Raw genomic sequence first — 57671 nt, 5'->3', positions numbered from 1 at the left:
AGCGAGGCACCGATACCCTCCAGGCGGCCGGTAAAGTTGATGTCGAAATCAGCTTTGGCTTTTGGCGGGAAGTATCCTGTGTGCGGGTCGTATACGTTGGTTACAGCGTTGATGTAAGTAGCGCGGCGGTCGTCGCGGTTAATCTGGGCAAGGCGCTGGTACAGGTCCTCGTACGTCTTGTTCACTTTCTCACGGGCCTCTTTCTCCAACTCCTCAAATGTTTTCTGCTTGGCCTTCGGATCTTTCTCCAGCGCCTTCTGCTGGTCTTCCTGCATACTTACCAGGCGCACGAGGGTCTGGTATTTCAGTTGCTTGCGCCAGGCTTCCTTCAGCTCTTCGGTAGTCTTGGCAAAAGGCAGCTTCTCGCCATCCAGTTCAATCTGCTCTTCCACCGTGAAGTCGAAAGGCTTGGCCAGGATTTCCTTGTAATAGGCCTGCGACTCCTTCATGCGCTTCTCTATCAGGTCTGCCGACAGGTCGAAAAACTTGAAGGAACCCTGACGTAGCTCGTCGTCGATGGCGGTTTCGTACTGGCGCAGTTGCTGCACGTCCGACTCCAACAGAAACTTCTTGTTGTAGTCCAGGCGCTGCAGGTACAGGTTGAACACCTTCTTGGAGAAGCTGTCGTCTACCTTCTCAGGTTGGTAGTGCCCCGAGTTAAGGCCCTGCATCAGTGCTTTTATCAGGATCTCGTTTTTGCTATCCGGGTTGTTTCCGTTTCTATAAAGTATAAAAGAGCCGGTCAGCAGGATAACTGCGAGAACTGACAGTATTATTTTAAAGCGGGTTGTCAATGATATCATCTATTTAATAAGTTGAACTACAGGTTAGATTGCAAAAGTGATGCCGCTCGCGCGATTAAATTCGGTTTAAAGTGTAATGTAGGGGAAAAAAACATTTTATCATAGCAGTCAGCGCAGGCAGCTTCTTTTCATGTACTACATACGTGGCAAAGTGCCTGGTATTATAACTGATAACCAACTTTTTTCGTTTCAGGGAGCCTGTGCCAAGGCCTTGCCCGCTCCTAAAAACAAGAAAGTGCCGCCGGTGTTTTGATAAAGGAAGCCGGAGCCTGGGCGTGAGGAGGAAAAGTATACATGCGCAGTGCTTGTGTTGGGTTGGTGTTTGAGCGGAAGTATAGCCAGGTGGCACAGAAGAGGGGAGGCGTTGCGCATTGGCTGTGTTGCCACCAGCGGCCTCCGTATTTACATTTAGAGAAATCTGCATGAAAAATATACTGATATTCGGGGACAGCCTCACAGCGGGGTACGGATTACCGGCTGCACAGGCGTACCCCAGCCTTATTCAGGAACAGTTACGGCAGGAGGGGTATGCGGATTACAAGGTGCTGAACGGCGGCCTTAGCGGCGATACCACCGCTGGCGGCGTGTACCGCATCGAGCGCTGGCTGCACGAACCAATCGACATATTTATACTGGCGCTAGGGGCTAACGACGGTTTGCGCGGCATTGCTGCGCGTGAGACAAGCCAGAACCTGCAGGCAATTCTGGATAAGGTGCTGCATAAGAACCCGGAGGCAAAGGTTATACTTTCGGGGATGGAGATACCGGACATTGTGCCGGGGCGCTACGCGGCCGAATTCCGGAAACTGTTCCGGGAGCTGGCCCTGAAGAACAACATTCACTTTATTCCTTTCTTGCTGGAAGGGGTGGCGGGAAACCGCCTTCTGAACCTGCCGGACGGGGTGCACCCCAATGCAGAGGGGCAAAAGCTGCTGGCGCAGCATACCTGGAACAAACTGAAAGAACTGCTCTAAAGTATAAAAGCCCGGGCAGAAACTGCTTCCCGGGCTTTTATAACTGGTTATACTTTCCTGTTACGGCTGAATGCCGCTATCCCGGTTTTTAAGCTCTACCTCGCGGCCTCTGGCCTGCTCATACTGTGCCTGCAGCTCTTTTAAGGTGTTTCGGGCCCAGAGCGAGAAAGCGGTGGCGTCTGACTGCTCGATGTCTTTCACCTTACTGTCAAACTCGTCGATGGCCTTTTTCTGCGCGTCGGTTAGCTGCTCCCAGTATTCCTCGTTAAAGTTCTTGGCTTCCCGGAGCTCAGATAGATGCTTGGTGCCCTCCTCATTCATTTGCTGAGGAAGCGACACGTTGTTTTCTTGCGCCAACTCGCTCAACTCCTTTTGTTTGGTGGTATACCAGTCTACCAGGTTGCGTCCGTAGGCTTTTACCGCATCGCTGGTGCCCTGGTCAGTGGCTATCTTACCGAGTTCTACCTGCAGCATGTTGTTCTGGGCGGCAAACTCCATCAACTCCCTTTTATCGTCTGTCAGGGTGGTATCTGCACTGGCTGCCGCAGTAGTGCCGGAAGTGGCCTCGGTCGTGTTTTGCTCGTTTGTACTTCCGGAGTCGCAGGAGGCGAGTAACAAGGCGCCTGCCGCGCACCAGATAGCTATAATCGTGTTTTTCATAGTTCGTGGAAATATTAAGATATAGTTTGTTATACCTTAATGCATACGAAACTATGACAATTTGTTTTCTGCCCGGGTGCTATCCTGCAGGGCAAGTATGTTGTTGAGGGTCGGGATAGACAGTGGCTTGGTAATAAAACCTACCACCACTTCATACTGGCGCGCCCGCTGCAGGTAATCCTGCTCGTCGGAGGAAGTGAACATGGAGATAAACGTCTGGTGTCGCTCGTTATACCCCATGGCATAGTAGCGGTCCAGGAAATCGAAGCCGTCCATGGAGGGCATGCTGATGTCGAGCAGGATAAGGTCCGGGAAGGCTGTATCGCCTGTAACTTCGGCGGCACGAAGAAAGTCCAGCGCCTCGGGCACGCTATGGCAGACCGATACCATGCTGCTCACGTCGGCGTCTTCCAGGACAATCTGAGAGAACAGGTTGTTGATTTGATCGTCGTCGATGATCAGAATGTGGTTCAGTTTATACATAAGGGTGCAGTGAATCTATCGTAGTTATGTTGGTGCCCTGATAAGAACAACAACGTATCTTTATTCCTTCTAATTAAAAGCAGCTACGGTGTTATAACGGCAATAAGCGGTGCCGTAGTATATATGATAGCCCGAATAAACTCTTTTTGATCCAACTTATTTTCAATAATAGTATGTTTTTAGTGGGAAGACAACCCTTCTATGTAGTATAAAGTAACTGGTATTATTAATATATATTTATGTGTATATTTTATAAGGGGTGGCTGTAAACGAAGAGCGCCCGCCGGTAAAATCTATACCAGCCGGGCGCTCTTTATTTTGAAAATCTGTCTACTGCCTAGTAGTAGATATGCTCTCCTCTGTTGCTCTGGAAGTGCGTTTCAAAGTAACGGGCATCCTCAGGGGTGCGTGGTTTGAAGCCAAGCACTATGTTGCCCTCTTTTACGCCTGATTCGTATACTTTGGCTCTTTCCTCCGGAATACCAGCGCCAATCAGGGCACCAATCAGGCCACCTGTTAAACCACCGGCACCGGCACCCGCCAGACCAGCCGCCAACGGACCAGCCACTACAAGGCCAAGGCCCGGAATGGCCACGGAAGTACCAATGGCCGCCACTGCGCCAACAATGGCTCCCAGGGTGCCGCCAATGGCAGAACCTGCGCCTGTTCCTTCCAAGGACTTGTTGCCGAGCTCTGTGGTGTCACCTTTTGTCTCTCCGCTAAAATGGCGCTTTCTGCCTTCATCAGACATCACCACGTTAATCTCATCCTTATCATAGCCGCGTGCGCGCAGTTCGTCGTAGGCGCGCTCGGCGCTGTCTCTGTCTCTAAACATAGCGGTCATCATTCCCGCATTATCAGTTCTGTTTGCCATAGCTTTCTTGTTTTTTTATAATGGTTCACGTATGGCCGGCAGCTACCTAGTTTGTGCTATTGCCGGCGTGGTTTCTATTAACGGGTAAGCATAAGCTATAGTTACGGTTTTGTTTTGGTGCCGTTTGCAAGAAAAGAGCTGCCGCTGTTGCGCTTTAGTAGCGCTCCAGCCTACTCTCTACAGGGGTAATCACCTTATCCACCACATGCAGGATGCCATTAGATGCCCTAACGTTGGCCTTCACGATAGTAGCCCCGCCAACAGAGACGGTATCATCGTTTACTGTAACAGCTGCGTACTCGCCCCCGCTGGTTTCTATACTTGGGTCGGCACTCAGGCTGGCCGCATCGGCCTGGCGCAGCAGCATGTGTGCCTGCAACAGCCTGATGAGCTGAGCGCGGTATTCGGGCTTCATGAGCATGTTCACCGAGTCCTGGGGCCAACTGGCAAAAGCCTCGTTGGTTGGGGCAAACAACGTGAGCGAGGTTTCTTCAGCCAGGGCAGCTGTCAGATCAGCCTGCTCTATCATAACTGCGAAAGTAGAGAGGTTGGGATCCATTTTAATTAAGGCAGCCAGCGTGTACTGCGCCGTTTTCACGTCCTCAAACATGGCGTCGTAGTCAGTGGCCTGGAAGGTAGTGTCTGAACCTGTCATTTCCTGAGTTTGGCTAAAGCTTACGTTGCCCCTGCTGGTGCAGCTCAGCAGCCCTGCTAATGCCAGTAAGAATAGCGTATACTTCATGTATGGTTATTTTAAGTTGAATAAGGCAAATGCGTGCCTGTGCTACTTGTTATACGTAGCCTGCTATACTTCATGGGTATAAAAAAAGCCCCCTGAAGAGGGGGCTTTGTAGTAAGCTTATTTATGGGGCAGGATTAATACCCGATAGTGGAGTTATCCTGCGCGTTTTCCGGAAGTATAACGTTGTCGATCACATGGATGACACCGTTAGAGGCCTCCACGTTCGCTTTAACTACCTGGGCGCCGCCAATGCGGATATTGGTATTGTTAACGCCAACCTCTACCGGAATATAAGAGTTCTCACCCACCTGTATTTGGGAGTTATTCTGGAACTGAGCGGATGTCACTTCATTTGGCAGTACGTGCGCCTGCAGCACGCTCTTCAGCGCCGCCTTGTTGTCAGCATTCAGCAGTGCTTCCAGTTTATCATGGGGTACCTTGGAGAAAGCCTCGTTGGTTGGAGCCAGCAGGGTAAACTTACCTAAACGGCTCAGGTCGTTTTCCAGGCCGGACTGCTCTACCAAGGATATAAAAGTAGAAAGGTTGGGGTTCATTCTGGCCAGTTCCAGCACATCATACTGCTCGGTATTATCGACGTCGGCAAACATCTCATCTATGGAAACCGGGTTCTCCATAGAAAGCGCATCCATAGATATGCTGGCGCTCATGTCCGCATCAGTATCCATATCTGTGTCGATGTCTGCATCTACGTCGGCATCCACATCCACATCAGCATCTAGGTCAGTATCGGTGCCGGCCATTTCCTGGGTTTCGGTCATGGTAACATCACCTTCCATGGCAGTGGTGTCGCTCATGGTGTCGTTAGTGCTTGCGCAGCCAAAACCAAATAACATGGTGGCGGCAAGTGCCAGCGGTGCAATTATTCTTCGTTTCATAGCTTTCAGTTATATTAAGTTGCTCAATAAGTTGAGTAATCAATTCAACTATAATTTAACTGAAAAGCGCTGAAAATGTTGAGGTTGTCTTTATTTGCCTGGCCAGTATACCTTAAGTTTAAATGACTTATACTTTAAGGTTACACGCGTTGGCTAACTAGTTATATACTTTCACGACAAAAACGAAGTCTCTCAACTTTTTCAGTTGCTGAGGCCTCGCTTGGGTTGAAAGTGTATTATTTTTAGGTATAGTTAGAGCGTTAACTTGGGCTGTAAGTGAAAGCTCGTCTATTATTTGCAGCAGGTAAGCAGATTTGATGGCAAATGCTGCCCCTTCCTGGCCAGCTTGCTTCCCGCTAATCACGCCCACCAGGTTGCCCTTGTCATCGAGTAGCGGACCGCCGCTGTTGCCTGGGTTAAGCGGAATAGAAATCTGATAAGCGGTGGTGTCGCCCTCAAAACCGGAGGCGGAGCTAAGCGAGCCTTCGCCGAAAACGATGTCCTCACGCGGATACCCGAGTGTGAATACGCGCTCACCAAGATCGCACTCGGCGCCTTTGAAAGCGTAAGGCAATTTGCCAAACGTCTCAAAATTCTCGTCGGCCACCTTTAGTATAGACAGGTCGTGTATCTCGTCGCGGTAAATCTCGCTTACCTTATACTTTAGCCCTGCCTTGTTTTCGATCATGATGGAGTCCGCACCCTCTACCACGTGGGAGCTGGTCACCACATAACCTTCCGGGGAGATAGCGAAACCGGTGCCGCTAAAGGCGGCAGGTCGAGGCGCTGGCTTGGCGGCATCGTTAATGCCGTTAATAATAGCTGTCTGGGCTTTCTTGAGGCGCTCCACCTCACGGCGTAGCTCTACGTAGCGGGCTGTTTGCTGCTGTACCGGCTCCTTCATCTCCTGCACGCTCCAGAGCGTGCCGAATACCGAAAGCAGGGAAACGCTGGCGGCCACGGCAATGGTTTGCTTGTGGCGATTCCAGAAAACGCGCCAGCCATTTGGCGTGGCAGGCAGTTGCTCGCGCTCCATCTCCTCGTGGATCAGGTGGAGTTTCTGGCGCAGCTGCTGGCGCTCTCCCAGGCCCTTCATGGTTGCCAAGAGCTCCCTGTGCTCGCGTACCTGCTCTGCCAGGCGGGCATCAGTGCGTACCAGGGCCTCAAAGCCAGCTTTCTCCTCAGCGGTCATCTGGCCGTTCAGGTAGCGTTCAATCTCCTCGTATGCGCGGTACTCTAACATCTTCGTTCTTCTCCCAGTGTTAACTTTAGCCTGCTTAAACCTCAGGCTTATAGGTGGCAAAAAATATCTTCTTCAGGCGCTGCAGGCATTTATACTTCTGGTTCTTGGCCGTGTCGGTGTTGGTGTAGCCAAACTTGTCTGTAATGTCCTGCATGTTCTGCATCCGGATGTAGTAATCTTCCAGCAGGCTGCGGCAGGGCTCCCCGAGCTGCTCCAGCGCCTCGCCCATCACACCGAATTGTTTTTCCTGCTCCTCATGGCGCTGGGTGTCTTCCTCCACGGGCACAAAGCCCTCGCTCTCATCCAGCCTAGTGGCATAACGGCCTTTCTCGGCCAGCCGCTTTAGCCAAAGCCTCCGGCACACCGAGTACAGGTAGGTCTTTATCTGGCAGGTAAGCTCCAGGCTGTTGTCCCTTATCTTCTCGTAGAACACGATAACGCCTTCCTGGTAAATGTCCTTGGCCTCGTCGTCGGTTCCGCTGTTCGATAAAATAAAATGAGAAATCACGGGGAAGTATAGTTTGTACAGGTGGGCCAGCGCTCTTTCGTCACTGCGCCGGATGCCTTCTATCACCGCCTCATCCGTCTCATACAAACTCTTCTTCATTCCAGTCAAAATTTAATACACGAAGGGACGCTTTGTAACCCACCAAAAAAATATTTTTAAAAATTTTCAGAAAGCCGGGTTACCTCTGCCGGTTTTGGGTATGAAGGTCAAAATCGAAACCAAAACACTTAATCACAAACACAAAAATGAAAAATTTATTCACATTCGCTATCGTAGCTCTTGCTCTTTCTTTCACAGCTTGCAACAACGAAGCTGCAACTACTGAGACTGAGGCTGTTGAGACTGAGACTGTAGAAACTGAAACTCCTGCTGTTGAGGAAGAAGTTGTAGTAGAAGATACTACTGCTGCTGAGGCTGACTCTGCTACTGTAATCGAGTAGTTATAGCCAGGAACTACAGCGAATAGCTTATAGTTCTGAAACACATTACCGGGCCTTGTGCTAACAGCGCAAGGCCCGGTGCTTTTTAACCCTACCGCCAAAGTATAGCTTGCGCGGTGTGAGGCAAACAAGAAGGCCAGCTACCCGGTAGCTGGCCTTCTTGTTTAAAAACAGGTGTAGTCCGCAGGCTTATTTTTTCGCCTTCTTGCGGCGCTCCAGTTCGTTTTTTATCAGGGTAAACTCGCGGCTGCTCTGGCCGGCGATGGCGGTGTTCTCGTTGGCGCGGCGCAACAGGTACGGCATTACCTCCACCACCGGACCGTAGGGCACATACTTGGCCACGTTATAGCCGGCCTTAGCCAGGTTAAAGGAGAGGTTGTCGCTCATGCCATAGAGCTGGGCAAAGTATACGCGCGGGTCGTTGGGAGCAATGTTGTGCTCCTCCATCAGCTCCAGCAGCAGGTAGCAGCTGTCCTCGTTGTGGGTGCCGTTGCAGAAGGAAATCCGGTCGATGTGTGCTATGCAGAAGCGCAGGGCATTGTTAAACAAGTCATCCGTGGCTTGCTTGGTAGGGTTGATGGGGCTGGGGTAGCCTTCCTGCTCGGCAATCTTACGCTCCTTTTCCATATAAGCGCCGCGTACCAGCTTGGCCCCCAGGTAGTAGCCGCCCTTCACCGCATTCTCGAAGTCGCGCTTGAGCACATCCAGGCGGTCGTGGCGGTAGAGTTGGTAGGTATTGTAGATGTTGGCCTTCTCCTTGTTGTAGAGCGCCATCATCTCGTACGTCAGGTTATCGATGGTTTCCTGAATCCAGCTTTCCTCGGCGTCTATAAACACGCGCACATCGCGATCGTGGCAGCGCTTGCAGATCTCGTTTACGCGGTCGCGGCCACGCTCAAAGGCGGCGCGCTCGGTGGCGGAGAGTTCCTGCTTCTTCTGTACTTTCTCCAGCAGGTTAATGTCTATAAGGCCTGTAATCTTGAAAACAGAGAAGGGGATGTGCTTGTTGCGGTGCGCTTTCTCGATTGTCCGCAGCAGCTCGTCGCGGGTGGCGTCAAAGCTTTTCTCATCGCCCTCACCCTCCACAGAGTAATCCAGAATGGTGCCGATGTTATACTTGCCCAGCTCCTGAATCGCACGCTCCGACTCCTCGATGGTTTCGCCGCCGCAGAAGTGGTTGAAAATGGTTGGCTTCACGATAAACGTGACCGGAAGGTGAAGCTTTATCGCCGTGTTGAGCAAGGCACCACCGGCCTTCACAAAGGTGTTGCTGTTCATGGACTTAAACAGCAGGTACATTTTATACAACTCAGCGTCGGATTTGGATGAAAACGCGACAGCTGTATCGTCAAAAGAGACTTTATTGGTAATCAGGTTCATGTACGTAATTTTAAGCGGTGCAAAGATAGCAGGCCGGGGGTTGCGAACAACTAATAAAACCGGCGTAAAAGCTAAAATTATACTTTGACTAAAGTATAAACTCCGGCGGTCGCTTTGCTGTTTTATGCATGGGCCGATGCGGAACGTGTGGCTCCTGTTAATTATACTTTGGCAAGCGCCTTTTTGCCCCGCATCGGCTACCTTTGTAACAATACACGCAACTGATGAAGTTTAACCACGCAGAATCTTTTTTTTCGGCTGAGCAGCAGGGGCAGCCGTTGGTAATTGCCGGACCCTGCAGTGCCGAAACCGAAGAGCAAGTGTTGCAAACGGCCCGGGCGCTGAAGCAGCAAAATATTCATTTATTCAGGGCGGGCATCTGGAAGCCCCGCACGCGCCCCGGCAGCTTTGAAGGCGTAGGCTCTATGGGGCTGGCCTGGCTGCGCCGCGTAAAGCGGGAACTGGGGATGAAAGTTAGCACCGAAGTGGCCACCGCCCGCCACGTGGAAGAGGCCCTCCGGCAGGAAATAGACGTGCTTTGGATCGGCGCCCGCACCACGGTAAACCCCTTTGCCGTGCAGGAAATAGCCGATGCGCTACAGGGGGTAAAGGTGCCGGTGATGGTGAAGAATCCCGTAAACCCGGACCTGGCCCTGTGGATTGGCGCCATCGAACGCATCTACCACGCCGGGGTAACGGACCTGGCTGCCATTCACCGTGGCTTTTCGTCTTACCAGAAAACAAAGTACCGGAACGTGCCGGTGTGGCAGATACCCATCGAGCTGAAGGCCCGCTACCAAGGCCTGCCGCTTATCGTTGACCCAAGCCACATCGGCGGCAAGCGGGAGTTGATTTTCCCAGTGTCGCAGAAGGCGCTGGATTTGGGGTATGACGGCGTGATGATAGAGACGCACCCCAAGCCGGACCTGGCCCTGAGCGATGCCGCGCAGCAGGTAACACCAGAAAGGCTGGCCGAGATACTGGGCCAGCTGCAGGTGCGCAAAACGAGCTATGACGATGCCGAGCTGGAGAACCGTTCCGAACAGTTGCGCCTGCAGATAGACGCCGCTGACCATGACATCATCGCCGCGCTGGCTCGCCGTATGGCCTTAGTGGAGCAGATTGGCGAGTATAAAAAACTTAACAACGTGCAGGTGCTGCAGCTCGAGCGCTGGAAGGAAATTTTCCGGACCCGGGCCGAGTGGGCCTCCGAGGCTGGTATCAATCCAGCTTTCATAGAAGAGCTTTACAAACTGATTCACGTGGAATCGATTCGTAAGCAAACGCAGATTTTGGATGGGGTTTAACGCCGGAGTTGTTATATTGCCTGCTTGCGAAAGTTTAAGCGTTAAATTGTGAAATGGCTGAAAGGCTAAACGAATGATCGCTGCATCGGGATTTATACTTTCTACCCGTTTAACTCTTTAACTCTCTAACTCCTAAACTCCCAAGGATGACCGAAACAATACATATCGGCAATGATGCCCTGCAGCAGCTGCCGGAGCTACTCAAGAACCGTGCTTTCAGCAAGGTGGCGGTGCTGGTGGATGAGAACACGCTGCATCATTGCTATCCTAGCCTGAAGCCCTACTTGCCCGAGCACGACCTGATCCAGGTCCAAAGCGGGGAGGAGCACAAAACCCTGCAGACTTGCGAGTATATCTGGCAGCGCATGACGGAGCTGCACCTGGACCGCTGGGCGGTGCTGGTGAACCTGGGCGGCGGCGTGATAGGCGACATGGGCGGATTCTGCGCGGCCGTGTTTAAGCGCGGTATATACTTTGTGCAGGTGCCCACCACCTTGCTGGCGCAGGTAGATGCCAGTGTGGGCGGCAAAACTGGCATTGATTTCCACGGGCTAAAAAACCACATTGGGGTGTACCAGGAGCCGCAGGCGGTGTTCATCAATCCCGCTTTCCTGCAGACACTGCCGCAGCGTGAGCTAAAATCCGGTTACGCCGAAATCATCAAGCACTGGCTTATTGCCGACAAAGAAGCCTTTTTGGAGCAGCGCCATGTTGGCCTTGTTGCTGCAGACTGGGACAGCCTGATTCGTCAGTCTGTAAGTATAAAATCCAGGGTGGTGGAGCAAGACCCGCTGGAGGGTGGCCTGCGCAAAATCCTCAACTTTGGCCATACTGTGGGCCACGCCGTGGAAAGTTACCTGCTGGAGCAGCCGGGGCGTGAACTGTTGCACGGCGAGGCCGTGGCCGTGGGCATGCTCTGCGAAGCCTGGATTAGCCGCAAACACGAGCTGCTTTCCCCGGAAGAGCTGGATAAGATAGAGACCTTCCTCGTGTCGGTGTACGAGAAAGTATCGCTCTCCGAGCAGGACATCCAGCAGATGGCCCAGCTCGCGCTACAAGACAAAAAGAATACTCGTTCCACCATCAACTGCACCTTGTTGGAAGGCATCGGCAACGCCGTGTACGACCAACCCATCACGGTGCAGGAAATTGTTGAATCACTACGCTACTATACCTTACTATGAGCCAAAGCCTCACCTTACAACACCCTACCGGTAAACTGACCGGAACGATAAAGCTGCCAGCTTCCAAGAGCGAAGCCAACCGCGCCCTCATCATTGCGGCGCTGTCGGGACAGGAATCGCAGTTGCATAACCTCTCCGAAGCCAACGATACCCAGTTGCTCCAGCGCCTGCTGCAGAGCAATGACCAGACTATAGATGCCGAAGATGCCGGCACCGTGATGCGCTTCCTGACAGCCTACTACGCGGTGACAGGCCAGCAAAAGCTGCTCACCGGCACCGAGCGCATGTGCCAGCGGCCGATTAAAGTGCTGGTAGAGGCCCTGCGCGAGCTGGGAGCAAGTATAGACTATGTAGGCGAGGAGGGCTATCCGCCCCTGAAAATTGGCGGGTTTAAGGGCAGCGGCCAGAAACACCTGAAAGTGCGCAGCGACATTAGCAGCCAGTATATTTCTGCCCTGCTCATGATAGCACCCTTGCTGCCTGAGGGACTGGAGCTGGTACTGGAAGGCAAAATCGGTTCCCGCCCCTACATTGAAATGACGCTTTCGCTCATGCAGCACTTCGGGGTATCGGCTGATTTTTCCGGCAACACCATCACCGTGAAGCCGCAGAAGTATAAAGCAGCTGAGTTTACCGTAGAGTCGGACTGGTCGGCGGCAAGCTACTGGTACAGCCTGGTGGCGTTGGCCCAGGAGGCCGACATTACGCTGCTGGGCCTGAAAGAAAAGTCTTTCCAAGGGGACAGGGCTATTGCCGATATCATGTACCGCTTGGGCGTGTACACCGAGTTTACCTCGGAAGGCGTGCGGCTGCTGAAAAAAGAGCATGAGCGGCATATTTCCCTGGATTTCTCCGACTGCCCGGACCTGGCGCAAACGGTGGTGGCGCTGAGCGCAGGCATAGGCATCGCGGTAGATATGACGGGCCTGGAAAGCCTGCGCATCAAGGAAACAGACCGCATCCAGGCGCTGCAGATAGAGGTGCTGAGCCTGAATGCCTCCCTGCAGGAGGTGACGCCAGGCGTCTTCAGCCTCAAGCCAGGCATTCTGCAAAAGAAAGAGCTTTCCTTCCGTACTTACCAGGACCACCGCATGGCCATGGCCTTTGCGCCACTGGCGCTGCTGCAGCCCATCGAAATACAGGAACCAAGCGTGGTGCGCAAATCGTACCCCAGGTTCTGGGAGGACCTGCAAAAGGTGGGCTTCGAGGTGACGTATAACTAACGTATAACTTATGCCGGAACGAAAACTGTACGGGGATGCCAAGCTTATAGCGGCGCTTTTAAGCCAAATGCAGCTCATGGAAGAGGCGGCAGGCGGCTGGGCGGCTGTGTATAAGGATACCTCTTCGGGCAGGTTCTGGATGAAATGCTACACGACAGCGGGTGAGCAGGGTAGCGGTGGCTACGAGCTGCTCATCCGGCTGCCGTTACCCTCCACTCAGGAGCTTATTGGCCTGGCTATACTTTCTCCACATGAAGATGAAGCCGTGGCGGCCATCATGCGCCTGCTGGAGGAAGAGGCGGTAGAGCAAAAGGACTTCCGGGAGCAACTGGTTCAGCAGTTAGAAGAACTGGAAAGTATAACGCCGGAGCAAAAGCAGCGGGTGAGGGAAATTATCACGCTTACCTCTTTAGGTGACCCGCTGAACAAGCGGGAGGTACTGGGCAAAACAGCCGCGCAAGTGCAGGCCGATGTAGCATACTTTGAGGCTGTGTCGGAATGGGCGCGGCAGTTGCTGCGAGATTTGTAGAAACTTAAAGCTAGCGTAACTTGTGGCGATGTATCGCAGCAGTTTTCAACTGCTTTGCTTTGAAAAAGCAAGTATGGTAACAGCCTAAGCTATACTTTATACTTCCTGCTAAAAGGACTGAGTATAAACCTCCCAAACGTATACTTTCCTGCTGGTACAAGAAGCCGCATTTATACTTTCAAGTCTCGTTTTGCTTCCTCCACTACCTGTTGCAGGTAAGTCGGGGCTTTCGCCAGTCGGCTGCCATACCAACTGAACATCTCGCCATCCACTACTTTTATACTTGCCTCAGGACACAACTCCCGAAATTCGGCGATATGTTTCTCCTGGAAAGGGTAGGGCTCTGAAGACAAAAGTATAAGTTGTGGGCTGGCCTGCTGCAGTTGTTCTGGGGTAATTTCCGGGTAACGTTCCAACTCGTCAAAAGCATTAGCAAAGCCGCAGCGGCCGAGCAGGTGGTCGATGATGTTGTGGCTGCCGACGGCCATGTAGGGTTTGCGCCAGATAAAGTAGGCCGTTTTTATACTTGGCTGCACCGGCTGTAGGCTCTCAAAGCCTTGTTTTATACTTTGCTCCAGTTCTGCGGCTCTGGCCTCAGTGCCCGTTAGCGTGCCCACCTGCTGCAGCATTTGCAAGGCATCCTCCAACGTATAGATGTCGCTCATCCATACGTTATACTTTGCTTGTAGCTGTTCAATGCCCTCTTTATAGTTTTCCTCTTTGTTGCCGATAATTAGGTCGGGTTGCAAGGCATCAATCTTATCGAAATGAAAGTTCTTGGTGCCACCTATGACAGTTTTATACTTTACCTGCTCTTTAGGGTGAATGCAAAACTTGGTAACGCCGACCACACGGTCGCCCAGGCCCAGGTCAAATAAAAGCTCGGTTTGCGAGGGCACCAGCGACACGATGCGTTGCGGAGGCTGCGACAGCGTGATTTGGTGGCCCATCTGGTCGGTAAAAGTCATGGAGGAAAGTATAAAGTTAAGGGTTAGCCCCGCCAAATAATTTCAGGTGTACCTGCTGCACCTAGGATTTCGTGCTTAACATCAGGTTTCAGGTTATAATTTACGGGCAGACAGTTTACAAAGCAAATGCAGGAAGGGCTGGTAGGGGTAGTAATCAAGTTATAACAAATGTAAGATTTACCAGGGGGGTACTAGTAATTTCCTGATGCACTTTGCGTTTGTTTAATGCTCACATCAGAAGAAGCCATGATTAAAAAGTTACTCATCTTAACTTTAGTTGCTGCTGCACTTACCTCATGCACCAATCAGGTGTATGACCTGGTTATCGCGGAGGCAAACGTACTGGATGTGCAAACGGGTCAGGCAGCGCTACAGCATGTCTATGTAAAGGACGGAAAAATTGCGGCCCTGTCTGCAGCCGATAAGAGGGTTTCGGAGAAAAGTGCCCTGCGTATGGTGGAGGCGAAAGGCCAACTGCTCACGCCGGGATTGGTGGATGTACATTTCCATACTTCTGAGATATTGGGCGAAGAGCTTAGTACAGACGCTGATTCTATACTTCGCTACCGGCAGAAGTTCGCTGCAGCTTACCTACCTTACGGCGTTACCACCGTGCGCTCGGGTGGCGACAGCGAGGCCTATATTCCGATGCTGCAAGCGTGGCAGGAGCCCTCACCGGCCTATCCGGATTTTATAGCGGTTGGAGCCGCGCTTGTTTCTACTCCAAGAGACCCCAGGCCAGTTTACTCGGGGCATGTGGTCGTGAATAACCCAGAGGAAGCTATCGCCAAAATAGACCAATACCATCAACTCGGTTTCACGAACACGAAGCTATACTGGCGCCTGCGCGAACCCGAATTCAAAGCAGCCTTAAACAGGGCTAAAGAACTGGGCGTGCAGCCTTTCGGCCATATCGACTATAAAGTGCTGCCGCTGGAGGAGGCAGTAAAGGCCGGACTGAAGAATATTGAGCACGCGTACACGGTTGGCATTGCCGCCATCGACTCGGCAAAGTATGAGTACATCAACGCTTGGGCCTTTGTAGACCATTACCCAAAGGCTATCAAGAACAACGCCGTAGATGGCAGCTTCTTTATCTCGAGAATGGAACTGTTTAACCAACTGGGGCCTAATCATCCGCGCATGCTTGAGCTGATAGAGTTACTGAAGGCGCATGAGGTATCGGTTACGCCTACCATACACCTGTTCGCGCAGCGCTTTGGCCTTACATACTTTACCACGCCCGCCAAACTTGCTGCCTACGACTACACCGAGTATCTGGTGGAAGAAGAAAGGATTCGCTGCCGACAGGGCTATTTCATTATGGGGCAATACATCAAACAGATGCATGAGGCGGGTGTGCAGCTCAACCTGGGCACCGACTGGGATGATCCGGGCAAAGCTGCTTTATCAGAAATGCTCGAGCTGCACGAAATAGGAATCCCCATGCCCGATGTATTCAGAATTGCTACACTAAACGGAGCAAAGGCGGTTGGCATGGCAGATACGATTGGCACGGTAGAAGTAGGGAAGAGAGCTAACCTAGTGTTGTTCTCCCAGAGCCCGCTTGAAAAACCGGAGAACCTGCTTGCTCCGAAGGTAGTGATAAAGGATGGCGTAGCGGTAAACAGGTAGCCTAAAAAACAAAACCCCCACAGGTCCCGGAGTGGGTAGCGCTGCGAGGGTTTTCACTTGGCTAAAAGTGATGGCTTAGCTCAGGTAGCGGAAATCCTGCTTGTCCTGAATTTTAAGTACAGTTTCGTAAATGAGCTTGATCACGTTGTCCACGTCGTCTTTGTGCACGGTTTCTACCGTCGTGTGCATATACTTAAGCGGCAGCGAGATCAGGGCAGATGCCACACCGGCGTTAGAGTAGGCAAAGGCGTCGGTGTCGGTGCCAGTGGCGCGCGACACGGCCGAGCGCTGGAACGGTACTTCCTTCTCCTGTGCGGTGCGGATAATCAGGTCGCGCACGTTGTTCTGCACGGCCGGGCCATAGGCAATCACCGGACCTTTGCCGCAGTGGATGTCGCCGCTGGTCTTCTTGTCGTACATCGGCGACTGCGTGTCGTGGGTTACGTCGGTGATGATGGCCACGTCCGGGTTAATGCGGTGGGCGATCATCTCAGCCCCGCGCAGGCCAATTTCTTCCTGCACCGCGTTCACAACGTACAGTCCGAAGGGCAGCTGGTTGCCGTTCTCCTTCAGCATACGCGCCACCTCGGCAATCATGAAACCACCAATGCGGTTGTCCAGGGCACGACCCACGTAGTAGCGGTCGTTCAGCACCGTGAACTCATCCTCAAACGTAGCCACGCAGCCCACGTGCACGCCCATAGCCTCTACCTCTTCGCGGTTGCTGGCACCACAGTCCAGGAACACTGTCTCGATGGTGGGGGCTTTGTCCTGCTCTACTTTGCGCACGTGGATGGCCGGCCAGCCGAACACCGCTTTCACGATGCCCTTGTTCGTGTAAATGTTCACGCGCTTGGAAGGGGCGATGAGGGCATCGGATCCGCCGTTGCGCTTCAGGTAAATGTAGCCTTCTGGGGTGATGTAGTTTACAAACCAGGAGATCTCATCGGCATGGGCCTCAATGACTACTTTGTACTCGGCCTGCGGGTTGATAACGCCCACTACAGTACCGTAAGTATCCACAAAGTATTCGTCAATGTATGGTTTTACGTACTCCAGCCAGAGTTTCTGACCCTCCGACTCGAAGCCGGTAGGAGAGGAGTTGTTCAGGTATTTCTGAAGGAAGTCAAAAGATTCTTGTCGCATGTAAGGTTGTGGTTGTTTTGTAGGTGTTTGATTTCATATGGGCCTATGGCCAGGTTAGCGCACTGCGGTGCATAGGCTATTGGTAGTTATAACGGAATGTTCCCGTGCTTCTTGCGTGGCAGCGTTACAGCCTTGTTCTCCAGCATCTTGAATGCCTTGATCAGCTTGGCGCGTGTCTCGTGCGGCATGATCACCTCGTCGATGAAGCCACGGTGCGCTGCGCGGTACGGTGTCGCAAATTTCTCTTTGTACTCCTGTACCTTCTCGGCCAGCTTCGCCTCCGGATCCTCGGCAGCGGCAATTTCCCGCTTAAAGATAATCTCAGCAGCCCCCTGCGCCCCCATCACGGCAATCTCGGCTGTTGGCCAGGCATAGTTCATGTCGGCTCCGATGTGCTTGGAGTTCATTACGTCGTAGGCGCCACCGTAGGCTTTGCGGGTGATGACGGTGATGCGTGGCACAGTGGCCTCGCAGAAAGCGTACAGTAGTTTGGCCCCGTTGGTGATGATGCCGCGCCATTCCTGGTCGGTACCCGGCAGGAAGCCCGGCACGTCTTCTAGCACCAGCAGCGGCACGTTGAAGCTGTCGCAGAAGCGCACAAAGCGGGCGGCCTTGGTGCTGGCGTTGATGTCGAGCACGCCGGCCAGCACGGCAGGCTGGTTGCCCACAATGCCGATGCTGCGGCCCCCCAGGCGGGCAAAGCCCACCACAATGTTCTCCCCAAAGTTCTTGTGCACCTCAAAGAAGGAATCCGCGTCGATGATGCCTTCGATTACCTCGCGGATGTCGTAGGGCTGGTTCGGGTTCTCCGGGATGATGGTGTCCAGCATTTCGCGGGTTTCATCCCCTTGCGGCTCATAAGGCAGGGATGGCGGCAGTTCCTCGCAGTTCTGCGGGATGTAGCTCAGCAGTTTTTTGAGGTGGTTAATGCACTCTACCTCGTTGGCGCAGGAGAAATGGGTCACGCCGCTCTTGGTGCTGTGGGTGCTCGCGCCGCCCAGTTCCTCGGAGGTTACCTCCTCGTGCGTTACCGTTTTCACCACGTTCGGGCCGGTCACAAACATGTAAGAGGTGTCTTCCACCATCATGATAAAGTCGGTGATGGCCGGAGAGTATACCGCACCGCCCGCGCACGGGCCCATAATGGCCGAGATCTGCGGGATAACGCCGGAGGCCAGCGTGTTGCGGTAGAAGATATCAGCATAGCCACCCAGCGATACCACACCTTCCTGGATACGGGCGCCACCAGAGTCGTTGAGGCCGATAACAGGAGCTCCGTTTTTCATGGCCAGCTCCATGATCTTGACAATCTTTTCGGCGTGGGTTTCAGAAAGCGAACCACCCAGCACGGTAAAGTCCTGGGAGAAAACATACACCAGGCGGCCGTTGACGGTGCCGTAACCGGTTACCACGCCATCGCCCAGAAAGTACTGCTTGTCCAGCCCGAAATCCTTGGAGCGGTGCATCACAAACTTGCCGATCTCTTCAAAAGAGCCTTCGTCGAGCAGCAGGTGGATGCGCTCGCGGGCAGTTAGCTTGCCTTTCTTGTGCTGCGCCTCAATTCTTTCCTTGCCACCTCCCAGAAGGGCCTCGGCGTTTTTGCGTTCAAGGGTTTCTATCTGGGCTTGTCTGATTTCTCCTGCCATATAAGGGTATAAAATATATACAGTTCTTAATGTTTATTTCCCAAATTTATAAACTCTGCCGCTAATAACGGTACAATTACAGCATTTTTTGGCTATAAGGCAGAACACGCGGTGGTGTCCTCCGGAAAGTATAAATACCGGGTTCTGGGCGATGATCAGGCACAATTGAGGCCTGGTAGGACTGAATTTATAGTGCACGCATTCTTAATTAACTGCAGATGTGCTATTTTTGAGGCCTTGAAACCTGGTGGCGGAACCATAAACCCTGTTCTGCGCCTTTTACTTACACTATGGCCAACGAAGTTAATCACCCTATAGCAAAAAGAAAACGCAAGCAGAAAAGCATGCTGGTACCCGGCCTGATTGCGCTGGGCATGTTCCTGTTTGTGAGCTTCTCCTATTACGCCTACCAGATTGTGTACACCATGAACGTGGACACCAAGGGGCGCGAAGCGTATGTGCTCATCCCAACGGGAGCCACCTACGAGCAGGCCATGGACTCCGTGGAAGCAAGCGGCGTAATCATCGACCCGCTCTCCCTACGTTTTATGTCCAAGCTGATGGACTACGACAAACTGGTGAAGCCGGGGCGCTACAAACTGGAGCACGGCTGGACCAACCGGCAGTTGATCGGGGTGCTGCGCCTGGGGCAACAGACTCCGCTTAACCTGACTTTCAGCAACGTGCGCCTGCGCAGCCAGCTGGCTGCGAAGCTAGCCACCGAGGTAGAAGCCAGCGAGCAGGAACTCGACAGCCTGCTGAGCGATCCGGCGTACCTGAAAACCCTTGGGTTCGATACCACCAGCGTGGTGGGCATGTTCATCCCGAACACCTATCAGGTATACTGGACCATTACGGCACCTGAGTTGATGGAGCGGATGAAGAAAGAGTACGACCGCTTCTGGAACGAGGAGCGCAAGGCCAAGGCCGAGCAGTTGGGGCTGACACCGCACCAGGTAAGTACGCTGGCCTCCATTGTGCAGGCCGAGACGCTGAAGAACGATGAGAAGCCACGGGTGGCGGGCGTATACCTTAACCGCCTGGAGCGCGGCATGCTGCTGCAGGCCGACCCTACGGTGGTGTTTGCCGTGCGCGATTTCACCATCCGGCGCGTACTGAACAAGCACCTGGCTTACGATTCTCCTTACAACACCTACATGTACAAAGGCTTGCCTCCCGGACCTATCAACGTGCCGGCTATCTCAAGTATAGATGCAGTGCTGAACCCGGAGAAACACAGCTACTTATACTTTTGCGCTAAAGAGGACTTCTCTGGTTACCATGCCTTTGCCACTACCATGGCCGAGCACCAGGCCAACGCGCGCCGCTTCCATCGTGCCCTGAACGAGCGGAATATCATGCAGTAAGCTTGATTGTTGGTTGTTAATTGCTAAATGCTGGGGACCAGATGAAGTATAAATTCGTGCCTCTGCAGGTGGTTTTATACTTCTCCATAAGAAAAATAAAGTCTCTCGTATAGCATTCAAACAATCAACTAGTAGCAATCAACAATAAAACTATGTTTCAATCCGAAGTACAACTGCGCGTGCGCTACGCCGAGACCGACCAGATGGGGTACGTGTACCATGGCAACTATGCCGCTTACTTTGAGGTAACACGCACCGAGGTTTTTCGCAAGCTGGGCATTGAGTATAAGGAGATGGAGGCGTCGGGCACGATGATGCCGGTGCTGGAGCTGAAGACCAAGTTTATCCGCCCGGCTAAGTATGACGACCTGCTTACGATCAGGCTCTTTGTTAAAAGCAAACCGCACGGCACACGTATAAAGTTTGAGTATGAGGTGCTGAACGAGGAAGGCACACTGCTGACCATCGGGGAAACGCTGATGGTGTTTGTGGACATGAAAACAGGCCGTCCCACCGAAATACCCGCCCTCATACACCAGAAGTTGGACACTTACTTTCGTTAATGAGGCTGAACCAGCAATACCTGAAGCGCCGTCGGGCTTACCGCAAATTCATCGTTTTCCTGAAGCGGTGGCGGTTCAGCAATGGCAGGTACTCGGTATATGATGTGGCCGACGTGCTGATAGGGGAATTGCGCCTGGACTCCATCACCAAGCGGGCCTCATACATGGCCTTCAACTTTACGCTGGCCACTTTCCCGACCATCATCTTCCTCTTCACGCTCATTCCCTACATTCCCAACATCCTGCCGATGGATCTGGGCCAGAGCATCCTCGATTTTCTGGGTGACGTGTTGCCGGAGGAGATGTACACAGCAGCCTACGGCACGATAGAGGACATCGTGAACAAGCCGCGCGGAGGGCTGCTTTCTTTCGGTTTCCTGTTCGCGCTCGTGCTTTCGACCAATGGCATTATGTCTCTGATGGATGCCTTCGACAAAAAGTACCATACTTTTTACAAACGCGGTTACCTGCGCAAACGCCTGATAGCCACCGTGCTGACGGTGGTGCTAAGTATGATTCTGTTAACGGCGGTGGCAGCCACTTTCTTTGGCCAGTGGATACTGGATGTGTTGGTGTTCTACGAGATAGTGACGGAGAGCTACACGTATACCTTGCTGGTGATTCTGAAGTATGTGGCGATTATCCTGCTCTTTCTGCTGGCTACCTCGCTCATCTATTATTTCGTTCCCGCTATCGAGGACAAGTGGCCGTTCTTCTCGGCGGGGGCCGTGGTGGCGACGGCGCTTATTTTCCTGGTCTCAATGGGCTTCTCGCTCTACATCAGCGCCTTTGATACCTATAACAAGTTCTATGGCTCCATGGGCGCCTTGATTGGTCTGATGATCTGGCTCGACTTCGTTTCGATGATCCTTATACTTGGGTTTGAGATCAACGTGAGCATCGACACGGTGACCAAGCGCCTGGTGCGCACCCCCACCTCGCACTCGGGCAAAATGGCGAGGGCAGAAGTATAGGTTTATACTTTTAGCATGCTATGCGGAGTGTCGCAATAATTTTGATTTGACTATCAATGGCTTGGAATTTCCTCCCATAAAACAGAAGAATTTTTTTGCCGTATAGTTTTGAAAGTTCGATGCCGTGTTCTACTTTTGTACACGAATTGAGACAGAGAGTTGGCGGAGTGGTCGAACGCGGCGGTCTTGAAAACCGTTGACTGTAACAGGTCCGGGGGTTCGAATCCCTCACTCTCTGCTGGTAGGAATACCAAAATCAGCTAAAAGCCTGCAAATGAAAAGTTTGCAGGCTTTTTTGTTTCAACTGGGCTCCTGAATCTTACACCTTTTCAGGTATTTTAGGTGCGTTATCCGGTGAGTTCCTCCAACGCCTCCCTTGACTCACCGAATAAGGGTGTAACGCATTGATACACAAGGTGTACAGAAGCTGTATGTCTTGACTGCGGTTGACTGCAAGGCTACTTTTGTTTAACCTTTCAAGTCACTGTTATGAGTATCAATTTCAGCCTCCTCTTCTACCTCAAGAAACCCAAGAACCACCAGATAGGCCCCGTGCCCATCTACCTGCGAGTCACGGTGGCCGGCAAGCGGGCAGAGCTGGCAACGAGCCGCTCCATTGAGCCGGAGAGGTGGGTTTCCACCGCCGGCCGCGCCAGGGGCACCAGGGCAGCGGCAAAGTCTTTGAACGCTTACCTGGACCACCTGCAGGCGAAGGTCTACGAGGCGCACCGCCAGCTGGTGGAGGCGGGGATACCATTGACGGCGGAAGCCATTAAGAACAAGTTTCTGGGGAAAGTGGAGAAAGGCAGGACGCTGGTGGAGGTCTTCTCCGAGCACAACCGCAAGGTGGCGGCCCTGGTCGGGGACGGGTTCGCCCCCGGCACCCTGGAGCGCTACGCCACCTCCCTCAGGCACACGCAGGAGTTCATGAAGTGGAGGTACGGGGTGGAGGACATGGAAGTTAGGGACGTGGACCATGCCTTTGTCACTGACTTCGAGTTCTACCTGCGCAGCGTCCGCAAGTGCTCCAACAACACGGCCGTCAAGTACATCAAGAACCTGGGCAAGGTCATCCGCCTCCGAAGAATTAAGCTTGGCAACTACACACTAATATTCGAATACTCCGCCTATGTATAGCTACAACCGCGGGTCTGCAGTGCGTTTCTTCTGAGTTAACTCATCAATTGTATTGTGATGCCCCCGCGAATCTGCAGGGGCAATGCTTTAAGATTTATTGACTCCCTTACGAAAGATATAATATAAAAGCGCAGCAGGTTATTCCCTCAGCGCTGCATCGGGTGTATAGCTCCACAGGTTCGCTCCGAGCCTGAAGTATAAAACGCCTTGCGCATCCATCGTCAACAGATCAAGGCCTTCACGTAGGATGTTGACCTCTAACGTCTGCGGATCAACGGAGAAGAATTTTCGGCCGCCTGTGCCGTATACTTTGCCGGAAGGATGTACTACCAGAAAAGCATCTCGCCAGAGGTGGGTGCGTTTGGCAGGCACCTCGTATACTTTGGTTTGCTTTACAATCTGGCGCGTGGTTGGGTCAAAGATAAACAGGTTGCCATCGGCCATTCCCCATAGTTTGTCATCGGGCCCATTAATAAGGGCAGTTACCGCCATAATGCCTGGTATCGGGGTAGTTTCGAAAATGGTTTCTTTCCTGTCCGGATCCCAGCAAAAAAGCTTGCCCTCTTTCTCGGTTGGGGCAATGCCCAGTCCCCCGGAAATACTGGTCCCTCCCCAGATCTTGCCATTCAGGTAAGTCAGGCTAACCGGGGATTGATTTTTTACAACATCTGTGTAAGTATGCAGTTCGTCTGTCTCAGTGTTATATTCAGTAATGGCCCCACCCAGCACGCCATAATTAGGCACGGTGCCAAAGTATACTTTCCGGAGTGCATTTACACTTAAGATGGCAAAAGGCCTGGATTGCCCTTCTATCTGTCTGATGAGCCGTGGGTTGTGTTGGCTCATGTCCCAAGGGTCTTTGGTGTTATACCTATAAAGTTGCGCCGAAGGATAAATACCAAAGAATAAATCGTTTCCCTGTTTGGCAATTCCCTCCGATTGTATCAGGCCGTAGTATTCCGCTGTCTTGCCCGACTTTGGGTCATAGGCGGCATTACCACCTGCCAGGTAGCCGCTCAGCCATACCCTGTCGTCCGGGCCATAGAAGATGCTTTGGATGTCGATGGGTTGCTTGGGGATGTTCAGCGTGACGATTGAAGATTTTCCGGTTGCCGGGTTATACTTCACTAACTGGCCTTCGGTGGTAAATAACTCTACATCTCTCTTGTTCCAGCGGGCGGCCTTGGTCTTGCCCTTGAAACTTAAGAGATGCCTGGAGGCGGCATACGCGTCTGCATGAAGCTCCGTGCTGTAAAGACTGGTGTCTACGGTATAATACGCAGTAGGAGTTTTGGAAGCCTTCAATAACGTCCTTACCTCCATTGTGCCTAGCGTTTCCTCCAGCTTGGCTGTCTTGGTATCGAACACCAGGGTTTCTCTGCCAACTCCTTTGTTGTTCAGCCATACCAACAGCTTGGTGCCGGTTTTTTCCCTTACCAGCTTCAGGTTGTAGATCGAACCATTCTTTTGATAATGTTCTGGTAGAAATTCTCTCTTCTTGCCAGTTTTCAGATCAATCTCCACCACGTTGGCCCCGATGTAAACGGCTACAAATAGCTTATCCGTGTTCTTGTCATAGGCCAGGAACTGGGCGTACTGCTGGTTCTCCACCACCGGTCCCTGGCTTACGTCTTTAAAGCCGTCTTTCGGATGGTAGCGGAAAATCCGGCAGCCGGGATATGTGCCGCCATAAATTTCCCCATTCTTTCCGGCCACTACATCCCAAACGAGCTTTTCTCCCTCCAGCACGATTCCCAGGTTTTCGATTTGCTGCGTGCCAGGCGTATGCTTAAACAGGTAACCTTGGGCGCTTGAAACGTAGAGCACGCCGTCGGTTGACGCCACAATGGCCCAGGAGCCGTCCGTATTCTCCAGTTCCAGATCAGCAACCAACTCGTTAGTGGCTAAGTCATAGCCAACCAAGTGGGCCGGCCTGCCTCTAACCACACTATATAGATAAGACTTGCCATTTTTGCCTTCCACAAAGGCAGAGCCCTGCAGGGTGGCCGAGTGTAATTGCGGGCCGAGGTTCTTAAAAGTGCCATTTTCCTGGGCATGCGCTCCCCAGCTAAGAAGCAGCGTAAGCAAAGCGATGTAGAGTTTCTGAACCATATAAGAATACGAATGGATGAAGGGATATATAGGAGAAACCAGCTATACTTTGGCTGGCATAATTATACTCATACTATGCTTCCGGAGGTACCTGTAATTCGATGTCGCCTTATCAATACTCTGGAAGGAAGAAACTTCAACTGATGCTACCTGTTTTCAAAGAATAAATAGCATTTTCAATGGGGCTTACCTATATCTAATATAGCTATAAAATTTAATAGGTAGATATTCTTTTTAATTTATTTTAATAAATATTTGTTTTAATAGCTTTTTTGTTCTATTATTAATTACAAATAAGCAAAGATTTTAGCTCGGCTTTGAACTATTGAGAGGAAGAGGAAAGAGCAAGGCAGGAATAAAAGAAAAGCTTTTCGCATTAGTACCATACTTCAGAATATAATTCACCTTAGTATACATCTAATGAAGAGAAAAACTGTACTCCTGCTTTTGGTAGGCTTATTCCTTTTCCTGAACGAAACCCGAAGCCAAAGCATCAAAACAGATATCATCATCTGCGCTGAAGGAACGAATGATGTCAGCAGTATCCTGGATGCGAATAGCTATACTTACCGTATTATTGCTAAACCACTGGAGGCTGTAAAAGCAGCCAAGAAAGGGGGAAGCGTGCTTTTTATAGCAGACGGCTATCCGGAAAAGCGCCTCTCCCTGCCAAAAGAGGTAGAGCAGTTGATTAACAAGAAGAAGCTGCGGGTTTTTGTGGAGTACCCGGCACCCTCCTCATCTTTGCTTGCAGAAAAGGATTCTGTAAAAACGCAGCTCGAACGGGCTATTGTCACTACGAGTAGCATCAAAGGGGTTGATTCGCTGGATCTGATTGGCATTCACAACGCCTATGTAGTCAAGTCCACGGCTACAAACCCACTGATGATCGTGGCCAAAGTGGCGGGCTTCGACAACGCCCAGTATGGGATTAGGGATGTGCAGCATAACCCGTTCCTCTACCAGCATGGCCGCTACCTGGTAGCCACCACGCGCCTGAGCAACGTCTTAACTTCCCGGTTTGGCCCCCTGGACCACGTACGGCCGGTGTGGGAGCATATCTTCAGTTACCTGTCTCCCTCCGTGAAGTGGGAATTCAACAACTGGCCCCTGCATGTGGCGCCCATGCACGCCAAAAAAGAGGCTCTCTCTTCTCAGGATTATCAGACTGCCATAAAGAAAGGAATAGACTGGTTTTACAATGGCCGCTTTTTCGTGCATCCTTCCTGGGAGAGCCTGTTTCTGGAGAGACAGGGGGACGGCACCGACGTAGCGGGGCCGCCGCTGGACCATAGCTTGCCGGTGGGCAACGGCTCCCTGGGCGTACTGGAAGGGCACTTATCCCGGATTCAGGCCGATGGTTCTCAGATCTACCGGTACTGGATGCGGGCCGACTGTAATGCCGAAGTGGCCTATGCGCTGAGCGTACTGGGCGAATCATCTGCCAATCATAAAGAAGTAGCGGCTAACCTGCTGGACTATATCTTCAAAAGCTCAAACCTGCGGGCCGGTAACCGAAACGATCCGAACGCTGCCAGCTACGGCCTGGTAGGCTGGAGCACGACCCATCCGCACGTATACTATGGTGACGACAATGCCCGCGTTATTCTGGGTGCCCTAGGTGCTTCCGCCCGTCTGAATCAGAGCGACTGGGACAAGTATATTGCAGAAGCCATTATCGCTAATTTCCGCACCTCAGGTAAAAATGGTTTCCGGGGAGAGCGCCTGGAAGACGCTAACGTGCTGAAAGCTGGCCTAGAGTCCATCCAGCAGAACGACCTGGTATACCCGCACCCGCACTTCGAGGCCTGGATGTGGGCCTGCTACCTCTGGCTATACGATAAAACAGGCCACCGCCCATTCCTGGAGCAGTCTAAGAAAGCAATTGCCATTACCATGGAAAAATACCCGAACTGGAAATGGACCAACGGCATTCAGCAGGAAAGAGCCAGGATGATACTGCCGCTGGCCTGGCTGGTGCGGGTAGAGGATACGCCGCAGCACAGGCAGTGGCTGGACCTGATTGCCGGCACGTTGCTGGAAAACATGGATGAAAGCGGCGCCATCAGAGAAGAACTGGGTGCTGCCAGTGACGGCATGTTTGGCGCTACTAAGTCCAACGCTGACTATGGCAAGCACGAAGCGCCGCTTATTGCTGTGAACGGCGACCCCGTGGCAGACATGCTATACACCACAAATTTTGCCTTCTTCGCCCTGAATGAGGCTGCAGCTGCCACCGGGGATGCCAAGTATAAAGAGGCAGTGGATAAAATCGCCGATTTCCTTGTGCGCATACAGGTAAACAGTACCCAACACCAGGATTTGGATGGGGCTTGGTTCCGGGCTTTCGACTATAACCGCTGGGAATACTGGGCCTCCAATGCGGATGCCGGCTGGGGCGCCTGGGGTACACTTACGGGCTGGACCCAGAGCTGGATTGTGAGCACCCTGGCCCTGCAGCAGCAAAAGCAAAGCCTTTGGGATATTTCCAAAAACTCCACCATTAAAACAGAGGCCCAAAAGGCAATCGATGCGATGCTCAGCTCGCAGGAGGGGCAGGCAAAGCGCTAAGCCTCGAAGCTTTATACTTTAGATGCACGACCGCAGTATGCTAAAAGAGAGAATTCAGGAGCTGGCCAGGAAGATTCATCCGGAGGTAGTGGCTTACCGGCGTCACCTGCACGCCAATCCGGAGCTGTCTTTTGAGGAGTATAACACCTCGGCTTTTATCAAAGCTACACTCGATAAATTGGGTGTGCCATGGAGCGCCATGGCAAATACCGGGGTGGTCGGGCTCATCAAAGGAGAGAAGCCTTCGGATGCCGTTATCGCCTTACGGGCCGATATGGATGCTCTGCCCATTAAAGAAGCAAACGAGGTTCCATACAAATCAACCCAGCCTGGCGTGATGCATGCCTGCGGGCACGATGTGCATACTTCTTCTTTACTGGGGGTGGCTGCCGTTCTGCAACAGCTTCGCTTGGAGTTTGGCGGCACCGTCAAGCTGATTTTTCAGCCAGCCGAAGAAAAGATCCCGGGTGGGGCAGCCCAAATGATCAAGGAAGGAGTGCTGGAGTCGCCAAAGCCCATGACCGTGATCGGGCAACATGTCATGCCCTCTCTTCCTGTCGGGACGGTTGGGGTGCGGCCAGGGAAGTTCATGGCTTCCAATGATGAGCTGTATATCACCATTACAGGGAAGGGGGGGCATGGGGCGCAGCCGCAGCAGAACATAGACCCGGTCGTGATCGCCTCGCAGATTATTCTGAGTTTGCAGCAGATCGTAAGCAGGGTGGCTAACCCCCAAATGCCCACGGTGCTGTCTTTTGGTAAAGTCATTGCCAACGGCGCCACCAACATCATACCGGATGAAGTGTACATCGAAGGAACTTTCCGAACCATGGACGAAGCCTGGCGCAAAGAGGCTCACGAGCGGATGAAAAAGATGGCGGAAGGAATTGCCGTAAGTATGGGGGCGATCTGCGATTTCAAAATTCTGCAAGGTTACCCCTTTCTGATAAACGAAGAACAAACGACAGCAAGATTCCGAGCATTTGCAGCCGAATACCTCGGGCAGGGAAATGTAAGAGATATTGAAATCTGGATGGCCGCAGAGGATTTTGCCTACTACTCGCACCAGGCAGATGCATGCTTTTACATGTTAGGAGTAGGAAATGAGGCGCAAGGGATAACTTCTTCCTTGCATACCCCCACTTTTGAAGTAGATGAAGCAGCCCTGGAGATCGGGGTAGGCCTCATGGCTTTTGTCGCTTTGAATTGCCTGGACATTTAGCATGCCCACTTTGCTCTTCATCCGCAGCAAAGGAGGTATTATACTTTTTTTGGAGGACAACATGCTGGCTATATCATTATAATGAATTATTAATGCTAAGTGCAGTTTATAAAAGGAATATCTAGTTTAAAGTATAAAGCTTTAAGTCTTGATAAAAAAAATTAAAAAAGTATTGTATATAAAGAAATAAATTTAATATATTTAATCAGTGGTAACGTATAGCTGCTATATACTACCATGCTTATTGAAATAACTCCACCTTTAGTTGTCTATTGTGGTTGCTGGAGTTGCAATAAGGATTTCCCTCAAGTAAAAAATCATTACTGGTTTGCTTCTGTGAAGCGGGTTGGTCTCAGTACATAAATTATACTTTCTCTAATCAAGTAGTTCATGCCAGAAAAGGTCTGGCTATGTGAAGATCGGATCCTCTGAGAAAGCATAACCTTTCGCAGCCGCCAAGCGCCAACAAGAAAACCGGACGACATAAGCCCGGGCGTTGCTGCTGAAGGGTTGAAGTAGCATACTTATAAAATTATATAGCTCCTTTTTGGATTTACCTGACACGATGCGCTAGCCCTTGGTAGCACATCGACTGGCTCACTTATGCTTTTATTTTGGCAGAGTAGCACATTAATGGTTAAACATATAAATAATAGATGTTACTTCTCCCGGGTATGAAAGCAAAGCAACTGCAACAGTATAGCCATTTGTATAAAAGTAATTTACTGAATGATGTTATACCATTTTGGTTAAATAATTCCCTAGATAAAGAGTATGGAGGCTATTTTACTTGCTTGGATAAGACGGGCAACGTATTCGACACGGATAAATTTATGTGGTTGCAGGGGCGTCAGCTCTGGATGTTTTCCATGCTTTATACAAATGTGGAGCAAAAGCAGGAGTGGTTGGATGCAGCTCTGCATGGCGCTGACTTTCTGATCAAGCATGGGCGAGACGCGGAGGGTAACTGGTACTTCTCCCTGAACCGCGAAGGGCAGCCCCTGGTACAGCCCTACAATATCTTCTCGGATTGCTTTGCCGCCCTTGGGTTTAGCGCCCTCTACAAGGCAAAGCCAGAACAACTATACGCCGACATTGCGGCAGCCACTTTTAATAAAATTTTAAGAAGAAGGGATAACCCCAAAGGAATCTATAATAAGGCCTTCCCGGGCACCCGTCCCCTGAAAAACTTCTCCCTGCCCATGATCCTTTGCAACCTGTCGCTGGAGATGGAGCACCTGCTGGGGAAAGAAACCGTGGACGCTCTGACAAGAGAAATTATCCACGAGGTCATGGAGGTATTCTATCATCCGGAAAGCGGCCTTATTCTGGAGAACGTGTACCAGAATGGCAGCTTCTGTGATTCTTTCGAAGGGCGTCTGGTGAACCCGGGACATGTGCTGGAAGCAATGTGGTTTATCGCTGACCAAGCCGTGCGGTTGAACGACCAGCCACTCATCCACCAAACCAAGGAGATCGCCCTGCGCGTGCTGGAGTATGGCTGGGACAAAGAGCATGGCGGCATTTTATACTTCAAAGACATCAAAGGGCATCCCACACAGCAACTGGAGTGGGATCAGAAACTGTGGTGGGTGCATGCAGAGGCACTGGTTTGCCTGTTGAAAGCCTACCTCCATACAGGAGATGAGCGCTGCTGGGAGTGGTTTGAGAAGCTCCACGAATATACCTGGAAGCATTTCCCAGATCCTGAGAACGGCGAGTGGTACGGTTACCTGAACAGGGAGGGCAAGCCGCTTCTGACGCTAAAAGGCGGCAAGTGGAAAGGCTGCTTCCATGTACCTCGCGCACTGTACCAGTGCTGGATGACACTGGATGCGATTTTGGAGAAGGAGACGAACTTAACGCTACAAGAAAAATAGTATGGCCAACGTACCTTTGCAGCAAGTCGTTTTAGAGGAAGAGTCCAAAGGCGTAAAGGCGAACTATTCGTCGACCCTGGTTTCCCTGGCTATCCTATATTTCATGATGGGGTTCATCACCTGTCTCAACGATACGCTTGTCCCTTATTTTAAAGAAGGTTTTACCTTAACCTACACCCAATCCTCCTTAGTGCAGTTCTACTTTTTCCTGACCTATGGCGTGATGTCCATCCCGGCAGGTAGAATTGTGGAGCGGGTAGGGTATAAAAAGGGTATGGTGCTGGGCTTTTCAATAGCGGCGCTGGGTGCCACCCTTTTCTTTCCGGCTGCCGTGATGCACCAGTATTATCTGTTCCTGGCGGCCTTGTTTGTGGTGGCCATTGGCATTGTGTTGCTGCAGGTAGCGGCTAATCCCTACATTACCGTGTTAGGGCCGGCACGCACTGCCTCCTCCCGGTTTACCCTGATTCAGGGCGTGGGTTCCATTGGCACCACGGTTGCCCCGCTCTTCGGAGCCAGCTTCATTCTCTCAAACCTTCAGGAGGCGGGCAGCTCAAGTGATGCCGTGAAATACCCTTACTTAGGGATAGCAGCCTTATTGCTTGTCATCGCCATTTTCGTATCGCGGTTAAACTTGCCCACCATCAAGGCGGAGGCTGCCTCAGAAGCTCTCCCAAACGAGGGGAAGGGTATTTTCGCTTTCCGGAACCTTAAACTGGGGGTGTGGGCCATCTTCTGCTATGTGGGGGCGGAAGTATCTATCGGTACTTTTCTGACCAACTACATTGCGGATACGCTCACAATTACAGAAGGAGAAGCGAACAACTATGTCGCCTTTTACTGGGGAAGTATGCTGGTGGGGCGCCTGCTAGGTTCCTTGGTCCTGAAAACAGCCAGGCCGCAGGTGGTGCTTTCTGCCAGCGCTGTTACAGCCATACTTCTGATTATCCTCTCTGTGAGTTCCACGGGCAACCTGGCCGTATGGGCTATGATTGCGGTCGGCTTGTGTAACTCCATCATGTTTGCCATTATTTTCTCGCTTTCGGTAGAGGGCTTGGGGAAATATACTACCAAGGCTTCCGGTCTGCTGTCAACTGCAATTGTCGGGGGAGCTATTGTCTCATTTTCACAGGGTTATTTGATAGATCATTACACCTGGCTCATCTCGTTTATGCTGCCGATGGGGTGCTATCTCTACATCCTGTTTTATGGCGTGAACGGGTATCGGCGGCAGAGCCTTTAAAAGGCCTCTGGTGTCAGTGCCATTTAGTTAGACTTAACCTAAACCTAATAACTCAACTCACCTGCTAACAAAATCATTATGATGAGACTTATACTAACCGGAAAAAGATGGCAATACTGCTGGCTTCTTTTTCTATTTATGGCAGTGCTGCAGCCTGTTGCCTTTGGGCAGGGCCAGGCAATAAAAGGCAAGGTCCGGGATGGCAAAGGCGTGCCGCTGCCGGGGGTAACCGTGGTGGTGAAAGGCACCGACAGGGGAACCTCCACTAACATAGACGGGCAGTTCTCTTTGCCGCAGGCGAAACAAGGTGATGTGCTGGTATTTAGTTACATCGGTTTTGCCAACAAGGAGGTCACCGTAACGGGGGCTGCGGAACTGGACGTGGTGATGGCAGAGGCTGACAATAAGCTTAATGAAGTGGTCGTGGTAGGCTATGGCACCCAGAAGAAAGTGAACCTGACTGGTTCGGTGGCCGTGGTGGAAGGCAAGGAGCTCACCAAGCGCCAGGTAGGCTCAACCTCGCTGGCCCTGCAGGGTACCGCGCCCGGGGTAAGTGTCCGGCAGCAGTCTGGTGTGCCGGGGGGAGACGGCGGTGGGATTAGCATCCGGGGCGTTGGCTCTATTAATGCGGGCTCTAACCCTCTGATCCTGGTGGACAACGTGGAAATGAGCCTTGACGCTGTGGACCCGAACAGTATTGAAAGTATATCCGTGCTCAAAGACGCTGCCGCCTCTGCCATCTATGGCTCCAGGGCAGCGAATGGGGTAATTCTCATCACCACAAAACGAGGCAGTGAGGGGGTGAAGGTAAATCTGAGCTCGTATGTGGCGGTACAGCAGCCTACTGACCTGCCGGAGAAGGTAAATGCCTTGGACCATATGAAATTATGGGATGTGGCCCAGGTCAACAGCGGGCTTCCGCCGGCCTTCACGAAACAGATCGAAGAGTATGAGCGCCTGGGGCCGGATAACTTCGCCCGCTTCAACACCGATTGGAAAGACCTGGTGCTGACCAATAACGGTTTGATGCATAACCATAACATCAACGTTTCTGCCGGTACAGAGAAGATCAAGGTTTTTGCTTCAGGTGGTTACCTGGACCAGAACGGCATAACAGCTAACACAGGTTTCAAGCGGTCAGACCTACGCTTTAACACCGACATATCGTTAAGCAAACGTTTGACTGCATCAATGGACCTGGTGCTCAATAACTCCGAGCGTACCTGGCCAGGCAACTCTTCGCCAACGGCCATTATCCGCTACATGTTGGGCTTGCCAGCCACTGCTCCGGGGCGTTTTAATACCGGCGAGTGGGGCGAAGGCTGGTCTAACTCTAACCCGGCTGCCCAAGCCGAAGATGGTGGGTTTGACAAGTACATCACAAACAGCCGGATCATCAGCGGAACTCTGACCTATAGACCCATCGACGACTTGGAGTTACTGGCCAACTACAGCTCTAACCGTGCCACGAGCCGCAACCGCAGGCTGCAGGGGCAATACGATATCTACGTGCCTGACTTGGCCAACAACAAGCTGGACTTTGCCCGCCCTTGGCCTAACTTCAATGCCATCTACGATAACTTCGATGAGTCGCAGCGTGACTTGGTGCGCCTTCAGGGTACTTACGCCAAGGCACTCGGGAAGCACAACGTGAAATTGCTGACAGGCTTTAGTGCCGAGAGTTTCTCTGCCAGTAATATTGATGCCTTCCGGCAAAACCTAATTTCAGAGGACTTCCCATACCTGAGTGCCGGCGATGCCACCGGCCAATCCTTGGGGGGCGGTGAGTATGAGTTCAGCATGGCCTCGGTGTATAGCCGCATTAACTACGACTACGATGAAAAATACCTGCTGGAGCTGAACGGCCGCTTTGATGCCTCCTCCAGGTTCATCAAGGAGAACTGGTGGGAACTGTTCCCATCCGTATCTGCCGGCTGGAGAATCTCGAACGAAAGCTTCTGGGATAACCTGGCAAACGTGGTGAACGAGGCCAAGTTGCGCGTATCTTACGGTGCTTTGGGTAACCAGAACGTGGGGTCCTACTACCCGACCTATACTTCCTATGCAAAAGGTACGCCTTATGACTACTACTTCAACAATGTTGTCAACAGCGGTTATGCGCTGACGACAGCCGCCAACCCCTTCATCCAGTGGGAAAGATCGATCATTCTGGATGCTGGCCTGGACTTGGCCTTCTTTAACAACCGCCTGAGTATTACTGCCGATTATTTCAAGCGTGACATTGACAACATGCTGCAGCTGGACCTTATTCCATCCTATGTAGGTCTAAATGCCCCGTATGTAAACATCGGTAAGATGACTAATAAGGGTTGGGAGCTGAGCCTGGGCTGGAAAGACGCGGTAGGTGATTTCACATATCAGGTAACGGGTAATGTTTCTGATGTGAAAAACGAAGTCGTGGACCTAGGTGGCCGCGAATATATTTCGGGTTCACGCATCACGAAAGAAGGCTACGCCTATAACTCCTACTTTGGGTACATCGCGGAAGGCCTGTTCCAGTCAGAGGATGAGATAGCTAGCGCGCCGTTCCATTTCGCCAACACCAAACCGGGCGATATCCGCTACCGGGATATCAACAATGACAAGAAAATCGACGCCAACGACCGCGCAGTACTGGGTAACTACTTCCCACGCTATGAGTATAGCCTGAACCTTTCGGCCCAGTTTAAGGGCTTTGATGTGACGGCTTTCTTCCAAGGGGTGGGAAAGATGGATAACTACCTCTCTGGCACGGGTACGCAGCCGTTCTACTCGGCCAGCTTCCAAGGCAGTATCTACGAGCACCAGAAAGACTACTGGACCCCTGAAAACCGGGATGCGGCTTATCCAAGACTGACTGCTAACAGCATCACCAACAACTATGTTACTTCCTCTTTCTGGATGCGCGAAAGCTCTTTTCTGAGATTAAAGAACGTGGTGCTCGGCTACACGATTCCTAAATCCCTGACTGACAAGATTAAGGTAGGCTCAGCCAGGTTCTATGTCAGCGGACAGAACCTTTTTACCTGGAGCAATTACTTCCCAGGATTCGATCCTGAGCAGCGAGACACAGGCGGTGAGTTCTACCCCATCATGACGACTTATACTACCGGATTTAACCTAAGCTTTTAAGAAAGATGAAGAATAAATTTCTATACATAGCAGGGCTGTGCGCTTCCTTAACTTTCATGAGCGGGTGTGAAAGTTTCCTGGAGAAAGAGCCACTGGACTCTCCTGCACAGGGTACTTTCCTCAATAACGAAAAGGCCGTAAACGTATCGCTAAACGCCTTGTACCGGTCTGTGAACTGGGATTTTGGCCTAGTGCCATACCAATCGGCCACCGACGCCTGGGCAGACATGGCCATCCTGCGGGCCAACGACCTGGGGGAGGGTACGTTCGATACCTATAACTCGCACCCGGCCAGCTTATGGAGAAACGCCTACATCACCATTCAGCGTGCCAATACAATACTGGATGGTATGGAGCCCCACAAAGACAAAATTGCTCCTGCTGCCTACAACCGCATGCAGGCCGAGACGAGGATCTTGCGCGCATGGGCTTACCACTACCTGGCGTTCATGTTCGGAGATGCGCCCCTGATTACCAAAACACTGACCACCGAAGAATTTAAGACGCAGGTGCGCACGCCTAAGGCCGAGATCATCGCCTTTATTTACAAAGAGCTGGATGAGGCCGGGGCCATGCTCAACTGGGCACCTACAGAACGCGGCCGTGTGAGCAGGGCGGTGGCCATGGGCTTAAAGGCACGTACTGCCCTTAACAATAAGGAATATACCCTTGCCAAAGCGGCTGCCAAAGAGGTGATAGACAACGCCGGTCTCCAGCTTAACCCCAAATTCCAGGACCTGTTCACACGCAGCGGCCAAAAGCCAAATGCCGGTGGCGAGATCATGTTCGAGATAATGTATACCGACGCAGAGGTGTCTTCCAGAACAAACCTGCCGCTGGGCAATGCTGCCCGTGCTTCCGGCGGCCAATCCGGAAGGTTCCCATCGCAGCGCTTGGTAGATGCGTTTGAGGCAAAAGACGGAAAGCGGATTGATGAATCGGAAGTATACAACCCGCAAAAGCCAAGAGAGAACAGAGACCTCCGGCTGAAGTATACGGTTGCCATGCCGGGTGACACTGTAACCATGAACCTGGTGACCTTTGTCTATGACATTTACAATAACACCACTTCTTTCCGCAACGCAGACGGCAGCTGGACGGTGAAATCTAACGCAGACTTTGATAACCCGTTCGGTCCTGCCAAAAGTGGGGTAGGCTATCTGTGGTCAAAGTATACCATGACGGATGAAAATGCTTTTCAGTCGCGGGTTAGCTTTATTCTCATGCGCTATGCCGAAATCCTATTAACATATGCCGAGGCTTCAATTGAGTCTAACACCATTGACGAGGCAACCATAGCGGCCATTAACCAGGTGCGAAGCAGGGCCAAGCAGCCGCTAGTACCTGAATCCATCCAAAATGACCAGAACGAGCTTCGCGAGCTGATCCGAAGAGAGCGCACGGTAGAACTGGCGGTGGAAGGCTTCCGATGGTTTGACATCCGCCGCTGGGAAATCGCGCATCTGGTGATGCCGGGCAAAGTTGTGGGAATTTCTAAATCCGGTACCGAATTACCGCCTGTTCCAAACTTCAAGACTACGCCGGAGCATGACCTGAATAGTATTCCGGACTACAGCGGACAGCTTGAACAGCGCTACACCCGCGAAACACGCTTCTGGGATCCGAAGCTCATGTTGCTGCCCGTACCGCAGGCAGAGCGAGACATAAATTCAAAACTCACGCAGAATAACGGTTGGTAGAATAGGTTGCACAGCGATCTGCCGGGCTTCGGCCCGCGCAGGTCGACTGTGTTTTTATTTTCAGATGTACTCCTCCGGGAGGACTTAAAGTCAACACATGAAACGCAGAAACTTTATTGAAATTCTCACGGCTACAGGAGGCGCTATGGCAGCGGCCTCTTTAACTGTTTTTCCGGAGAAGGCATTGGCAGAGGTTAAAAAGGCGGTTGCGCCGAATGGCGAAGAAACCCTGACGGCAGATGTGGTGGTGGCCGGTGGCGGGTTAGGTGGCTTTGCTGCCGCCATGGCTTCCCTTCGCAACAACCAGACGGTTGTACTCACCGAGGAAACAGATTGGGTAGGAGGACAGCTTACAAGCCAGGGCGTACCGCCCGATGAGCACCAGTGGATAGAGTCGCACGGGGGAACGCAGTTTTACCGCGACTTCCGGAATGCCATCCGGGAATACTACAAACGCCACTACCCGCTCACGGAGGAGGCTAAAAAACGGCCGCACCTGAACCCAGGGGATGGCGCCGTGTCTAGGCTATGCCACGAGCCACGCGTAGCCGTGGCCGTTTTCAACGACATGATGGCACCTTACATTAGTTCCGGCAAACTAGTGCTGCTGCTGGAGCATAAAATCACTGACGCCAAAGCAAGCGGCAACAAGGTGAGCGAGCTCACCGCAAAGAGCCTGCGTACTAACAAAACCACTACACTGAAGGCCCCATACTTTGTAGACGCAACCGAACTAGGGGAGCTGCTGCCTCTGACTGGAACAGAGTTCGTCACTGGTACAGAGTCCCGGAAAGAGACACGCGAGCTGCATGCGCCGGACAAGGCAAACCCCAACAGCAACCAGGCCTTCACCGTTTGCTTTGCCATGGATTACGTGCCAGGCGAGAATCATGTGATCGAAAAGCCCCGCGACTATGACTTCTGGAGCAACCACATTCCGGATCTGCAACCTGCCTGGGCTGGTAAGCTGCTGGCCCTGCACTACTCAGACCCGCGCACCCTGAAGCCGAAGAACCTGGGTTTTCACCCCGAAGGGCAGAAGACAGGGGATATGCTCAACCTGTGGAACTATCGCCGGATCATCAATAAAAGCAATTTCAAAGAAGGCACCTACGCCGGAGACATCACCATTGTCAACTGGCCGCAGAACGATTACATGCTGGGCAACCTGATTGGGGTCTCTGAGAAAGACTTTAACAAGCACGTGGATGCTGCCAAGCAGCTGAGCCTGTCGCTTTTCTACTGGCTGCAGACAGAGGCACCTCGCCCGGATGGGGGCAAGGGCTGGCCGGGACTGCGCCTGCGCAAGGACATCATGGACACGGAGGATGGCATGGCCAAATACCCCTACATCCGGGAGTCGAGAAGAATCAAAGCCGTTTTTACCGTGCTGGAAGAGCACGTAGGCAAAGAGAACAGGCTGAAAGTGGCCGGCAAAAAGAACGGCACCACCTCCGCATACTTTTATGACAGCGTGGGCACGGGCTATTACCACATCGACCTGCACCCCACCTCCGACAAGGTAAACTATGTGGACTTTGCCTCCCTGCCCTTCCAGATTCCGCTTGGGGCGCTGCTACCAGTAAGAATGGAGAACCTACTGCCAGCGAACAAAAACATCGGCACTACCCATATTACCAACGGCTGTTTCCGTCTCCATCCGGTGGAGTGGAACATAGGCGAATCGGTGGGTATGCTCGTCACCTTTGCCCGCAGCAAAAACGTGATCCCCAGAAAAGTAAGGGAAGACAAGGCGCTGCTGGCGGAGTTCCAGGATTTTATCCGGGCGCAGGGAATTGAAACGGAATGGCCTAAAAATACTTCCTCCGATGAGGCATAAGGCAATAGCGGCCCTGTTTTTCGCAGTGTTGGCTGGTTGCGTCAGCAGCAAAGACCAGGAGGTGATCCAGAAAAAATATCCAATCGAGTCTACCCTAGATTTGGGTGCTTCTGTGTTGGGCGTGAGCGTGGTGGCCGATAGCCTGGATGTTCCCTGGGATATTGCCTGGGGGGGCGATGGCAGCATTTGGATGACGGAGCTGAAAGGTACCGTGAGCAGGCTGGATCTGAGCACAGGCGAGAAACACGAGCTACTTAAAATTGACGAGGTGTGGCACAAGCGTACGGCCGGACTCCTGGGCATGGCCCTGCACCCGGACATGGAACGCCACCCCTACGTGTTTGTGAACTATACGGCGCGGGAAGGCAAGGACAGTACCATTGTCTCAAAGCTTGTCCGGTATACTTACAAAGGCGATACGCTCACCAACGCCAAGACGCTGCTGCAGATTGAGGGAAGCACCGGCCACAACGGAGCCCGCCTGGCTTTTACAAAAGACGGCAAGGTGCTCTGGGCCACAGGCGATGCTGTGAAAAGCGATTATGCTCAGGACTCTACTGCTTTAAATGGCAAGATCCTACGGATAAATATTGACGGATCCGTACCAGTTGATAACCCGATCAAGGGAAGCTACGTCTTGGCGTGGGGCTTTCGGAACATGCAGGGGCTGGCGGTTGCATCTAATGGACAAATTTATACTTCCGAGCATGGCGATGCGGTTGAAGATGAGATTAACCTGGTGAAGCCCTTGCAGAACTATGGCTGGCCCGAGATAGAGGGTGTCCATGACAAAGACGAAGAAAAGGCCATTGCAGCAAAGTATCAACGAACGGAGCCCTTAAAATCGTGGACCCCGACCATCGCGCCAGCTGGCATTGCCCTATACGAATCTGATGCTATTCCGGAGTGGAAAAACGCTATTCTGCTCAGCACTTTGAAAGGCAAGAGCTTGCGGGTGCTGAGGCTAAACGAAGCCGGAACAGCCATTACCTCCGAAGAAATTTTCTGGGAGAACGAATACGGAAGGCTCCGGGATATCTGCGTCTCCCCGACGGGTGATATTTATGTAGCCACCAGCAACCGCGACTGGAACCCCTCGCCGGGCTTCCCAAAAGAAAACGATGACCGGATTCTGCTTATCCGAAAGGTGAAGAAGTCAGAGGTACCGCCGCAGCTGCTTGCCTCCAACGCCAAAGGCGGGGGAACGGTAACCCCAGAAGTGACGGGAGCGACCTTGTACAGCCAATACTGCTCCTCTTGCCATAAAGATGATGGAGCAGGTGTGGCCGGTACGTTTCCCCCTTTGCAGGGTGCCGAGCAGGTAAAAGGTGACAAGGCCGTGCTGATGAATATTGTGGTTAATGGCTTGTCCGGACCGATCGTGGTGAAGGGGAATAAGTATGACCAGGCTATGCCTGCTTTCGGCTTTCTCAAAGATGAAGAGCTGGCCAGTATCCTGACCTATATCCGGAGCAATTGGGGCAATAGTGCCTCTGCAGTAAGTATAGAAGATGTAAAAACTTATAGAAAGAAGCAATGACCGCTCCCGTTACAGAACAGAAACCCGTACGTGGCAGCACCTTACAAAGGTGGCTGCTCTCCCTTGGCCCTGGTATTATCACCGCAGCGCTGGTGTTTGGTCCTAGTAAAATGACCATTACCTCCAAGATGGGGGCAGACTATGGCTACTCCCTGCTTTGGGTGGTGGCCGTGGCGATTTTTTTTATGGTGATTTTCGCTGGCATGGGAGCCAGAATTGGGGCCGTTAACAAAGGTTCTTTGCTGAGCCTGATCCGGCAGCAGTGGGGTAGCAAGGTAGCCATTGCCATAGGTATAGGCGTGTTTTTAGTGACCACTTCCTTCCAGGCAGGAAACTCTATTGGCGTAGGCATTGCCATTGCGGAAGGAACAGGTACCAGCCCGGTTTTGTGGGTGGTGGTGTTTAATATGCTCGGCATCGGACTGCTGTTTTTCCGGTCCTTTTACAAGATGCTGGAAAAGCTCATGATTTTTCTGGTAGCCCTGATGTTGTTCTCCTTCGTCACGACGCTGTTCATGGCGGATCCCGATGCGGCAGGAGTAGCCTATGGTTTTGTACCGGCTGTGCCCACCGGTTCTGCCGGACTGATTATTGCCTTTACGGCTTCCTGCTTTTCCATCGTAGGCGCCTTCTATCAATCTTACCTGGTGCAGGAGCGTGCCAAACTCAGTACATCCACCGAACAAAACGACAACGTAGCCGGCGGCAGTACCACCGGGATCCTTATCCTGGGCGTGATGAGCGCGGTGGTACTCATTTGTGCCGCTGCTGTACTACACCCACAGGGCATAAAAGTGGACAGCGCCTCACAAATGGCCAAGGCGCTGGAGCCTCTGTTTGGCAGCAATGCCTCGGCTTTATTTCTGGCCGGTTTGTTTGGCGCTTCCTTTTCCTCACTGGTAGGCAATGCAACTGTAGGGGGCTCCCTACTAGGGGATGCCTTGGGGTATGGCAGCAACCTGAACTCCAGGCAGGTGAAGCTTTTTATTGCCTTGGTAATGGTGGCGGGGGCCACTATTGCGATTCTTTTCGGGAAGCTGCCCCTGGAGCTGATCGTGTTTGCCCAGAGCGTGACCATCTTTCTGGTGCCCTTTATCGGGGTGGCGATGTATGTGATTGCAAACAAAGCCTCTGTCATGGGAGCACACAGAAATAGCCTGGCCACCAAAATATTCGGGGGCGTAGGCTTACTGCTCCTTATCGGCCTTGCCGTGAGCAACGCCATAGACATGTTAAAATAAAGCTCTGTGCGGCAGAGTATACTTAAGCAGATACGAATGAAAGACTTAGAGAAATTAGAGTATGAATTGTTGAGCCCTTCCGACAAGCTATTGCAGGATATGGCCAAGATCAAAGGGGATATCATACTTTTGGGTATTGGTGGGAAGATGGGGCCAAGTATGGGCAAGCTGGCCAGGCGCGCGGTGGAGGAAGCAGGCTTGAATAAGCGCATCATTGGTGTTTCCAGGTTCTCTGACGGGAGACTGCGAGATGAGCTGGAGAGCCATGGCATCGAAACAATCGCAGCTGATCTACTAAATGAAGAGGAGCTGATGAAATTACCGGATGTGGAGAACGTGCTCTACCTGGCGGGGAACAAGTTCGGTACTACCGGTAAGGAAGCCTTTACCTGGGCTATGAACGCCTACCTGCCTGGCCGCGTGGCCGAAAAGTATAGAGACGCTAACATTGTGGCTTTTTCCACCGGTAACGTTTACCCCTTTGTACCAGTAACCTCAGGCGGTTTGTCAGAGGAATCCGCCGCTTCTCCGGTAGGGGAGTACGGCCAGTCCTGCCTCGGCAGGGAACGTATCTTCGAGTACTTCTCGCAGAAAAACAACACGCCCACCCTCATCTACCGCCTCAATTATGCCGTTGACTTCCGTTATGGCGTGCTACTGGAGATAGCCAAGGCCGTGTATGAGGGCCGTGAGATAGATCTACGAACAGGCAATGTGAACGTGATCTGGCAAGGCGACGCCAACGAGATCGCGCTGCGCTCGCTCCTGCACTGCCAGGCCCCGGCTAAAATCCTTAACGTGACCGGCCCGGAGACGCTGTCAGTCAGATGGGTGGCGGAGCAGTTCGGCCAACTACTCGACATAGAGCCAAAGTTCGTTCACGAAGTACAACCAACCGCCTTGCTGAGCAACGCATCCGAGGCGCATAAACTGTTCGGCTACCCTAGGGTGACTATCCGCGAAATCATCGACATCACCGCGCTATGGCTCACAGAGGGCGGCTCTACTTTTGGCAAGGCTACACATTTTCAGGAAAGAGAAGGGAAGTTCTAATGACACAGATACTAGACACAACACTCAAAGCATTGTTGCACGATGGCACCGTCATTCCGGCGCACCCGCTGGCCCTGAATGCTGACCGGAAACTGGATGAGCGCATGCAGCGCCAGCTGACCCGCTATTATATGGCTAGTGGTGCCGGTGGGGTGGCGGTAGGCGTGCACTCTACACAGTTCGAGATACGCGATCCAAAGATCAACCTTTATGAAACCGTACTCAGGCTGGCTGCCGAAGAGGTGGAGAAAGCAAAGCTCAACCGCCCATTCATTAAAGTGGCGGGTATTTGCGGCCCGACGGCACAGGCCATCCAAGAGGCGGAGGTCGCCTTAAAGTATGGCTATGACATCGGGTTGCTGAGTATGGGCGGTTTGCAAGGCTGGTCGGAAGAGCAGATCCTGGAGCGCGTGCGGGAAGTGGCCCGTATCATGCCCGTATTTGGATTCTACCTGCAACCGTCGGTGGGTGGCCGCATTTTTAGCTACGACTTCTGGTATCAATTTGCTGAAATCGAAAACATCGTGGCCATCAAGATTGCCTCCTTTAACCGCTACCAAACCCTGGATGTGATGCGGGCCGTTTGCCACTCTTCCCGAAGAGACGAAATTGCCATGTATACGGGCAACGATGACAACATCATCCCGGACCTGATGACAACCTACCGTTTTACCATCGATGGGCAAACCGTGGAAAAAGAGTTTGTAGGTGGCCTGCTGGGGCACTGGGCCGTCTGGACGCACAAGGCAGTGGAACTGCTGGAGGAAATCAAGGCCTACCGTAAGGATAAAACAGCAGAATCTGCCGATGCACTCTTAACCAAAGGCATCGAAGTGACTGACGTAAATGCGGCCATGTTTGACCCGGCGCATGCTTTCCATGGCTGCATCCCGGGTATACATGAAATATTGCGAAGGCAAGGTTTGCTGGAGGGGCGCTGGTGCCTCAATCCAAACGAAGAGCTCTCCGAAGGGCAGATGGAGGAGATTGACCGGGTATACGCCGCTTACCCTCACCTGCACGATGACGAATTTGTAAAAGCCTTTCTGAAAAAGGAAAATATCCTGGTATGATGCGCAAGTTACCCTTTGCTGTGCTGCTCTGGTTGGGAATAGCTTGCCTTTCCCCGAGTTGGGCGCAGATCCCTTCTGGTAAGTTCACAAACCTTGGGCCGCAGGTGTACGCTTCGCTTATCCAGGGGAGTGTTTTTGCCGATGATGTGGCCGGAAAGAGCTATGTCTATACGGTCGTAAGAGGCCGGCCGGCTCATTTTATCGGTTACAGCCTGGACCCGCTCAAGCTAGTGGTAGACGCCCCGCTTGCTGACACGGATGGCTCCTGGGATGTAGAGGTATCGACGGACGGAACCGTTTACATCGCGGCTGCCAACGGCGTGTTGTTCAAGCATGTGCCGGGCACTGACGCGGTCACCAGCCTGGGTACGGTGCTGCCAGGCGAAAAAGTGATCTGGGATTTGGCAGCAGGCAAGGACGGGGAGATTTTCGGTGGTACCTACCCGGGTTGCCGGGTGTTCCGCTACCACCCCAAAGATGGCTTCAGCGATGTGGGCCGCGGCCCCTTGGTGGAGGACGAGAACTATGTGCGGAGCGTGACCTACCACCAGGGAACCGGAAAAGTATACGCAGGCATTGCCTCGCACTCGGCGATGGTGGAGCTGGATCCGAAAACGGGCGAGAAAAAACAGCTACTTCCTGACCATGACAGAGACCAAGAGGCTATTTACCATATCAACTTAGTGCATGGCTTGAAAGGTGGCGACAGGGTGTTCGGCTGGCTCACGGGACCAACCGAACGGATCACGACCATCTATAACCTGAAGACAAAAAAGTTTGAGGCGTATATGCCGACCATGGACGTGAAATCCGTCATCAAAGCGCCAAAAGGATCTAAAGTATACTACACGGCAGGCAAAAAGCTCTACGAAATCGACTACGCCACCAAAGCGCCGGCGCCGAAAGAACTAACTGCTACCGAGGGGGAAACCAAAACAATCCGCTGGGGCAAAAACGGCCTGTTATACTTGCTAACCAGCAGCAAGCACATCCATACTTATAACCCGAAAACCGGTCAGCTGACAACCGAGCAAGTAGGCATTCCCGGGCAGCCAATCGACATTCAATCTATTGGGATTGGGCCGGATGGCTTGGTTTGGTCGGGCGGTTACCTGGCGGGTGGGCATGCCACCTACAACCCGGCTACCGGAGAGAACAGGCAGCTGCCGGGCCTGGACCAGACAGAGGGGCTGGCCAACCTGGGGTCTGAAATATACTTTGGGATTTATGCCAAGGCGCGGCTTTATGCCTATGATACCAAAAAGCCCTGGGACATGAAGCAAAACAACCCCAGACTGCTGGGGCAGATTAAGGGGCAGGATCGTCCGTTTGCCGTGCTGGGCCTGGAGAAGCTAAACAAGGTGCTCTTCGGCACCGTGCCAGGGTATGGGCAATTGGGCGGTGCCCTGGTGGAGTATGACGTCGCCACCGACAAGCTGGAAACGCTTACAAACCTGATACCGGATCAGTCGATTGTGAGCCTGGTTGAAACAGGAGACCTAGTGATTGGGGGGACTTCCATTTTCGGAGGGCTTGGCGGCAAACCGACCCAGGCCGAGGGCAAGGTCTTTGGGTGGGATCCTGTACGGAAGCAGAAAACGTTCGAGCTCGTGCCGGTGCCCGGCGCGATGGCCATCACTGGTTTGATGAAGGGGCCGGACGGCAACATCTGGGGCTTTGCCGATGGAGACTTATTTATACTTGATGTGGCTAACCGTAGCGTCCTCTCCACGCATAGGCTCTTCGAGATTCATACTCGCCCTAGCCACATCTGGCGTAGCGCCTTCATGATGCTGCACCCTTCGGGGACAGTATATGCCGCTGTCAATGGCAAGTTTTTAAAGATTGACCCCAACACCAAGCAGATGACGCAGCTGGATGAAAATGTAGGTATGCCGGTTATGGATGAGCAGGGGAAATTATACTTTAAAAGAGGGATGGACCTGTGGCTATACGAGCCGGAAGCCCCTGTGGAGTAAGTATAGCAGCTCGGTAAGAAGTATAACTACCTGTAGAGTAACTGTAGATTTAGTTTAAACGAACGATTTATTATACCGTGAGAGGATACACCAACCGCCGTTTGTTCCTGAAGTCTGCTACCTTGGCCAGTCTGGGCATGGGCCTGAGTCTGTCGCCATTAGCCGCTTTGGCTCAGGACTCTAAGCCACGGAGAGGCAAAAGAATAGGCATAATCGGGCTGGATACATCGCACAGCATCGCTTTTACCAAAACGTTCAATGCGCCTGATGCAGGGCCGGAGTACGGTGGCTATAAGGTTGTAGCGGCCTACCCGCACGGCAGCAAAGACATTGAGGAAAGTGTGGCTCGGATTCCGGGATACACGGAGGAAATACAAAAGTATGGGGTTAAGATAGTGAACTCCATCAAGCGCCTGCTGTCTGACGTGGACGTGGTGCTGCTGGAGACAAACGATGGGCGGCTGCATCTGGATCAGGCCCTGCAAGTCATCAAGGCGAAAAAAACGCTCTTTATCGACAAGCCCATGACAGCCTCTCTGAGCGACGCCATCGCCATTTTTGAGGCTGCCGAGAAAGCTAATGTGCCCGTGTTTTCCTCTTCCTCGCTGCGCTTTATGGCCAATGTGCAGGAGGTGATGCAGGGCAAGTATGGAAAAGTATACGGTGCCGACACCTACAGCCCGGCTACCCTGGAGCGCACGCACCCGGATCTCTACTGGTATGGTATCCATGGGGTGGAAACGCTATTCTCGGTAATGGGCAAAGGATGCAAAAGTGTAACCCGGTACTATACAGAAGGGGTTGATGTGGTCGTCGGTGTTTGGGCGGATAACCGGATAGGCACCTTCAGGGGGATACGGGCAGGTAAGACAGACTTTGGGGGTAATTGCTTTGCCGAGAAGGGCATTGTATCGCTGGGGCCTTTTGCCGGCTACAACCCCATGCTGGTAGAAATAGCAAAATTTTTTGACACTGGAAAACCGCCGGTAAGCCCCGACGAGACACTCGAGATCCTGGCGTTTATGGACGCGGCGGATGAAAGTAAGAAGCGGGAAGGCGCTCCGGTGACGCTGGAGGAAATGTTTGAAAAGGCCGGGGCCAGCAAGTCGTAACAAGTATAATAATATAATAACTCATGTCAAATTCCACCAGCCTTGCCACTATCCAGAACATCTAAACCGGTTTTAAAACTCACAGTATGAGTCAGCTAAAGTATATCGTCCTGTTGCTCTTTTTAACTACTCTGCCGGGTATTGCCTCTACGCAATGCATTATACTTAACAAAGGCGTGCCCGGGCATAACAGCCGGGATCTGCTACAGCGGGTAGAGCAGGATGTGCTGGCCGAACAGCCGGATTTGGTCATTATGATGGTCGGCACTAACGACATGGTCAACTCTCACAAGTTGGTAGATTACGAGGAGTACAAGGAGAATTACCTGACCCTTATCCGGAAAATAAAGGCCCGGGGGGCCGAACTCATACTGCTGGCACCGCCACCGGTGGATACCGGGTATGTGCTCGGGCGGCACGACCGCCGGCTCTACTCCGAAGACCTGAATGTGAAGCTAGAGAAAGCTGGGACGATCGTCAGAGCACTTGCCGAAGAAAACAAACTACACTTCATAGACCTGAATACAATTTTCAAAGCAACCGGATCGCCAAATCGGGAAGAGCATTCACTGCTTATCAACGAGAAGAATCTGGGCAAGCCCGACGGGATTCATCCCACGAAAGAAGGGTATGAGCTAATGGCCGAAACCATTTATACTTATCTGCAGGAGAAAAAGCTTTTAAAAGGTAAAAAGAAGCTTGTCTGCTTTGGGGATAGTATGACCTACGGTAGCTACATGGCAGGAGCCGGCACAGCGCAAGGCAATACTTATCCGGCGCTTCTGAGCAGCATGATCAACAGAGGACAGCCGTAATTTTTTAATTAGTTGGCTTTCTTCAATCATGAAATAAAGAAATACAAATTCTATTGATTAAATAATTTGTTAATAAAATTCAATTAATAACTTATTTCGTATATTAGCCTAAAGTTGAATAAAAATAAGATAAACCACATCTGGCGGTAAAGGCACCCCCCTGTATTATTAACGGAACCTAACAATATAGCTCAGGGCCGTGGTTATACTTGGTAGCCTATATAATTTCAATGGGATCGGGGAGGAAGAGCGGGGTATACGCGGTGTTTATGCTGGCTGAGCCTTTAGCGTAAAACGCGTTAATCTGATGTGTTTGAAGTCTGCTTAGGGGCATTAGCCCTTTCTTACATGATGCAGAGGCAGCCCTGTATTTATGCTCCAAAGATGGCTGCCTACAGGTATAAGCCTGGGCAAATACCAAGATAGAAGAAACAAGGAAAAGTGTGGTTGGGTGAGACTACTGTAGTCGTTTTCTATTCTTGAGGCATTATGGATTATTGTCTTTTCAAGATAAACATCAACTCTTAATAATTGCCTGAATATGAGAAAAACGTTTACCCAGCGGTGGCGAAAGGGGTTTGCCATCTTATTCCTCTGTTTCTCTGCCTCTGCTGCGCACAGTCGGGACACAGAAACCATACTGAGCCCAGAAATTATACTTCCGGAATGGGTGATGTCCGGCAAGGTTGTTTCCTCGAATGGGGAGGCCCTTCCGGGTGTAACCGTGGTGCTGAAAGGAACCTCCCTGGGCACTTCCACCGATGCCGGGGGTAACTATACGTTGAGCGTTCCGGATAAGCCTGGCACACTGGTTTTTTCCTTTATAGGGATGGTTACCCAGGAGGTGCCAGTCAATGGTCCTGGAACCATCAACGTCACGCTGGCCGATGACGCCAAAGCGCTGGAGGAAGTGGTGGTGATTGGCTATGGCACCGTGAAGAAGAGCTCCGTTACGGCCGCTGTTACCAAGGTCGAGAACACCAAACTGGACCAGATTCCGGCAGGGCGGCCTGAGGCGGCGCTGGCTGGCCGATTGGCCGGTGTGAATATTACCCAGAACCGCAGCATTCCGGGCGCAGCGCCGATTATCCGCGTGCGTGGGGCAGGTTCCATTAGTGCCGGTAACGATCCGCTGGTGGTGATTGATGGGTTTCCGGGCGGTAATCTGGAGAGCATCAACATGAACGACGTGGAGTCGATTGAGGTGCTGAAAGATGCTTCTTCAGCGGCCATCTACGGTTCCAGGGGTGCGGGCGGTGTAATCATCGTGACTACCAAAAAAGGAAGATCAGGCAAGCCGAAGCTCAACTTCAACGCCTACACCGGCTTCTCCAAGGCCATGGGGCACGACGATTGGATCTCAGGCCAGGAATACTATGACTACGTGGTGCGCTACCAGAACCGCGAGTTTGTGTGGGCCGGTGGAGACCCTTCTATCCCGGTTTGGGGCGATGACCGCCGTCCGGCACAGTACCAGGTGCACCCGGCTATCAAAGAAAACAACATCAACTGGCAGGACGAAGTGCTGCGCACCGCCCCGATGCAGAACTACAACCTTTCGGTGAGCGGCGGCACGGATAACGTGAAATACTACGTGTCCGGTGGCTACAAGAACGAGCAGGGGACTTTGCTCAACACCTGGTACAAAAATTACTCGGTGCGTGCCAACGTGGATGTAAAGGTGAACTCAGCTGTGAACGTGGGCTTTAACATCAACCCAAGCTTCTCCAACCGCCGCTACTCGCCGCTGGATATCAACCCGCTGGTGAAATACCCGCCGTTTGTAGCCAAGCAAAACCCGGATGGCACCTACCCGAAAGCGCGTGATTACTGGGGCGTAGTGGTAACGGGTGGTGTGAACCCGCTGGCCATCCTGAACGGCTCCTCTTATTACTCCACCACGATGAATAACATTGGCGAGGCCTATGTAGGCTTAAAGCTGCTGGAGGGGCTGAACTTTAAGTCGTCGGTAGGTACCAACATCTCTTACAACACTGCCGAAAATTTCCAGGCTTCCTATGCCTCGAACGCGGGGGTATCCTCAGGTTCCTCTGCCGATGCGCGTAACATCAACTTGGTAAACGAGAATGTGCTTAGCTACGACAAAACCTTCCGGGATGTCCATTCCCTGAGCGGTATAGCCGGTGCTTCCTACCAGAAGTATACGAACCGCTTTGCCACCATCGGGGCGGTAGCGGGCAGCTATAACAACGACATCATCGAAACACTGAACAACGCTATCGTGAACGCCGGTGCCACCAGTACCTCCAAATCACAGTGGGGTCTGGTGTCCTATTTCACCCGTCTGCAGTATGGCTTCAAAGACAAGTACCTGTTCTCCGGCTCGATCCGAACAGATGGCAGCTCGCGCTTTGGCCCGAACAACAAGTGGGGTTACTTCCCGTCGGCTTCGGTGGCCTGGAGGGTTTCGGAGGAGAACTTCATGGATGCCATTCCGGCCATCAGCAACCTGAAGCTGCGTGCGAGCTACGGCGCCACTGGTAACTTCAACATCGGCGACTTTGACTACCTGGGCCGCGTGGGCAGTGTGAATTACTCGCCAAACAACCAACTAGCCAAAGGGCAGGCACAGGTCTCTTTCGGCAACCCGGAACTCAAGTGGGAGAGAACCAACAGCTATGACGTGGGTGTAGAGCTGGGCCTATTCGATAACCGCCTCAACCTGGTGGTGGACTATTACGACAAGCGTACCACCGACCTGTTATACTTTGTAGGTATCCCGGGCATCACGGGCTTCAACGATGCGATCTCGAACATCGGCGAGATCAAAAATCATGGCTTTGAAGTGGAACTCAGCACCAAGAACCTGGTAGGTGCCTTTACCTGGGAGACCGACTTTAACCTGGCCCGTAACAAAAACGAGGTTGTGAGCCTGGGCGGGGTAGATGAAAGAATCTTCACCGATACCTATGGCATGAGCTGGATCCTCAAAGTTGGGGAGCCCATGTTCTCCTACTATGGCTACAGGGCTATCGGGGTGCTGCAGAACGCAGAGGACGTGGCCAACTCACCCATTAGAGCCGGTTCCAAGCCTGGAAACACGAAGTTTGCGGATGTAGACGGCGACGGGGAAATCACGCCGGAGGACAGGGTTATACTTGGCAACTTCCAGCCCAAGATGATCCTGGGCATGGTGAACAACTTTGCCTGGAAAAACTTTGACCTGAGCATTGCCATGCAAGCCTCCTTGGGTGCCAAGATGTATAACTTCGAGAATGAGTACTACCAGGGTGCCCTGGCCGGGGCCATGCGCCGCTCACTGGTGGAGACCCAGTGGTGGTCTGAGGCGGAGCCGGGAGACGGCAAGATGCCCGCCAGTGCGCTCAGTATGCTCACTTACCAGACCTCTGCTGACGTGTACATCGAGGATGCTTCCTTCCTGACTATCCGCAACCTGAACTTGGGCTACACGCTGCCTAGCTCCATCACCGACAAGCTGCGCATGAATAACCTCCGCCTTTATACTTCTGTGAGCAACCTGCTGATGCTGACCAAGAAGGGCTTCCACGGCTATAACCCGGAGGGCTTTACCGCTGGTGAGATCGGAGGAGTGAACAGCCGCCCTGGCTTTAACAACGGCTCTGAGCCGGTGAACCGTGTCGTGACGTTTGGTGTGAACCTGAGTTTTTAATTTCTTCCTGAAGCGAAATGAAAAGAACAATTTATACTTCTGTAGCCGCCCTGTGCCTGGCCCTTGCCCTGAGCAGTTGCCACGACGAGTTACTGGAAATGACGCCCCCTTCGGCCCTGACGGAGGTGAATGCCTTTAACAATGCCAAGGACCTGGACCTGGCCATGCTGGGTGTGTACAACCGTCTGCAGGTCCGCAAGCCCAATGATTACCTGATACTGGAAATGCCTAGCGACAACCTGTATATGTCGAACAACACGGCCGTGGCCGGGGCAAACGAGGCGGACCTGCTGGCCTTTACGCCCGATAACCCGCAGGTGGCCAACTACTGGGAAAACTCCTACAACGGCATCTTCCGGGCCAACGCCGTGCTCGGCAACATCGAAAAGCCACTCAATTACGCCAATGGGCAGAAAGACCAGCTGATAGGGGAGGCCAAATTCATGCGGGCCCTGTTCTACTTTGACCTGGTGCGGGCCTTCGGAGACGTGCCAAAAGTGACGGCCACCATCTCCAAAATTGAGGAATCGAGAACAATTGTTAGAGCCCCGGAGAGCGAGATCTACGACCTGATTGAAGAAGACCTGAAAGAGGCGATTACAAAGCTTCCTTTACAGGCCAATATTGCCAAGGGAAGGGCCACCAAAGCGGCGGCAGTAGCGCTGCTGGCCAAAGTATACGTTTACCAGAAAGACTGGAATAACGCTAAAACTTACCTGGAGCAGTTTCTGAACGATTACCCCGGGTATGGTTTGGTAAACGACTTTGCCTCGCTTTGGAAGCTGGAAACTGAGGACAACCAAGAGACGATCTTCAGCATCAGGTACGTGGATGGTACGAACGGCCATGCCTTGTCCACAGCATTTATCCCGAACAGTGGTGCCATTGGGGTGGTGTCTCGTGGCGGTGAAGTGGCGCTGCCTTCCTGGAGCCTGCACAAGCAGTACCAAGAGGGAGACACCCGTAAGAATGCCACGATAAAGGAGTTTTGGACGCCTCCTTCTACCCCGAACAATCCGCCCATCTGGTATCCTTATGTAAACAAGTATGCGGTACCCCATACCTATGGTGCTTCGGGGTTAGATTTGCCGGTGATTCGTTTTGCCGATGTGGTGTTGCTCTATGCCGAGACGTTGTATGAGTTGGGGCAGCCGGACCAGGCACTTGTGCAGCTAAACAAGGTGCGGGAGCGGGCGTTTGGAAGTACAGCCAATAACTACACGCTGGCTGATATTTCGAGCAAGGAGGCTTTCTACGATAAGCTCTTGCTGGAGCGCCAGTTGGAGTTTGCCTATGAGAATGAGCGCTGGTTCGATTTGGTGCGCACAGGCAGATACATGAGCCTGACTCGGGAAGAGAGAGGGTTTAACAACAATACGCAGACAGCCCTGTCCGTAAGCCTTTCCCCGAAAGAACACTTGAAGAACTTCCCGATTCCGCAGCGCCAGATTGATCAGTCAGCACCAGGTGTATTGACGCAGAACCCGGGGTACTAATTGAGCAACGTAAAGCTTCATTGATGAAGGATTCCTGCCTTGTTGGTGTGGTCTGCGGGGCTACTACTTCCAGGGCAGGAAATCCTTTTTAAAGGTACTTACCCAGGTAAACTGAAGTATACTTTACACTGGTTCATCCTGCCTGGGGTAAGCATAATATCAAACTTAAGATTATAGGTATGAAGAAACATATACTCTTATGCAGCCTAGGGCTTGTGCTCTGTAGCTTACCAGGTTGGGGACAGACAAAGCAAACAGCCCAAACAGCCGCAGCGCCTCGGGAGGGAAAGAGCGTCTTACCCAAAGATGCAGCAGCCAGAGCCACTGCTGGTGCCGGGAAGTTCACAGATCTGGGCCCTCAGGTAGGAGCCGCCGCCATTCAGGGAAGTGTGTTTGCCAAAGACGACCGGGGACGTGAAATGGCCTATACCGTAGTGCGCGGGGAGCCGGCGCATTTGCTAGGGTATGACGTGCAGACCAACAAGTTGGTGGTAGACCTGCCACTGGAAAAAACCGATGGTGTCTGGGACCTGGCTGTTTCTTCGGATGGCTGGTTGTATGTGCCCAGCGCCAGCGGTTACCTGTTTAAACACCGTCCCGGTACCCAGCAGATTGAAAACCTGGGGTATACTTTGCCGGGCGAAACCTACCTGTGGGACTTAGCAGCCGGTAAAGACGGAGAGATATTCGGGGCATCCTACCCAGGATGCAGGGTGTTCCGCTACCATCCTAAAGATGGCTTCAGCGATGTGGGAAAGGGGCCGTTGGTAGAGGGCGAAAAGTATGTGCGGAGCCTGGTATACCATGAGAAAACAGGTAAAATTTATGCTGGCGTTGGGTCGCATGCCCATCTGGTTGAGTTGGATCCCAGAACAGGCGAAAAGACTGAGTTCCTGCCTCAGGAGTTCAAGAGCCATGAGTTTGTGTACAACATGAGCCTGCTGCCCGGCATGAAAGGGGGCGACCGGCTGCTAGCCTTGATTACCAGTGGAGGAGAGAACAAGAGCCTGGTCATTAACCTGAAGACCAAAAAAGTAGAGCAAGTGCTAGGCAACCTGGATGTGCGCTCTGCCTCGCTTTCGCCGGATAAAAGGCTGATGTATTATACTTCAAATGGCAAACTGCACACCCTTAACCTGGCTAAACCAGCGGAGCAGGCGAAAGAAGTGATGGCCACGTCCGGTGCCATTACCATGAACTGGTCAAAGGGCGAAGGACTGTCGATGATCACCTCAGGAAAGGAGGTTGTCAAGTATAATCCTGCCACAGGAAAGTCTACGGTGGCAAAGCTCGATGTGCCGGAGCTGCCCATTCCGATCCAGTCTATTATGAGCGGGCCGGATGGCCGTATCTGGACCGCCGGCTATGTGGCCGGAGGCCACGGGGTGTTTGATCCGGCCACCGGCAAAACAGTAACGCTAAAAGGCTTGCACCAAACAGAAGGCATGGCTGTTCAGGGCTCCCGTATTTTCTTTGGAGTGTATCCTCATGGGCGGCTTTATGTGTATGACACCCAAAAACCATGGGACATGGCGCAACAGAATCCCCGGCTGATTCAGCAGGTACAAGGGCAGAGCCGACCTTTCGCTATTACAAGCGCTGATGCCAAGGGAACTATGTTCTTTGGAATGGTACCGGAATATGGCCTGTTAGGCGGCTCCCTGCTGGAGTACGATCCTCAATCAGATAAACTTGTAGATCACAAAGCGGTGATGGAGAACCAATCGATCGTGGCGCTTTGCCATCAGAAAAACATGGTTTTCGGTGGCACCTCGGTTTGGGGAGGCATCGGGGCACACCCGACGGAGCAGGAAGGAAAACTATTTGTGTGGGACGCTACCACCGGCAAAAAAGTATTTGAGACGGTGCCCGTGCCTGGCGCCAAGGCGGTTACCTGCCTGAAGGTTGCCCCGGACGGTAAGCTTTGGGGCGTGGCGGGAGGCACCCTATTTACCTACAGCATCGAAGAAAAAAAGGTGCTAACCAGGCACGAGTTATACTTCATTAGCGAAGAGAGGGCCAACAACTTTGTCTGGCGCGATGCTTTCCTGGTAATGCACCCGAATGGCCTGGTGTACGGCACGGCCAATGACGAACTGTTTGTGGTAAATCCGGAGACGATGGAAATTCAAAAGTTGGAAAAGAACGCCTCCTTGCTCACATTGGGAAAAGACAACAAGCTCTACTTCAGAAGAGGAACACACCTATGGAGCTATGAGCCTTAGGTGTGCGGCAAAGTGCATGGAAGGGCGGTGACCCGGTTTTGTATCAGTATAAAAATGCCTGTATCCCTTGTCGTCGGGGTACAGGCATTTTTAGTAAAAAGCGCCAGAGCATTTAAACGGCTCATCCCAGATCAAGCTGCCGGTTGCGGGCTAGCAGGCAGGCACCTATAACACCTGACCTGTTCCCTAAGCTTGAAATTTGAAAAGTAGTATCGTTATTTACCAGGCTCAGAGAATAGCGGTTTACAGCACTTTTGATAGGCAGTCTGATATATTCCCCGGTAGCGGCCATGCTCCCGCCCAAGACAACCAGCTCAGGGTTAAATATATTGATAAGCCCTGCTAAGGTTTTACCTATCTTCTCTCCAATCTGGGCGATAAGCTCGATCGCCAGCACATCATCGTTGTTAGCGGCATCAATAATGCTTTCCAAGCTCACATCGTCTAGGTTATGTTTGTTGCGCATAACTAACGTAGAAGATCCCTCTGCTACTTTTTCCTTGAACATCCTGACCAAAGCCCAACCCGACGCCTCCGTCTCCAGACACCCCTTCTTGCCACAGTGACAAAGTATTTCGTTGTCAAAAACAGGCATATGGCCAAATTCACCCGAATAGCCTGATTTGCCGTAATAAAGCTGTCCGTTCATGATGATGCCTGAGCCAAGCCCATGGTCCAGGTTCAGAAACAATACATGCTTATAATTATCTACTGAGCCGTTGCTGTACTCTCCAAAAGCCATAGCCCTGGAGTCGTTCTCCAGGTATACTTTTATACCGATTTCCTCCTCCAGAATTCTACTCAGAGGTTCTTCCTGGAAATGAAAGAAGCTGTAGCTATGGCCCGTTGCATAGTTGATCCTGCCTGATAAGTTAATCCCCATACTCCAGATTTTGGACTTGGGAATAGAGAGTCCGGCTATAAAGCCTTTGATGATATTGCATAGCTCAGCGAGGGATTCCTCGCTGTTATTGAGCAGGTAAGGCACATGTTCCTCTATTTTTACAAGGTTCTTCTGAAGATCAGTTAAACCGATGTTTACGGAATTGTTCTTCACATCAATCCCCAGAAAGAAGCCAGCATCAGGGGCAAGGCCATACAAGTTCGGTTTTCTGCCACCCGTGGAGCCCACCTTTCCATAGTCACGTACCAAGCCATCGCTGATAAGGTCGTTGAGGAGGCTCGTAACTTTGGGTGCGCTTAAGGTAAATTCTTTGCACAGTTCTGCAATAGTAGCATTGCCTACATTGGCAAAATAAGAAACGATACTTCTTTTTTGATTGACGTTCTTATAGGCCACGCCAGTCATATTTTCTTTCCCTAATTCCTCTAGTAAAGAGTTTTCCAATATGTTCATGAAGCTTCTATGGGTTTAGATAAGGAATTAGCCGGAAGCAGCGTGCTGTCGACTGTTATAAGCTAGAGAGGTATTATTGAGGTTTTTAAATTTATTACTTAAATATAATGATATTAAGTTGATTTTTTATTAAGTTTAATAAACTATTATGTGATTTTTCTAAATTATTTTCCGCCCCATCACAAGCAAAAAAATTATTGCTCGTTCCTATGACTTCCTTCTACCGGTTGAGAAACATTTTACATAAGTGGCAGGGTGAGGGTAAGGAGACCTGTGGAAGCCAGTCGGGAGATTGAGTACGTGAACAGCGGGAATGAGGGGTTGGCCCTTCTCATAGGAGAACCTCATGACAGAAACAATTTAACTATAAAATTTAGCGGGAAAAAGTATAAGTATGGTTTCATTCCTCATCTCCGTGTTGGCATTGGTTCTGGGCTATTTATTGTATTCTAAAGTAGTTGTGCACGTCTTTGGAGCCGATCCGAACAGGGCAACACCTGCACGCACGATGCGGGATGGTGTGGATTATGTGCCTTTGCCATGGTGGAAGATTTTTATGATCCAGTTTCTGAACATTGCAGGGCTGGGCCCCATTTTTGGCGCCGTGGCTGGTGCGATGTGGGGACCTGCTGCCTTTCTGTGGATTGTGCTCGGAACCATATTCGCCGGGGGAGTGCACGATTATCTATCCGGGATGCTTTCGCTTAGGCACAAAGGAGAGAGTATCACGGAGATAACCGGCTATTACTTAGGTACAGGCATGAAGCGTTTCATGCAGGTGTTTACGATCGCCCTGATGATTATGGTGGGTGCAGTGTTCATTACGGGACCTGCCAAGATACTAGATGATGTATTAGGGGAGGTAGGGGATTTGCGCATGTGGGTGTGGGTGATCTTCGCCTACTACGTTATCTCTACCGTGCTGCCAATCGATAAAGTGATTGCCAAAGTTTACCCTTTATTTGGTATCGCTTTGTTGTTTATGGTAGGAGGGGTTGCTGTTATGATGCTAGCAAATGGCATTCAGATCCCCGAGATTACCTGGTCCTCTCTCACAAACCAGCACCATACACCAGAAAAGTTTCCACTGTTTCCCATGCTCTTCATTACCATAGCTTGCGGAGCTATATCGGGCTTTCATGCCTCACAGTCGCCCATGATGGCGCGCTGCATGACTAACGAGAAGCAGGGACGGAGCATTTTTTACGGCACAATGGTGACAGAGGGCATTGTTGCTCTGATCTGGGCAGCCATCAGTATGAGCTTTTACGGAGGAGTTGGGGGGCTAAACGAGGTAATGGTACAACAGAAAGGAAACGCCGCCTTTATCGTTAGCGATATCTCAAACTCCCTGTTAGGTAAGGTGGGGGGCGTGCTCGCCCTGCTAGGAGTTGTTGCAGCGCCCATAACCTCTGGTGATACTGCCTTTCGCAGCGCGCGTCTGATTATAGCAGATTTATTAAAATCAAAACAGAAGCAGCTTCTGAACAGGATCCTGATCAGCCTGCCTTTGTTTGCTTTGGGATATGGGCTTACCCTGTTAGACTTTGGTATCATTTGGCGTTACTTTGCCTGGACTAACCAAACCCTGGCTACGATTGTGTTATGGGTTGTGACGGTATATCTGATAAAGGAGGGGAAGCAGTTCTGGATAAGCTTGGTGCCTGCTGTCTTTATGAGTGCAGTCGTCACTTCCTACATTCTGCTGGCTCCTGAAGGGTTTAACCTCCCCCATGAGATTGCCTA

Annotated in this window: 43 protein-coding genes and 1 tRNA gene (2 of these 44 only partly in view); 30 read left to right on the top strand and 14 right to left on the bottom strand. The window is 52.0% G+C overall.

The features are described 5' to 3' along the window. Positions 1-803, bottom strand: partial view of a carboxy terminal-processing peptidase gene (locus tag BM040_RS07605; protein WP_092099906.1) — the 5' portion only. Its footprint begins 1306 nt before the window's first position; only the first 803 of its 2109 coding nucleotides appear in the window; it begins with the start codon at positions 801-803; its stop codon lies beyond the left edge, outside the window. A 422-nt stretch (positions 804-1225) separates the two neighbouring features. Here BM040_RS07605 and BM040_RS07600 point away from each other — a divergent pair, with 422 nt between their 5' ends. After that, a complete protein-coding gene (locus tag BM040_RS07600; RefSeq protein ID WP_092099905.1) occupies positions 1226-1777 on the top strand; it encodes an arylesterase in 552 nt (183 codons plus the stop codon). Between the two features lie 60 nt (positions 1778-1837). Here BM040_RS07600 and BM040_RS07595 read toward each other — a convergent pair whose 3' ends face one another. The 7 genes from BM040_RS07595 to BM040_RS07565 all read right to left on the bottom strand — a co-directional run bounded on the left by BM040_RS07595 (position 1838) and on the right by BM040_RS07565 (position 7282). After that, positions 1838-2437, bottom strand: a complete 600-nt coding sequence (locus BM040_RS07595) for a DUF4142 domain-containing protein (RefSeq protein WP_092099904.1) — start codon at positions 2435-2437, stop codon at positions 1838-1840. Between the two features lie 51 nt (positions 2438-2488). After that, positions 2489-2920 (bottom strand): response regulator, encoded by a 432-nt coding sequence (locus BM040_RS07590; protein ID WP_092099903.1) that lies wholly within the window; start codon positions 2918-2920, stop codon positions 2489-2491. A 337-nt stretch (positions 2921-3257) separates the two neighbouring features. Next, positions 3258-3794, bottom strand: coding sequence for a hypothetical protein (locus BM040_RS07585; RefSeq protein WP_092099902.1), 537 nt, complete (start codon positions 3792-3794; stop codon positions 3258-3260). Between the two features lie 154 nt (positions 3795-3948). Next, a complete protein-coding gene (locus tag BM040_RS07580; RefSeq protein ID WP_092099901.1) occupies positions 3949-4536 on the bottom strand; it encodes a fasciclin domain-containing protein in 588 nt (195 codons plus the stop codon). A 134-nt stretch (positions 4537-4670) separates the two neighbouring features. Further along, on the bottom strand, positions 4671-5432 hold the full coding sequence (locus BM040_RS07575; RefSeq protein WP_092099900.1) for a fasciclin domain-containing protein: 762 nt from the start codon (positions 5430-5432) through the stop codon (positions 4671-4673). A 157-nt stretch (positions 5433-5589) separates the two neighbouring features. Then, the gene (locus BM040_RS07570) at positions 5590-6675 is read right to left on the bottom strand and encodes a S1C family serine protease (RefSeq protein WP_092099899.1); all 1086 of its coding nucleotides are present in this window, start codon (positions 6673-6675) and stop codon (positions 5590-5592) included. 34 nt (positions 6676-6709) lie between these two features. Then, positions 6710-7282, bottom strand: coding sequence for an RNA polymerase sigma factor (locus BM040_RS07565; RefSeq protein WP_092099898.1), 573 nt, complete (start codon positions 7280-7282; stop codon positions 6710-6712). A 146-nt stretch (positions 7283-7428) separates the two neighbouring features. Between BM040_RS07565 and BM040_RS07560 the strand changes: the two genes are divergently transcribed. After that, positions 7429-7623 carry a hypothetical protein gene (locus tag BM040_RS07560; protein ID WP_092099897.1) on the top strand — a complete coding sequence of 65 codons (195 nt, stop codon included), beginning with the start codon at positions 7429-7431 and terminating at the stop codon, positions 7621-7623. Positions 7624-7812: 189 nt separating this feature from the next. Here the strand turns inward: BM040_RS07560 and BM040_RS07555 are convergent, their stop codons facing one another. Continuing rightward, positions 7813-9003, bottom strand: coding sequence for a proline dehydrogenase family protein (locus BM040_RS07555; protein ID WP_092099896.1), 1191 nt, complete (start codon positions 9001-9003; stop codon positions 7813-7815). Positions 9004-9227: 224 nt separating this feature from the next. Here BM040_RS07555 and BM040_RS07550 point away from each other — a divergent pair, with 224 nt between their 5' ends. The 4 genes from BM040_RS07550 to BM040_RS07535 all read left to right on the top strand — a co-directional run bounded on the left by BM040_RS07550 (position 9228) and on the right by BM040_RS07535 (position 13246). Then, complete coding sequence (locus BM040_RS07550; RefSeq protein ID WP_092099895.1) at positions 9228-10310, top strand: bifunctional 3-deoxy-7-phosphoheptulonate synthase/chorismate mutase type II; 1083 nt, start codon at positions 9228-9230, stop codon at positions 10308-10310. A gap of 146 nt (positions 10311-10456) precedes the next feature. Next, positions 10457-11494 (top strand): 3-dehydroquinate synthase, encoded by a 1038-nt coding sequence (gene aroB / locus BM040_RS07545; RefSeq protein ID WP_092099894.1) that lies wholly within the window; start codon positions 10457-10459, stop codon positions 11492-11494. Then, the gene (locus BM040_RS07540; RefSeq protein WP_092099893.1) at positions 11491-12717 is read left to right on the top strand and encodes a 3-phosphoshikimate 1-carboxyvinyltransferase; all 1227 of its coding nucleotides are present in this window, start codon (positions 11491-11493) and stop codon (positions 12715-12717) included. The genes aroB and BM040_RS07540 overlap by 4 nt, the downstream gene beginning before the upstream one ends. A 10-nt stretch (positions 12718-12727) precedes the next feature. Continuing rightward, on the top strand, positions 12728-13246 hold the full coding sequence (locus tag BM040_RS07535; RefSeq protein WP_092099892.1) for a hypothetical protein: 519 nt from the start codon (positions 12728-12730) through the stop codon (positions 13244-13246). Positions 13247-13416: 170 nt separating this feature from the next. On the opposite strand, the gene BM040_RS07530 is transcribed toward BM040_RS07535, so the two are convergent. Continuing rightward, a complete protein-coding gene (locus BM040_RS07530) occupies positions 13417-14196 on the bottom strand; it encodes a helical backbone metal receptor (RefSeq protein WP_092100322.1) in 780 nt (259 codons plus the stop codon). A 264-nt stretch (positions 14197-14460) separates the two neighbouring features. Between BM040_RS07530 and BM040_RS07525 the strand changes: the two genes are divergently transcribed. Continuing rightward, positions 14461-15849 (top strand): amidohydrolase family protein, encoded by a 1389-nt coding sequence (locus tag BM040_RS07525; protein ID WP_175491015.1) that lies wholly within the window; start codon positions 14461-14463, stop codon positions 15847-15849. A 75-nt stretch (positions 15850-15924) separates the two neighbouring features. On the opposite strand, the gene BM040_RS07520 is transcribed toward BM040_RS07525, so the two are convergent. Together BM040_RS07520 and BM040_RS07515 are read right to left on the bottom strand one after the other, a co-directional pair. Next, positions 15925-16995, bottom strand: a complete 1071-nt coding sequence (locus BM040_RS07520) for a M42 family metallopeptidase (protein ID WP_092099890.1) — start codon at positions 16993-16995, stop codon at positions 15925-15927. A gap of 86 nt (positions 16996-17081) precedes the next feature. Further along, positions 17082-18641, bottom strand: coding sequence for an acyl-CoA carboxylase subunit beta (locus tag BM040_RS07515; protein WP_092099889.1), 1560 nt, complete (start codon positions 18639-18641; stop codon positions 17082-17084). 290 nt (positions 18642-18931) lie between these two features. Between BM040_RS07515 and mltG the strand changes: the two genes are divergently transcribed. The 5 genes from mltG to BM040_RS07490 all read left to right on the top strand — a co-directional run bounded on the left by mltG (position 18932) and on the right by BM040_RS07490 (position 22682). Then, a complete protein-coding gene (mltG, locus tag BM040_RS07510; protein WP_245756132.1) occupies positions 18932-20008 on the top strand; it encodes an endolytic transglycosylase MltG in 1077 nt (358 codons plus the stop codon). Between the two features lie 152 nt (positions 20009-20160). After that, positions 20161-20571, top strand: coding sequence for an acyl-CoA thioesterase (locus BM040_RS07505; RefSeq protein ID WP_092099888.1), 411 nt, complete (start codon positions 20161-20163; stop codon positions 20569-20571). Continuing rightward, a complete protein-coding gene (locus BM040_RS07500) occupies positions 20571-21545 on the top strand; it encodes a YihY/virulence factor BrkB family protein (RefSeq protein WP_092099887.1) in 975 nt (324 codons plus the stop codon). The genes BM040_RS07505 and BM040_RS07500 overlap by 1 nt, the downstream gene beginning before the upstream one ends. A gap of 153 nt (positions 21546-21698) precedes the next feature. Then, positions 21699-21783 (top strand) — tRNA-Ser (locus tag BM040_RS07495). A gap of 251 nt (positions 21784-22034) precedes the next feature. Then, positions 22035-22682: a phage integrase SAM-like domain and Arm DNA-binding domain-containing protein gene (locus tag BM040_RS07490; RefSeq protein WP_092099886.1), complete on the top strand. Its 648-nt coding sequence runs from the start codon at positions 22035-22037 to the stop codon at positions 22680-22682. Positions 22683-22820: 138 nt separating this feature from the next. Here BM040_RS07490 and BM040_RS07485 read toward each other — a convergent pair whose 3' ends face one another. Further along, complete coding sequence (locus BM040_RS07485; protein ID WP_092099885.1) at positions 22821-24794, bottom strand: hypothetical protein; 1974 nt, start codon at positions 24792-24794, stop codon at positions 22821-22823. Between the two features lie 420 nt (positions 24795-25214). On the opposite strand from BM040_RS07485, the gene BM040_RS07480 reads away from it, so the two are divergent. The 17 genes from BM040_RS07480 (at position 25215) to BM040_RS07400 (ending at position 54568) form a co-directional block, all read left to right on the top strand. After that, positions 25215-27365: a hypothetical protein gene (locus tag BM040_RS07480; RefSeq protein WP_092099884.1), complete on the top strand. Its 2151-nt coding sequence runs from the start codon at positions 25215-25217 to the stop codon at positions 27363-27365. A gap of 37 nt (positions 27366-27402) precedes the next feature. Continuing rightward, on the top strand, positions 27403-28587 hold the full coding sequence (locus tag BM040_RS07475) for a M20 metallopeptidase family protein (protein WP_092100318.1): 1185 nt from the start codon (positions 27403-27405) through the stop codon (positions 28585-28587). Positions 28588-29261: 674 nt separating this feature from the next. Beyond that, on the top strand, positions 29262-30467 hold the full coding sequence (locus tag BM040_RS07470; protein ID WP_217646729.1) for a n-acyl-d-glucosamine 2-epimerase: 1206 nt from the start codon (positions 29262-29264) through the stop codon (positions 30465-30467). 1 nt (position 30468) lies between these two features. Continuing rightward, positions 30469-31710, top strand: a complete 1242-nt coding sequence (locus BM040_RS07465; RefSeq protein WP_092099883.1) for a sugar MFS transporter — start codon at positions 30469-30471, stop codon at positions 31708-31710. Positions 31711-31788: 78 nt separating this feature from the next. Then, complete coding sequence (locus tag BM040_RS07460) at positions 31789-34842, top strand: SusC/RagA family TonB-linked outer membrane protein (RefSeq protein WP_092099882.1); 3054 nt, start codon at positions 31789-31791, stop codon at positions 34840-34842. A 56-nt stretch (positions 34843-34898) separates the two neighbouring features. Continuing rightward, on the top strand, positions 34899-36542 hold the full coding sequence (locus BM040_RS07455; RefSeq protein ID WP_175491014.1) for a RagB/SusD family nutrient uptake outer membrane protein: 1644 nt from the start codon (positions 34899-34901) through the stop codon (positions 36540-36542). 97 nt (positions 36543-36639) lie between these two features. Further along, complete coding sequence (locus BM040_RS07450; protein ID WP_092099880.1) at positions 36640-38382, top strand: FAD-dependent oxidoreductase; 1743 nt, start codon at positions 36640-36642, stop codon at positions 38380-38382. Beyond that, positions 38372-39922: a PQQ-dependent sugar dehydrogenase gene (locus BM040_RS07445; protein ID WP_092099879.1), complete on the top strand. Its 1551-nt coding sequence runs from the start codon at positions 38372-38374 to the stop codon at positions 39920-39922. Before BM040_RS07450 ends, BM040_RS07445 begins: the two co-directional genes overlap by 11 nt. After that, entirely contained in the window at positions 39919-41163 is a 1245-nt protein-coding gene (locus tag BM040_RS07440) for an NRAMP family divalent metal transporter (protein WP_092099878.1), read from the top strand. Before BM040_RS07445 ends, BM040_RS07440 begins: the two co-directional genes overlap by 4 nt. Positions 41164-41199: 36 nt before the next feature. Next, positions 41200-42216, top strand: coding sequence for a Rossmann-fold NAD(P)-binding domain-containing protein (locus BM040_RS07435; RefSeq protein WP_092099877.1), 1017 nt, complete (start codon positions 41200-41202; stop codon positions 42214-42216). After that, positions 42216-43289 (top strand): dihydrodipicolinate synthase family protein, encoded by a 1074-nt coding sequence (locus BM040_RS07430; RefSeq protein ID WP_092099876.1) that lies wholly within the window; start codon positions 42216-42218, stop codon positions 43287-43289. The genes BM040_RS07435 and BM040_RS07430 overlap by 1 nt, the downstream gene beginning before the upstream one ends. Next, positions 43286-45268, top strand: a complete 1983-nt coding sequence (locus BM040_RS07425) for a ligand-binding sensor domain-containing protein (RefSeq protein ID WP_092099875.1) — start codon at positions 43286-43288, stop codon at positions 45266-45268. Before BM040_RS07430 ends, BM040_RS07425 begins: the two co-directional genes overlap by 4 nt. Before the next feature lie 137 nt (positions 45269-45405). After that, a complete protein-coding gene (locus tag BM040_RS07420) occupies positions 45406-46380 on the top strand; it encodes a Gfo/Idh/MocA family protein (protein WP_092100316.1) in 975 nt (324 codons plus the stop codon). An 86-nt stretch (positions 46381-46466) separates the two neighbouring features. After that, positions 46467-47195 (top strand): SGNH/GDSL hydrolase family protein, encoded by a 729-nt coding sequence (locus BM040_RS07415; RefSeq protein WP_092099874.1) that lies wholly within the window; start codon positions 46467-46469, stop codon positions 47193-47195. Positions 47196-47736: 541 nt separating this feature from the next. Continuing rightward, positions 47737-50847, top strand: a complete 3111-nt coding sequence (locus BM040_RS07410; protein ID WP_245756131.1) for a SusC/RagA family TonB-linked outer membrane protein — start codon at positions 47737-47739, stop codon at positions 50845-50847. A gap of 17 nt (positions 50848-50864) precedes the next feature. Continuing rightward, complete coding sequence (locus BM040_RS07405) at positions 50865-52343, top strand: RagB/SusD family nutrient uptake outer membrane protein (protein WP_092099872.1); 1479 nt, start codon at positions 50865-50867, stop codon at positions 52341-52343. A 179-nt stretch (positions 52344-52522) separates the two neighbouring features. Next, positions 52523-54568, top strand: a complete 2046-nt coding sequence (locus BM040_RS07400; RefSeq protein ID WP_139217778.1) for a ligand-binding sensor domain-containing protein — start codon at positions 52523-52525, stop codon at positions 54566-54568. 121 nt (positions 54569-54689) lie between these two features. On the opposite strand, the gene BM040_RS07395 is transcribed toward BM040_RS07400, so the two are convergent. Then, positions 54690-55916: an ROK family protein gene (locus BM040_RS07395; protein WP_245756130.1), complete on the bottom strand. Its 1227-nt coding sequence runs from the start codon at positions 55914-55916 to the stop codon at positions 54690-54692. A gap of 403 nt (positions 55917-56319) precedes the next feature. Here BM040_RS07395 and BM040_RS07390 point away from each other — a divergent pair, with 403 nt between their 5' ends. After that, positions 56320-57671, top strand: the 5' portion of a protein-coding gene (locus tag BM040_RS07390) for a carbon starvation CstA family protein (protein ID WP_092099869.1). 97 nt of this gene lie beyond the right edge of the window; the window shows 1352 of its 1449 coding nt (coding positions 1-1352); its start codon is at positions 56320-56322; the stop codon falls past the right edge of the window.

It is taken from the genome of Pontibacter chinhatensis, assembly GCF_900113285.1.
GTDB classification, from domain to species: Bacteria; Bacteroidota; Bacteroidia; order Cytophagales; family Hymenobacteraceae; genus Pontibacter; species Pontibacter chinhatensis.
This window is presented reverse-complemented; position numbering and strand designations above follow the sequence as displayed.

What these genes read in the sequence shown, in the direction of transcription:
- BM040_RS07600 (WP_092099905.1), top strand. Translation starts at nt 1,226, where the DNA reads ATGAAAAATATACTGATATTCGGGGACAGCCTCACAGCGGGGTACGGA.
- BM040_RS07595 (WP_092099904.1), bottom strand. Translation starts at nt 2,437, where the DNA reads ATGAAAAACACGATTATAGCTATCTGGTGCGCGGCAGGCGCCTTGTTA.
- BM040_RS07590 (WP_092099903.1), bottom strand. Translation starts at nt 2,920, where the DNA reads ATGTATAAACTGAACCACATTCTGATCATCGACGACGATCAAATCAAC.
- BM040_RS07585 (WP_092099902.1), bottom strand. Translation starts at nt 3,794, where the DNA reads ATGGCAAACAGAACTGATAATGCGGGAATGATGACCGCTATGTTTAGA.
- BM040_RS07580 (WP_092099901.1), bottom strand. Translation starts at nt 4,536, where the DNA reads ATGAAGTATACGCTATTCTTACTGGCATTAGCAGGGCTGCTGAGCTGC.
- BM040_RS07575 (WP_092099900.1), bottom strand. Translation starts at nt 5,432, where the DNA reads ATGAAACGAAGAATAATTGCACCGCTGGCACTTGCCGCCACCATGTTA.
- BM040_RS07570 (WP_092099899.1), bottom strand. Translation starts at nt 6,675, where the DNA reads ATGTTAGAGTACCGCGCATACGAGGAGATTGAACGCTACCTGAACGGC.
- BM040_RS07565 (WP_092099898.1), bottom strand. Translation starts at nt 7,282, where the DNA reads ATGAAGAAGAGTTTGTATGAGACGGATGAGGCGGTGATAGAAGGCATC.
- BM040_RS07560 (WP_092099897.1), top strand. Translation starts at nt 7,429, where the DNA reads ATGAAAAATTTATTCACATTCGCTATCGTAGCTCTTGCTCTTTCTTTC.
- BM040_RS07555 (WP_092099896.1), bottom strand. Translation starts at nt 9,003, where the DNA reads ATGAACCTGATTACCAATAAAGTCTCTTTTGACGATACAGCTGTCGCG.
- BM040_RS07550 (WP_092099895.1), top strand. Translation starts at nt 9,228, where the DNA reads ATGAAGTTTAACCACGCAGAATCTTTTTTTTCGGCTGAGCAGCAGGGG.
- aroB (WP_092099894.1), top strand. Translation starts at nt 10,457, where the DNA reads ATGACCGAAACAATACATATCGGCAATGATGCCCTGCAGCAGCTGCCG.
- BM040_RS07540 (WP_092099893.1), top strand. Translation starts at nt 11,491, where the DNA reads ATGAGCCAAAGCCTCACCTTACAACACCCTACCGGTAAACTGACCGGA.
- BM040_RS07535 (WP_092099892.1), top strand. Translation starts at nt 12,728, where the DNA reads ATGCCGGAACGAAAACTGTACGGGGATGCCAAGCTTATAGCGGCGCTT.
- BM040_RS07530 (WP_092100322.1), bottom strand. Translation starts at nt 14,196, where the DNA reads ATGGGCCACCAAATCACGCTGTCGCAGCCTCCGCAACGCATCGTGTCG.
- BM040_RS07525 (WP_175491015.1), top strand. Translation starts at nt 14,461, where the DNA reads ATGATTAAAAAGTTACTCATCTTAACTTTAGTTGCTGCTGCACTTACC.
- BM040_RS07520 (WP_092099890.1), bottom strand. Translation starts at nt 16,995, where the DNA reads ATGCGACAAGAATCTTTTGACTTCCTTCAGAAATACCTGAACAACTCC.
- BM040_RS07515 (WP_092099889.1), bottom strand. Translation starts at nt 18,641, where the DNA reads ATGGCAGGAGAAATCAGACAAGCCCAGATAGAAACCCTTGAACGCAAA.
- mltG (WP_245756132.1), top strand. Translation starts at nt 18,932, where the DNA reads ATGGCCAACGAAGTTAATCACCCTATAGCAAAAAGAAAACGCAAGCAG.
- BM040_RS07505 (WP_092099888.1), top strand. Translation starts at nt 20,161, where the DNA reads ATGTTTCAATCCGAAGTACAACTGCGCGTGCGCTACGCCGAGACCGAC.
- BM040_RS07500 (WP_092099887.1), top strand. Translation starts at nt 20,571, where the DNA reads ATGAGGCTGAACCAGCAATACCTGAAGCGCCGTCGGGCTTACCGCAAA.
- BM040_RS07490 (WP_092099886.1), top strand. Translation starts at nt 22,035, where the DNA reads ATGAGTATCAATTTCAGCCTCCTCTTCTACCTCAAGAAACCCAAGAAC.
- BM040_RS07485 (WP_092099885.1), bottom strand. Translation starts at nt 24,794, where the DNA reads ATGGTTCAGAAACTCTACATCGCTTTGCTTACGCTGCTTCTTAGCTGG.
- BM040_RS07480 (WP_092099884.1), top strand. Translation starts at nt 25,215, where the DNA reads ATGAAGAGAAAAACTGTACTCCTGCTTTTGGTAGGCTTATTCCTTTTC.
- BM040_RS07475 (WP_092100318.1), top strand. Translation starts at nt 27,403, where the DNA reads ATGCTAAAAGAGAGAATTCAGGAGCTGGCCAGGAAGATTCATCCGGAG.
- BM040_RS07470 (WP_217646729.1), top strand. Translation starts at nt 29,262, where the DNA reads ATGAAAGCAAAGCAACTGCAACAGTATAGCCATTTGTATAAAAGTAAT.
- BM040_RS07465 (WP_092099883.1), top strand. Translation starts at nt 30,469, where the DNA reads ATGGCCAACGTACCTTTGCAGCAAGTCGTTTTAGAGGAAGAGTCCAAA.
- BM040_RS07460 (WP_092099882.1), top strand. Translation starts at nt 31,789, where the DNA reads ATGATGAGACTTATACTAACCGGAAAAAGATGGCAATACTGCTGGCTT.
- BM040_RS07455 (WP_175491014.1), top strand. Translation starts at nt 34,899, where the DNA reads ATGAGCGGGTGTGAAAGTTTCCTGGAGAAAGAGCCACTGGACTCTCCT.
- BM040_RS07450 (WP_092099880.1), top strand. Translation starts at nt 36,640, where the DNA reads ATGAAACGCAGAAACTTTATTGAAATTCTCACGGCTACAGGAGGCGCT.
- BM040_RS07445 (WP_092099879.1), top strand. Translation starts at nt 38,372, where the DNA reads ATGAGGCATAAGGCAATAGCGGCCCTGTTTTTCGCAGTGTTGGCTGGT.
- BM040_RS07440 (WP_092099878.1), top strand. Translation starts at nt 39,919, where the DNA reads ATGACCGCTCCCGTTACAGAACAGAAACCCGTACGTGGCAGCACCTTA.
- BM040_RS07435 (WP_092099877.1), top strand. Translation starts at nt 41,200, where the DNA reads ATGAAAGACTTAGAGAAATTAGAGTATGAATTGTTGAGCCCTTCCGAC.
- BM040_RS07430 (WP_092099876.1), top strand. Translation starts at nt 42,216, where the DNA reads ATGACACAGATACTAGACACAACACTCAAAGCATTGTTGCACGATGGC.
- BM040_RS07425 (WP_092099875.1), top strand. Translation starts at nt 43,286, where the DNA reads ATGATGCGCAAGTTACCCTTTGCTGTGCTGCTCTGGTTGGGAATAGCT.
- BM040_RS07420 (WP_092100316.1), top strand. Translation starts at nt 45,406, where the DNA reads ATGGGCCTGAGTCTGTCGCCATTAGCCGCTTTGGCTCAGGACTCTAAG.
- BM040_RS07415 (WP_092099874.1), top strand. Translation starts at nt 46,467, where the DNA reads ATGAGTCAGCTAAAGTATATCGTCCTGTTGCTCTTTTTAACTACTCTG.
- BM040_RS07410 (WP_245756131.1), top strand. Translation starts at nt 47,737, where the DNA reads ATGAGAAAAACGTTTACCCAGCGGTGGCGAAAGGGGTTTGCCATCTTA.
- BM040_RS07405 (WP_092099872.1), top strand. Translation starts at nt 50,865, where the DNA reads ATGAAAAGAACAATTTATACTTCTGTAGCCGCCCTGTGCCTGGCCCTT.
- BM040_RS07400 (WP_139217778.1), top strand. Translation starts at nt 52,523, where the DNA reads ATGAAGAAACATATACTCTTATGCAGCCTAGGGCTTGTGCTCTGTAGC.